The following is a 57,671-nucleotide window of genomic DNA, read 5'->3' on the forward strand; positions in this document are numbered from 1 at the left end:
CACTCCGGTACTTTGATTCCTGCCTGATGGAAGGGCAGGTTTGAATTAGTGCTGCAGGTATCAGAGAAATGATCCAGCTGCGTCGCTAAGGGCAGGGCTTTAGCTGGCGTTGAAGGTAGCAGTTGCAGGTGTTTATGGAGCTGGCTGGCACCGGCTTCGGTGCCGCCATTGTAAAAAATAAGGCCGTCAACTTCAGCCAGGCAGAGAGCTGCCGCATTAAAGTCAGCCCTACTTAACAGTTCAGATTGGGGGTGGAAGCTTCGGGTGACCATTAATAAATGGTGTTCGACGACATTAAACTTATTCAACAGGCAGACATGCTGACTACCAAGTTCGCAAACAAAAAGATCGGGATCGTAAGGCAGAAACGGGTTGTGGTTATTGTCGCCAGCCTGTTGCATTCTCTTTAGTGCGTTATCTTTACGTCTCAGATTATCCAGCGTGCGCAGCAGGTAACAGTAGTTATTTTCATAAACCGTTTCACTAACGGTTGGGATCGGCTGCAAGGCTCCGCTTTGGATAGCCTTGGCTGTAGTCGCCTCTGTTTGACGCCATAAATTCATAATCCAATCTCCTGATCACGAAACCTGGTCGATGAGCATAAGATTACGCCTCGCTAATGCTGTTGTATAGTTAACTCACCGTCAGAACAATGAGTTAAATAATCGATGAAGTCATTACTGATTGTAGCCCATGCGCCATCTGAAAATACCCGCTTAATGGCCGAAGCGGTACTGAAAGGCGCTTCAGCTCCCGAAATTACCGAAGTGAAAATGCGCTGGATTCCTCCGCTGGAGGCCAGGCCTGAAGATGTTCTTGAGTGTGATGGCATTATCCTCGGCACGACTGAAAACCTCGGTTATATGAGCGGTGCCATGAAAGATTTCTTTGACCGCTGCTACTATCCTTGCCTGGAGCAAAAACAAGGGCTTCCCTGTGCACTTTATGTGCGTGCCGGACAGGATGGTACGGGTACCTGCCGTGCGGTAGAGGCTATCTGTACCGGGTTGCGCTGGAACTGGATACAACCACCACTGGTGTGTCGCGGAGAATGGCAGGCGAGCTTTCTTAAGCAATGTGAAGAGCTGGGTATGACGATGGCCGCAGGCTTGGATATGGGTATCTATTAGCCCTTGCTGAAACAAAGCAGAGTATTGATCTGGGTTGTACTTTAGTTGTATATAAAACATTTAACTAATATTGTGCGCTGCACAAATGGGTATTATACTAACGTCGAATTTTTGTACAGTCTTTGGGGTATCCTCTGATGAATAAAATGGTTTTTACCGGTGTTGAGTGTGATGACCGCCGCATTGCTGGCGAACTGCAGGCAATGGGCTGCTTCGATGAAGCGCGAGAAGATAAAAAATCTGCGCTGGCTAAAGTGATTGAAGCAACGGCTAACTTTATTACCTGGATGCGCTGGAAAGGCGAAGTCAGTGTTTACGGTTGTCGCGTTGCCGCTGACCATGCACGTTTTATGGAAGCGCGTTATACCGCGTAACAGATCGTGCTTATTAGAAAAAAGTCGCCTCTGAGCGACTTTTTTATTTTCTGTCAGAAGTGGGCTGAAGGGTTGAAAGTCAGCAGTTCAGTTCTTTGGCGGTATATACTCGATAAATCCCTCGTCACAGTCGCACAATACTCTTTTACCCTGCCTCAGAACCAGACCTAAGACTTCCTTTGCATTTTCGTCGTGCTGGTCTTCGAAGTTACACAGTGTCCAGCATATCAGGGGCTGCTCTTCATGGGCTCCGTCCGTGGTATGAAAGCGGGCTTTCCATCCTGTCGCCGGGATAATTGAATCAATCTCATACTTCTGGTTTGCGCCTGGCATCGTTACCTGCCTCGGAATAGCCACATAAATAACCTGCTGTAGTATCCCTTTCTGTTCTTGAATACGATTTTTGAATGTCTAGCCGGCTGCGTGGTTTATATCCATACCAGCCATAAGCCCTTTTAGTTTGGTACAGCAATGGCATAAATGCGAAAGAAGATTTATTAGAAGGTCAGCCGCTTTTTGTTGTCTACCATAAATATTAAGAACTGATATAGCGGATAGTTCGGGAGGCTAGCTGATGAAATTTTTTCTTTTCACTGTGCTTTCGCTGTTGTTGCTCGCTGGTTGTGTGCAGAACCCGGTGAGAGTTGATTATGAACCTGCTTTCGATTTCACCTCTATCAGCACCTATGGCTGGGCATCAGACAATGATATTTCGTATAGTACAGTTGATGACGGCCTGATGGATAAAAGAGTAAAAGCCGCACTGACGGAAGAGCTGAGTTTAAGAGGGCTTAAATACGATAAAGATAAGCCGGATATGTTGATCGGTTACCGGGTCAGGGATGAAGACCGGCTTGATTACTATCGTTATCCGATGTTTAACAGCTACAGCTATCGTCATCATCGATCTATGTGGATCTATGATGAAGAGCTGGTTGTATTCAACTATGAACAACGTGTGTTTATGCTGGACGTGCTGGATTCTGAGAATCAGTTAATCTGGCGGGGAACCTATGAATCACGGCGTAAAGAGATGCCCACGCCGGAAGCGAAAATGGGGTACATAAGGGAGATTGTTGCGGAGATTCTGTTGCACTTTCCCCGTTAGTTTTATCGTTCGTCGCTTTGCAACCTGTCACCAGTTTTAATCTGTGTTCGTTAAACTGTAGTTTGACTAAACTCCGATCTGTCCTAGCCTTATCCATGTAAAAAGGAGCACTTCACCAACGGAGATTTGGTATGAATTTACAGCGTGGCAGTAAAGGCTTTGGGGTTGTGAAGCTGCAGCAGCAACTTAACCGTGTCGGTGCCATGCTGGTTTGTGATGGTGACTTTGGCGGTAGCACTGAACGCGCTGTGTGTTATGCGCAGGATATGGCCGGGCTAACAATCGATGGTGTCTCTGATCAGGTCTTGCAGCATTGGCTTGGTTCCCGACCTGAGCCTTATCCTGCACTTGCGACAGAAGGCGTGGCGATGATCGCCCGGGAAGAAACCGGTGGTTTGGCATACTACCATGCGGTATGTCGCTATCCCCACTATCCGGGTTATGCCAGCGGTATCACTATAGGTGTGGGTTATGATCTGCGTTTCGCAAGCGAACACTCTTTTCGGGGTTTGTGGCAGCCGTATCTGTCTGTCGGAGCCATTAATGAATTAGCTCTTTATATTGGCAGACGGGGCACCAAGTCCGGTGCAGCTGAGCTGCGGAATAAGGGTATAGAAGTGCCATTTAAAGCGGCCTGGCCGGTGTTTATTGAACAACTGATGCCGCAATACTTTAGTCTCACCGAAAGCCTGTTTCCTCAGTTATCCCGGTTATCGAAATCCTGTCGTGCGGTACTGGTCAGTATCGTGTTTAACCGGGGAACAAGCCTTTCTGGTGATAGGCGAAAAGAGTTGCGGATAATCCGGGATAAGTTAGCGGAAGCTTATTCTTCAGGCATTGATCAGGCTGAACAGCGCCAGCTGTTAACGTCAATTGAGGACGATATAGTTTCGATGCAGCGGTTATGGGGTGCCGATTCCGGTCTCTATCGACGCCGTCAGGTGGAAGCGAATATGTGGCGCAGAGGGATGCAGTCGCTTTAATTAAGCGGGTCGTTTTCGGAACTGCTGAAACAGAACGCCGGAGATTATCATGATCAGTCCTGTTATCGTTGAGATCATTACCTGTTCGCCGACGATGACCGCCAAAAGTAGTAGTGATAAAGGCGGTGAAAGGTATGCCAGATTGCTCAGCAAAGCCGTGTTATCGCTCATCCGCATCGCCTGCATCCAGAGCAGGAAGGCAAAGCCCATCTCGAAGGTACCGATATATATACCGCCGCCAACCGCCTGCCAGGGCATAGCGCTAAAACCACCTTGCCAAAGCATTAAGCAGGTTAAGATCGGCAGGCTCAGGCCAAAACAGAGTAGCAGTGATGCGATTGCATCTCGCGGTTTGCGGGTGTTCATGATCCAGTATGAAGCGAAGAACAGCGAGCTGCCGAGGCCTAATGCCACGCCAAAAGGATTCTTGAAATTTAACGCCAGCAAATCACCCTGGGTCGCGATAACCAGAACCCCAGAGTATGCCAGTACGATACTGATCAGGTTTTTCAGGGTAAAGCGCTGGCCGAGGAAAGGTACCGCAAGGATGCTCAGCGCTACTGCCCAGGTGTAATTCAGTGCCAGGGCTTGTTGTGCCGGTAATTGATCATATGCAGCAAACAGAATCAGGTAATACAGTGTCGGGTTAATCAACGCTAATAGCAGAAAATAAGCCGGGCTCTCAGTCAGGTATTGCCTCGCCAGTGTCAGTTTACCTTTCACTCCGGCGGTAATCGCCAGAATGATACAGCTGGTCAGCACCGCCAGCCAGAGCATCTGCAGGGGAGATATAAGCGACAAGGTTAACTTAAATGCGCTGGCAACAGTCGACCACATCAGCACTACGGTCAGTGCCATAAAAACAGCATTACGGTTCAATAGAGTATTCGGCTCAGTGATTACAGGTTGGGATACTGCTATGAACTGCTTGCAGGAAGGTCAAGCAGTTTTGTTTCGATATCTTTGACGTTTTCTATGACCGCGAAAAATGACGGTCTGCATAGCGCTGTAGTTGAAACATAAGTGGAAGCATTAAAGACGCTTAGCCTCGATATCTTTGACGTTTTCCATGACCTCGAAAAATGTCGGTCTGCATAGCGCTGTAGTTGAAATATGAGTGGAAGTGTCAAAGTAGTTTGGCCTCGATATCTTTGACATCTTCCATCACCACAAATGTACTGGTCTGGGCTACATGGGGCAGAGAGGATATTTTCTCGCCCAATACCATGCGATAGGACTCCATATCGGTCGTGCGTACCTTCATCAGATAATCGAAGTTGGCTGCGATCATATGGCACTGTTCGATCTCGGGAATCGCCCGTACCGCATCATTAAACGCCTTTAACGCTTTGGTCTTAGTATCGTTGAGAGTAACCTGAACAAAAGCAACATGCTTGGTGCCCAGCTTTTTCTGATCCACCAGGGCGATGTAACCCAGGATATAACCCTGGTCCTCAAGGCGGCGCATACGGATCTGGCAAGGGGTTTTGGACAAGCCAACCCGTGATGCCAGCTCGGTCACGGTAATCCGTGCGTTCTTCTGCAGTTCGCGGAGGATGGCGAGATCTAATTTATCCAGATTATCCATAGCTTTTTAATTTTCTAGATGTTCGTATGTTTGAGGTAAAGTAATGAGAAGGATAAGACTAAAAAAATGAAAAATACAGTGAAAAAGACTTTCGTCTATTGCTTATACTTTGCCGGTTACTAATAAAACTCTGAAATACCGCCTATTCTAGACTAGTAATGAATATCTAGACGTGGAATTGAATATCTGCCAGCGGATCTGTGACCGCGCCAGTGCAGATGGATGGAAAATAACAAAGGCGAACAGTTCTCGCCACATACAATGCTATTGGAGTCACTTTCACATGCACGATTTAGCTGGCCTGTCTAAACCGAAGATTCTGGATCTGCTGACCGAGAAACTCTGCGCTCAGGTGCCGAAAACACTGACCCGCGCTATGCAGCTCTTTACTGAACAGTTTTTTAGTGTTTCTGCTCCAGAAGAGTTGCAGAACCGGTCTCAGGAATATCTCTATTCCACCGCACTTTCTTACTGGCAGATGATGCAACATTACGATTCCACTAAGCCGGAAGTGCGAGTGTTTAATCCGGATTATGAGCAGCACGGCTGGCACTCGAATCATACTGTACTGCAGATTCATAACTGTGATATGCCGTTTCTTGTTGATTCAGTGCGTATGGAGCTTAACCGGCGGGAGCTGGCGATCCACGGTACTAATAATTGTGTCCTGGCAGTCGAGCGAACTAAAGCCCATAAGCTGAAGAACATACGTGTTGCTAAAGAGCGCAGCGCAAGCTCTCAGATAGAATCAGTGGTCTATATTGAGATTGATCGCCATTCCAATCAGGAGACTCTGGATGAGCTACGCAATAGTCTGGTTCAGGTTTTATCTGATGTCAGGGCGGTAGTCGAAGACTTTGTGCCGATGAAGCAGAAGGTACTCGACCTGAAAGAGGAGCTGCGTCAGCGCGATGCCAACAGTGCCGAGATAAAAGAAGCCCGTAAACTGATGGACTGGCTGCTGGATGAGCACTTTATCTTCCAGGGTTACGAAGAGATTACGATTAAGAATTCTAAGGGGGCGCTTGAGGCGACCCGTGTGCAGGGCTCTCAGCTGGGTACCCAGCGGCGACTGGAGCAGCAGGATGTCTGTTGTCTGAGCGATGTTGAGCAGCAGTTTGTAAGCACTCCGCGTCTGACGATGTTCAGTAAAGATGTTGAGCGTTCTAAGGTGCATCGCCCTGCTTACCGTGATCTGATCATAGTTAAGCGCTTTGATGACAAAGGAAAAGTGATCGGTGAGTGCCGTTTTTACGGGTTGTACACATCCGCTGTTTTCCTGATCAACCCGCTGCGTATTCCTGTAGTCCGGCAGAAACTTATTACAATTCTGTCCGATTGTGGTTTTGAACCCGGTGGTCACAGTCACAAGGCGTTGGTTCAGATTCTGACAGATATGCCACGTGAGGAGCTGGTTCTCGCTGATACCTCCGATCTGAAAGAGACCAGCTTTGGTATCTTTAATCTGCAGGAACGGCGTCGTGCCTGTCTGTTTGTACGACAGGACGCCAGTAAGCGTTTTTACTCCTGCCTGTACTATATTCCCCGGGATCTTTACACCACTAAGCTGCGTAACAGAGTATTGCAGTTGTTACATGAAGGTCTGGGGGGCGTTGATTCTGAAGTAACGGCACAGATCTCCGAATCGATTTTGTCCCGTACTCATCTGGTAATTTACGTCGATCCGCAGCAGCAGGGTAATGTGGATATCAGCACGATTGAAGCTAAGATTCTGGAGATCTCCCGTTCCTGGGATGATGACCTGCAGGCGAATCTTATTGATGTCTATGGTGAAGAGCAGGGTAGCCGGTATATCAACCGGTTCCGCAATGGCTTCCCATCGGCCTATAAAGAGAATTTCTCCACCGGTAATGCGGTATACGATATTCAGCATATTGCTAATCTGGTTTCTGAATCTGATATCGCGATGAGTTTCTACCGCTCATTCGAAGAGTCCGCCGGTATCCTGAAATTCAAACTGTTCAGCATGAATCATCCGTTGATCCTGTCTGAAGTGATTCCGGTGTTAGAAAACCTGGGATTAAAGGTGCTGAGTGAACACCCTTATGTGATCCACAGCAAGGATGGCAGTTCGCACTGGATCAGTGATTTCCGGGTGAGTTACGGCTCCCAGGCCACCATCGAGCTGGATCAGGTGAAAACTATCCTGCAGGAAGCTTTCGCCCGGGTCTGGGATGGCCAGGCTGATAGTGACGAGTTTAACCGTCTGGTGATCGCGGCCAACCTGAACTGGCGCGAAGTGGCAATGCTGCGGGCCTACGGCCGTTACATTAAACAGCTGCGTTTTGGTTTCTCTCAGCCGTTCCTGGCCGATGTGCTGGTACGCAATGTGGCGATTACCCGGCAGCTGGTCGAACTGTTCCGCTGCCGTTTCAAGCCGGCTGAGAAGCTGGACACTGAGCGGGAACTGCAGATCGAAAACAGCATCCTGAATGCACTGGATAGTGTTGAATCGCTGGATGACGATAAAATTCTGCGCCGCTTCCTGGTGGTTATTAAATCTACCTTGCGGACCAACTTCTATCAGTCGAAAGAGGGTGTTGAGAAGGACTATTTTTCATTCAAGATCGATTCCCAGGCGATTCCGGATATTCCGCAACCTAAACCTAAGTTTGAAGTATTTATCTACTCGCCACGTATCGAAGGTGTGCATCTGCGCGCCGGTAAGGTCGCCCGGGGTGGTCTGCGCTGGTCTGACCGGATGGAGGATTACCGAACCGAAGTACTGGGTCTGGTAAAAGCTCAGCAGGTGAAGAACTCGGTCATCGTGCCGATGGGAGCTAAGGGCTGCTTTATCTGTAAACGTCAGCCGGAAAACGGCAGCCGGGAAGAGATTCAGGCCGAAGGTATCGAGTGCTATAAGACCTATATCCGCGGGTTGCTGGACATTACCGATAATCTGATTGGTGGTGATCTGGTGCATCCGGAAAACGTTATGCGCCATGACGACGATGATCCATATCTGGTGGTAGCGGCCGACAAAGGTACTGCGACGTTCTCTGATATCGCCAACGGAATATCTGAAGAATATGGTTTCTGGCTTGGCGATGCATTTGCATCCGGTGGTAGTCAGGGTTATGACCACAAAGGTATGGGTATCACTGCAAAGGGCGCGTGGGAATCGGTTAAACGGCATTTCCGCGAGCAGGGCCTTAATACCCAGAAAGATGCTTTCACTGTGGTCGGTATTGGCGATATGGCCGGTGACGTTTTTGGTAACGGTATGTTGCTGTCTGAAACCATTAGTCTGGTGGCGGCGTTCAACCATATGCATATTTTCATCGATCCGAATCCGGAGCTGGCCCCATCCTTCAAAGAGCGTGAGCGGATGTTTGCATTGCCCCGTTCATCATGGACCGATTACAACGCTAAGCTGATCAGCGAAGGTGGCGGTATCTTCCTGCGTAGCGCAAAATCGATTGCGATCTCGCCGCAGATGAAACAACGGTTTGATATCGCTGAGGACCGTCTGGCGCCAAATGACCTTATCAATGCCCTGCTTAAAGCACCGGTTGATATGGTCTGGAACGGCGGTATTGGTACCTATGTTAAAGCGACCCAGGAAACCCATGCCGAAGTAGGCGATAAAGCTAATGATGGTCTGCGGATCAATGGTCATGAGCTGCGCTGCAAAGTGTTGGGCGAAGGCGGTAACCTGGGCTTCACCCAGTTGGGCCGGATCGAATTCGGTCTCAACGGTGGTGCTTCTAATACCGACTTTATCGATAACGCTGGTGGTGTGGATTGTTCCGACCACGAGGTTAACATCAAAATTCTGCTCAACGAGCTGGTGAATCAGGGTGATATGACCATGAAGCAGCGCAATTCGTTGCTCCGGGATATGACCGATGATGTGTCTGAACTGGTATTGAAGAACAACTATCGTCAGGCGCAGGCGCTTAACATCGCCGAAACCATGGCGCGTAAGTCTAACGATGACTATATCCGCCTGATGCGCAGCCTGACGAAAGAGGGCAAGCTGGATCCGGCGCTGGAGTTCCTGCCGTCAGAGAAAGAGTTGATGGCGCGCAAAGAGCAGGGCCTGGGCTTTACCCGCCCTGAGCTGTCGGTGTTGATCTGTTATGCCCGGATCGAACTGAAGCAGGCTTTGATCAACTCCTGGATCACTGACGATGCCGGTTTCTCCCGTGAGATGGAAACTGCGTTCCCGGAACGGTTACTTAAGGACTATCCTGAGGCGATTCGTAATCACCGGCTGCGCCGGGAAATTACAGCAACCCAGATCGCTAATGATCTGGTCAACCGGATGGGCATCACCTTTGTCCATAACCTGCATAATGCCACTGGCCTGAGTTACGCTCATATAGCAGCGGCCTATCTGGTTACCCGTGAAGTCTACGGCATCGAAGCACTGTGGAGCGAGATCGAAGCACTGGATCATCAGGTACCGGCAGATGTGCAGGTTGATATGATGAAAGATCTTATCCAGCTGCTGAGCCGCGGTACCCACTGGCTGATGCGACAGTACCGTGATGGCCTGAATCTGGCCGATTGCCTGGCGACCTATAAACAGTCGATCGATCAGGTGGTGGTCTCTGCCGATCAGATTCTCACCACTATTCCGGCGAACCGCATGGAAGAGAAATACCAGCGCTATACCGAAGCCGGTATGCCGGAGCGCTTGTCGGCCTTCTGTTCTGCTACTGAAAGTTTGTACTGGTTACTGGATGTGATCGATGTGGCGAATCAGACCGATGAGGCGGTCGCGGATGTTGCGAATACTTACTTCAGCCTGGGTACCAGCCTCAACCTGGTCTGGCTGGATCAACAGATTCGCGAGTTCCAGGCAGTTAACCACTGGCAGTCACTGGCGAAGAGCAGCTACCGTATCGAGCTGGATAATCAGCAGCGTATCCTGACCCAAAGCGTACTTGCCAGCGGCAAGAAGGGTGCGGGTACTGAACAGCGACTGGCAAGCTGGCAGGAGGCGAACAGCTCCCTGCTGGGTCGCTGGCATCACACCCTGCGGGATATCCAGAATACCAAGCTGATCGACTGTGCGATCTTTTCGGTAGCCCTGAGTGTACTGCTTGAGCTGAGTTGATCGGAGTATCTTTCAGATTGAAAGATCAGGCTTGAAAGCTAGCTAGAAAAACAAAGCGATCGTTGATTCCCGCAAGGGAGTTACGATCGCTTTTTTATTTTTCTAAGGAGTCACCGGCTACGTTCCCCCATCGGGCAGTAATTTTCCTTATTGTGGTGCTTAAAAGAAACAGAATGACTCAGTTGCAACGATAAACAGGAAATAAGGCTTGCTGTTTTTCTATAAGCTATCGGGTTAATGAAGCCTGTTAAAGGCTTCACTGCGTCAGCGGTTTGCAAACAGAGTATAGGCCTGTCTGTCAGCTGTATGGCGCGGTACTTAATTCTCTTTTAATGACTGATATTGAGTATGCGTCATCGTCATTGAAACTCTCTTTGAAGCTCAGGGCTGTCATTGTCATGAGGCTCAGGGCTGTTAGCGGTTTTCGACCGCAACAGCGATGAGAACATTTGCTTAGCCCCGTTAGTTTCGACTAGCGGGGCTTTTTTGTTTTTGTGGTTCGGGGTTTGGAGAATGTTAAGTAAAGTGCAAAATGACTATTTAATATTATTTTTATTGTAGTTGTATCGTTAATTTTGTTAAAAAATAGTTATTTTCCTGCATGTAACTAAGTAAATTAGGAAAAGCGTCTCATCTGATCTCGCTAGAATAGCTAAAACAATATCCCGCTCTTCTGCTTAACTGTCAGGAGCAGAGGTAATAACGATTGAAGGTGAGATTATGAACTTAACAACTGACCAGTGCCGCAAGACCATCCGCCAGTATTACCTGGCCGATGAGGCTAAAGTGATTCGTGAACTGATGACTAATGCTCGTTTGTCTGAAGCCGATCGTGCAGCTATTTCCGGTAACGCAGCACAGCTGGTAACTAAAGTTCGTAACGAAAGCTCACCTTCCATGATGGAAAAATTCCTCGGTGAATACGGTCTGACCACTAAAGAGGGCGTCGCCCTGATGTGTCTGGCCGAAGCGCTGCTGCGGGTGCCTGATTCCACTACTATCGATGCCCTTATCGAAGACAAAGTTGTTTCCGGTAACTGGGGTGACCACTTGGGTCAGTCTAATTCCTCTTTGGTTAACAGCTCCACCTGGGCGTTGTTGCTAACCGGCAAGCTGATCGCTCCTGCTGAAGACAAAGGTGTTACCCAGACTCTGCGCGGTATGATCAAGCGCCTTGGTGAGCCGGTAGTACGTACTGCAGTCGGTCAGGCGATGAAAGAGCTGGGCCGACAGTTTGTCCTGGGTCGCAGTATTAAAGAAGCGACTAAGAATGCCCGTAAACTGGAAAAGCAGGGTTACTCTTATTCTTACGATATGCTGGGTGAAGCGGCGCGTACCGATGCCGATGCCCTGCGTTATCACGCCGCGTATTCTGATGCCATTGCTGAACTGACGCCTGCCTGTATTAATGATGATATCCGGATGAATCCGGGTATCTCGGTAAAACTATCAGCACTGCACGCCCGCTATGAGTTCGCTCAGAAAGAGCGGGTCATGAAAGAGCTGGTTGAGCGTACTCTGTCGTTGGCGTTGCAGGCTAAAAAAGCCAACATGGGCTTCAATATTGATGCCGAAGAGGCCGATCGTCTGGATCTGTCGCTGGATGTTATTGAGGCGGTACTCGCTGCCCCTGCGCTGGCTGGCTGGGATGGTTTTGGTATTGTTGTACAGGCTTTCGGACCACGTGCTTCCCATACCCTCGACTGGTTGTACAGCCTGGCCAATCGTCTGGATCGCAAGATAATGATCCGCCTGGTAAAAGGCGCCTACTGGGATGCCGAAATTAAACGTGCCCAGGAGATGGGTCTGGATGGCTTTCCGGTATTTACCCGTAAGGTAAACTCCGATGTCTCTTACATCTGCTGTGCTGAAAAGCTGCTGGGCATGACTGACCGTATCTACCCTCAGTTCGCCACCCATAATGCTCATTCTGTTGCCTCTGTACTGCATCTGGCGAAGGATCTGAGCAATGATAAGTTTGAATTTCAGCGCCTGCACGGCATGGGTGAATCCCTGCACGATAGCGTGCTGAAAAACAGCAATACACGCTGCCGAATTTATGCGCCTGTCGGTGCTCATCAAGACCTGCTGGCATATCTGGTGCGTCGTCTGCTGGAAAACGGTGCCAACAGTTCGTTTGTAAACCAGATCGTCGATACCCGCATCAAGCCAGAAGATATTGCCCGCGATCCGTTTGCTCAGATCGTTGCGATGGGCGATCAGATCAGCAGCAAGGCGATCAGTCGCCCGGCACAGCTGTTTGGTGAAAACCGCCGCAATGCCCAGGGCTGGGATATCACTGATGTGGTAGAAAATGCCGAAATCGAAGCTGCTCGCCTGCAATTTAAAGATACCCAGTGGCTGGCGCAGCCGATGATTGCGGGTGCCGCAGAAGGTTCTGAATTTTCCCCTGTGTATAACCCGGCGCTGCCGCAGGATCTGGTCGGTCAGGTCACCGCTGCATCGGCCAAAGATATCGAAACGGCAATCACTGCCGCGCAACAGGGCTTTGTCAGCTGGTCTGCCAAAACCGCTGCTGAGCGTGCAGAATGTCTGCGCAAGGTTGCTGATCTGTTCGAAGAAAATTATGCCGAGTTATTCACCCTGGTTACCCGTGAAGCGGGTAAGACCTTGCTGGATGCGGTAGGTGAGTTACGTGAAGCGGTTGATTTTGCCCGTTTCTATGCCGAAGAAGGGATCCGTAATGAAGCCGCTGGTGAAGCCCGTGGTGTGATCACTTGTATCTCGCCATGGAACTTTCCGCTGGCGATCTTCTCGGGCCAGGTTCTGGCAGCACTTGCCGCAGGTAATGTTGTACTTGCTAAACCTGCCGATCAGACGCCACTGATCGCCGCCCGTGCCGTCGCACTGATGCATGAAGCAGGTATCCCTGCCGATGCGCTGCAGCTGCTGCCAGGTAGCGGTGCTGCAGTGGGTGCGCCGCTGACCTCGGATGCCCGTATTGCCGGCGTTTGTTTCACCGGTTCTACCGCGACCGCACAACGTATCAATAAAGTGATGGCCGAAAAGGTTGCCCCGGATGCCCCGCTGGTAGCGGAAACCGGCGGTCTCAACGCGATGATTGTCGATTCAACCGCGCTGCCGGAGCAGGTCGTGCGTGATGTTCTGGCATCCTCTTTCCAGAGTGCCGGTCAGCGTTGTTCAGCACTGCGTATGCTGTATGTACAGAAAGATATAGCCGAAAACCTGCTGGAGATGCTGTTCGGTGCGTTGGATGAGTTGAAGGTTGGTAACCCATGGTTGCTGTCGACCGATGTGGGTCCGGTTATCGATCAGGCATCAAAAGACAAGATTGAACAGCACTGTCGCGAGTTTGCCGCTAAAGGTCGGGTTCTTAAGAGTCTGGCTATTCCGGAAGAAGGTCTGTTTGTTGCACCAACCGTAATTCAGCTGGATGGTATCGAGCAGCTTGAACAGGAGATCTTTGGTCCGGTATTGCACGTAGCTACGTTTGAAGCCAGCGAGCTCGATCAGGTGGTCGATGCGATCAATGATCAGGGCTATGGCCTGACATTCGGCCTGCACACCCGGGTAGATAAGCGTGTGGCGCGAATCTGCGATCGCATCAAAGTTGGCAATATCTACGTTAACCGTAACCAGATCGGCGCTATTGTTGGTTCCCAGCCGTTCGGTGGTGAAGGTTTGTCCGGTACTGGCCCTAAGGCTGGTGGTCCGCACTATGTTAAGCGTTTCATTAAGCCGGATGTTGCCAGCGTATCCAGCAAACTGGTACCTGCGGTCAATGCCGTTCAGCTACAAACTGCGATTAATACGCTGGATAACAGTGCCTGGGCTGCAACCGAAGATCGCGCTGCAGTGATGCAGGCGTTGTTCTCCGATTCCGGTATCGACTTCGCGTCCCTGCAGCATGGGCCACAGGAGATGCCTGGACCAACCGGCGAGCTGAATCTGTTGTCCGATCACGGTCGTGGCGTTGTGCTCTGCCTGGGACCCGATCGCGTAACTGCGATGACGCAGGCGGCGATCGCGCTGTCTCAGGGTAATGCCGTCGTGGTTATTGCTCCTGAAGCGGAACAGTTTATGGCTGCAGCTATTGCCCGTGATCTGCCGGTTACTGCGATCAATGGTCTGCTGATGCCACAAGCGCTGGAATCAGTTGACGGCTTTGCCGCTATCGCCAGTAATGCTGACAGTGAAACCCTGCGCCAGTACCGTATCGCTCTGGCCGGGCGTGATGGCGCACTGCTGCCGCTGATTACTGAACAGAACTCCGCTGAGCGTTACGTTATCGAGCGCCACCTGTGCATCGATACGACAGCCGCTGGTGGTAACGCGAGCCTGATCGCTGCCTCTGAGTAAACCCGGTAGCTGAGTAATAGTCACGGCTCATGGATATGAGTCCCTCAGGCTTCGACGTCCGAATTGGCTGGTAGTGTCGAAGCCGCCCCCATCACGCTCTCTCAGTGTGATGGGTTTTACCGTCGTCGAGCTTTGCTTTCTTTTCGCTTACTCGGCTCTTTATGCCCCTCTTTAGAGGGGCTTTTTTTTGTCAGATTTTCGTGATCCGTGGTGTTCTGAGTCGTGATTAGTTTTATCGTGTGCTGTTGTTTGAAGAAGATCTGATAGTGGTTCAAAACGGGATGCCCCCATCTTGGGTATAAAACTACGATTCTTTTGTGGCGCCTTCATGTGCTGTTGCTATGTTGAATCATACGTTCTACGGTCTCAGGGAATATGACCCGTGCATATGATGAATCGATCAACCAACGACTTTCTGCATAACAACGTTACAGTACTGAAGTCCAGAGTATCCAGGGCAGCATTTCAGGGCGTGCTGATTGCCATTGCGGCTCTGATTGCAGGGACTTTCTTAGCCTGCTTTTTTGCCGATGGTTCGGTGACTTTAAGTGGGATTATGGAGGCCCAGCGCACCAATTACGCGCTTTGGGTATTGGATGCCGTGCCTTTTGCCTTTGGTTTCTGGGGGCAATACGCCAGTACAATTATCGCCTATGAAGCCAGTGCCCTGGTGATCGACCAGACGCGTGAATTACGGGATAAAGCCGATGATTTTGAGAAGAAGGCGCAACACTCATCAACCCACGATATTCTCACCGACCTGCCTAACAAAGCGCTGTTCTATGATCGGGTGGAACAAGCTTGTCTGGCTGAAAATGTGCCGGGTAAAGCGCTGTCGATCCTGCTGATTGAGATAGCCAATTACAAAGAAATAAACGATACCCTGGGCAGAAATGGCAGTGATAGCCTGATTAAACAGGTTGCTGTACGGTTAGAGAGCGCTTTTTCTGCCCCCGTCAGTATTGCTCGTATCGACAGTAATATATTCAGCCTGCTGATCACCGATGTTGAGGGGCGATATCAGGTGTTAGCGGTTGCAGAAAGTATCCAGCGGGTGCTGGATGCCGTTTTTTTTGTCGGTAAAGTTAAATTATCGGCCCATGCAAATGTCGGCATAGTCCATTTTCCTGAGCACGGTGAAGATGTCGATACTTTGGTGCAAAGGGCTGGTATCGCTTTATACGTCGCGCATAATTCGAACAAGGGTTATGCGGTTTATGACACTTCTTTTGATGCTCATAATCCGGGTCAGCTGACCCTGATGAGTGAGCTTAATCAGGCTTTGCTGCAAAATCAGATGGAGCTTTATTATCAACCCAAGATCGATATTAGCAGCGGTCGCTTGTGTGGTGCAGAGGCTCTGGTGCGCTGGAACCACCCTAAACATGGTTTGTTAATGCCGGATAACTTTATTCCGTTAATGGAGCGAACCCGGATTATTCAGTCGCTAAGTATCTGGGTTTTGAAAGCCGGGTTTGCCCAATGCGCTGCCTGGCACAAGCAAGGTCTTGATTTGTCAGTCTCAATTAACCTGTCGGCTAAAGATCTGAATAATCCGGAGTTGCCGGATCTGATTGCCGGGGTTGCTGGTACCTCAGGAGTTGACCCCGAATGGATCATTCTGGAAATTACCGAAAGCTCAATCATGAGTAACCCGGAGGTCGCTCTGGAGATCGTTAACAGAATCAATGATATGGGTTTTCATTTCTCTATTGATGATTATGGGACTGGCTATTCTTCGTTGTCCTATCTGAAACAGATGCCTTTGAAAGAGCTGAAAATTGACCGCTCGTTTGTGTCTGATATTCTCAGCGATGAAAGTGATGCAGTCATTGTTAATGCGACGATTAATCTCGCCCACAATCTTGGGCTACAGGTCACGGCTGAAGGTGTTGAAAACCAGGCCACGCTGGAACAACTAAAAGCAGAAGGGTGTGATATTGCCCAGGGTTACCTTATCAGCAAACCGATGACGGTCGATCAGTTCGGTCATTGGATTGAGTCCGGTGAATGGCAGCCAAACGAGTTGCATGCTGAAACTGCTTAACTGTCGAATTTTGCACATTATTGCTGCAATGTCAGGCAGGCCTTTACTGAGTATTTAACTCTCAAATTCCCCGACTACCTGCTGTCAGGCTGCAGCATTGATCATAGCCGGTGAACTATAGTAATCAGGAACTTTGCTGATTAGGGCGCAGGCATGTCATTACTTGAAGTCGAGGGTCTGAGTAAAAGCTATCCGTCGGCGGATGGCAGTCAATCGATATTCTCTAACCTTGATCTGACATTATCCCGGGGCGAAGTGCTGATGCTGTTGGGGCCCAGTGGCTCCGGTAAGTCGAGCCTGCTTAGCTTGCTGGCAGGATTGGAGGCCCCTGACGAGGGCAGTATTTCAATACTCGGCACACAGATCACCGCGCTGGATGAACCCGCCAGAACCGCTTTTCGACGCCAGCATATCGGTGTTATCTATCAGTTCTTCAATCTTATACCCACGTTAACGGCGCTGGAAAACGTGTTATTGCCGCTATCACTGAACGGCCGTCTGAGTGAGTCTGATCGGGCGGAACAGCAGTTTGTATTACTGGGCATGGGGGACAAGAGAGACTGTTTTCCTGAGCAGCTATCCGGTGGTGAGCAGCAACGGGTGGCGATCTGTCGGGCACTGGTACACCGGCCTGATCTGTTGCTGGCGGATGAACCCACCGGCAGCCTGGATAATGATACCGCTGACAAGGTACTTGAACTGATGTTGCAACAGGTACGACAGCAGCAACAGACGTTGGTGATGGTAACTCACAGTGAGCACCTGACGGCCCATGCCGACCGGGTATTCAAGCTACACAGGGGTGTGCTGGAGCAGGTGGACCGATGATTGCCCGTGCCAGCCTGAGACATTTTACACGGCATCCCTGGCAGCTGGCCCTGCTGATGCTTGGGATAATGCTGGGGGTTGCGGTGGTAACCGCAGTCGATGTGACAGCCGACAGTGCGCGGCACAGTTTTCGTCAGGCGCAGCTGCAGTTATCTGGCAGCACAACCCATCGCGTTCTGGCCGATCAGCCTGTCCCTGAAACGCTCTATACCCAGTTGCGTCGCGATCCTCGCGACTGGCGTAGTGCGCCGGTGATTACCGCGCCGCTTAAAGATAATCTGGGCCAGCAGCTGCTGATGCAGCTGATCGGCGTTGATCCACTGCGAGAACAAGGCTTTCGGCAGCAGCTTAACCGGCTGATGACTCCCCGGGTTACCCCCTTTGCACTACAGGACAATCCTGCAGCGCTGCTGGCTGAATCAACTGCAAAAGCATTGGGTATCGCGGTTAACGATATGTTGCCACTGCAGACCCCGGCCGGACCCAGGCAGGTAAGGGTGTTGGGGTTACTCGACGACAGTGATGATCCCCGACTGCAACAGTTACTGATAATGGATATCGGCCAGGCGCAGTCGCTGCTTAATATGACCGGCAGGCTATCCCATGTTGATATGATACTCACCGAGCAGGAAGCATCGGCGGTGGCAGAGTTGTTGCCAGCCGGGATCCGGTTGGAAGCGACTGCGACGGCCAGGGCGGAACAAAACCAGCTGGCAAAAGCGTTGTATTTTAATCTGCAGGCGATGGCGCTACTGGCGATGGTGGTGGGGCTGTTTCTGGTTTATAGCAGTGTCTGGTTTTCCCTTAGCCAGAGGCGGCCTGTCTTTTCCCGGCTACGGGCGATCGGTATGCAAAGCTCTGAATTATACCGTTATCTTGTGCTTGAGTTGCTGCTGATCGCGCTGATTTCTACATTAGCCGGTGTCGGTCTGGGGGTTATGCTGGCGCAATTTCTGTTAAGTCTTATGCTACAGACCTTGTCAGATCTTTATGCCAGCACGTCTCTGGAACTGCTTTTACTGCAACCGGCGACGCTGGCTAAGTTGGTTCTGGTTGGCGTGGGCGGCAGTTATCTCGCGGCCTGGATACCTGGACGCGAAGTTGCAACTGTCTCTCCCCTGTTGTTGCAGCAACGCTACCTGCAGGAACAACGCAGTGCCAGAACGGATGAATTCCTGTTCTTACGCGCCGGCGCAGGTTTGCTTCTGGCAGTGCTGCTGCTGTTCTGGGCGGGTAGTGGTTTGTGGGGGGCGTTTATTGCAGTCGCTGCGTTGCTATTGGCTTTTGCGCTGGCTATGCCGATCTGGCTGCGTCTGCTCAGTGCCGCGCTGGATACCTTACTGAGGTATTACGGCTGGTCGTTACGAATTCCGGTACTCTCGATGATTATCCGGGATACCGTACGACACCAGAGCCGTACCGGTATCACCGCGATGGCACTGATGATTGCGATCTCCGCTACTGTTGGCATCAGCGGCATGGTGGGGAGTTTCAGGGATGCGGTATCGCTATGGTTACAGGAGCGATTAATTGCCGATCTATACATCACGCAAGCGCAAGTCCTGCCCGGCATCAGAACGCCGCTGCCTGACGCTTTTATCAGTGGGCTATCTGCTCTCGATGGTGTCGAAACTGCCGCAACACTGAAACGTACCCAGCTGTCGGTAGGGCAGCGGCCGGTGTATATATACGGCTCAGAACTACCACTGCAGATGCGCGCAGCATATCGCTTTGTTGATAGTGATGCGCAATTGGCCTGGCACAAGCTGGAGCAGGGCAACAGTATTCTGATCAGTGAGCCGCTGGCGAACCGGATGCGACTGGTAGCCGGCTCCTCGGCGGTATTATCCGGCAGCAGGGGGGAGCAGGCTTTTACTGTCGCCGGAATCTATTATGACTATGGCAGTGACAGTGGGCGCATACTAACCCTGAATAAAACGTTTGATCGCTACTGGCCTGATCGGGAGCCTTATGCAGTGGCGTTGTTCCTGAAAGAGGGTGTGCCGTTTGAAGGTATTGAACAGCAGATCCGTGCCCGCTGGAGTCAGCAGGCGGCGCTTTCCATTCAACGCGCGTCGACGCTGCTGGCACGTTCACTGGAAGTATTTAACAGGACTTTTATTATCACCGATGTGCTGCGACTTTTAGCTCTGTTAGTCGCATTTATCGGTGTGCTGAGTAGCCTGCTGGCGATACAGCTGGAAAGGCAGCAGGAGGTTTCTCTGCTCAAAGCGCTTGGCTTCAGCCGCACAGAGTTGCTGCTGCTTCTGCTGGGCCAGGCACTGATTCTGGGCGTTGCTGCCGGGCTTATGGCAATCGTGGCGGGGGAGGCCTTGTCATGGAGCCTGACTTCGGTTGTGCAACTACGGGCATTTGGCTGGAGTATTCCGTATGCGGCATCGCCGATAGGCTGGTTGACCGCTTTGGCTGTGTCGGTAGGCGCAGCCCTTCTAGCTTCAATCTATCCCGCCTGGCGGTTTTCCCGTCAGCAGGGCGTACGGCACTGGGAGTAAGCTATGTTCTGGTCACTGAGATCGAAGGTTACCCTGCTGCTGCTGGCGATCGGCACGTTAGTTGTAATCATAGCCGTTATCGGCCTTCGTTTTTACGGGGATGATGAACACCGGGAAGCGCCGTTATCTGCGCTTTCTATGACCGATTTTCTGAGCGCAGATTCTCAGTCAGATCAGGGTTTTGCCCGGGCCAGGCCTGACTATACGTTGGTATTTCCCCGGGATCATCTGGCACATCCTGCGTTTCGCAGCGAATGGTGGTACCTCAACGGTAATCTCTGGCGGCGGGATGATCCCGATCATCATCTGGGATTCCAGTTCACTATTTTCCGGCAGGCATTGGCGGTTTCCGATCCAGCGGGAAAGCAGGCGGTTAACCAGTGGTTACAGCCCCAATTCTATATGGGACACATCGCTTTGGCTGATTTCCGGCGGGGCGTTCATCTGAGTGCTGAGCGATTCTCCCGGCAGGGGCCGGGGCTGGCCGGCAGTTCAGGCGAGCCTCCGGGCATCTGGCTGGAGAGCTGGAACTTGAAATCCAGTTCGGACCAGGCGTTGTTTCCGGCGCTGGTTACAGCGGGAGATCCGGCAAAAGGGTTCAGTTATCAGCTCAGATTAATATCTGAAAAACCTAAGGTTTTGCAGGGGAGTAACGGCTACAGCCCGAAACGTCCCGAACCGGGTTTTGCGTCCTACTATTACTCTTTCACCCGCTTGCGGGTGGAGGGGGTTGTGCAGATAGCGGGGGAGTCGGTTCCTGTTTCAGGTCTTGCCTGGTATGACCATGAGTGGAGCAGTAACAGCCTGGCGCAGTACCAAACCGGCTGGGACTGGTTTTCCCTGCAGCTGGATGACGGCCGGGAAATGATGTTTATAGTGCTGCGCTCTGACAGCGGTAAACAGGACTTCCGGCAGGTGTCTCTGATCGATAAGTCCGGCGTGCGATTACCCCTTGAGCCTGATCAGGTCGATATGCAGGCAACCGGTATATGGCGATCTCCGGCTGGGGTCAGTTATCCCAGCGGCTGGCGCATAAAAGTGCCGTACTATGGTCTGGATCTTGAGATAATTCCAAGACATAAGGATCAGGAAAACAGGCTTTCTGTTCGCTATTGGGAGGGGGCGGTTGAGGTTACTGGGAGCCATCGCGGTGAGGGGTATGTTGAATTAACCGGGTATTAGTGATGCAGGTTTCTGATCTCACTTGTTCAATAGTTTTGCACTGACCATCATTGATGGTGAGCCCATTTTTCCTTGCGATCTCACCAGATTGAGCTAAAACTTAATCCCATGGCTATTAAAAATTTATCTCATCCGTACAAGCAGACTTGGTTCAAGCTGTTCTCAATCATGGCAATAATCGGAGCAGGGAGCCCCCATGTTGTTGCCGCCACAGACCAGCCCCTGACTCTGGGATTAATGGTCGAGGTCGGCCACGATATGTACATTGGTACCGACCCCAGGGTAGATCTGGTGCCGCAGGCATTTTACCGGGACGGCCGCTTTTTCCTCGATGGCACCAAGGTAGGGTACGATCTCTGGCAGGATAACGGCTTCTGGGAAGGTGATGAGTTCAGTGTGGCGATCCACGCGATGCATCAGCGTGAAGGTTTTGATCCGGATCGCAGTGATACCCTGAGTGATTTCCAGGATCGGGATACATCGGTCGAGGGCGGAGTGACCATCAGCTACAAATCTTTCCTTGGCCTGACATCGTACGAAGCCAATGTTGATATTTCCAAAACCTACGAGGGTGATTTTCAACGCATTAAGCATGAGTACGATTACGTACTGGACCGTCTGACGCTGACCCCCCACATAGCCTACATCCGGCGCGATGCGACCTTTGTCGCTTACTATTACGGGGTCCATCCGGAAGAAGCGACCGCCGAATTTCCCCAGTTTGGCGATGATGACGATCAGAGCGTAGAGCTGGGCCTGACCGGTCGCTACCAGTTTGATGAACATTGGAGCCTGGTGGGCCGGCTGAGCTGGGAAACCTTTGGCCTGTCGGTGACAGAAAGCCCGATCGTCGTTGATGACAGCACCACCCACGGCATGGCAGCCATTCTGTACACCTTCTGATCTTATTTCCTGAAAGGATTGGGTAGACAAGTTTCATCTGATCCTACTTATTTCACTGATTAAATGGCGCGCTCCATCCGGGATTAATCATCCCAGAGGCAGGCGCTTAGCCGTGCCTCGTTACAGCTTGTATCTTGAAATTGCACCAGGGCAAAAGGATCTCTAAGCAGGTTTTTCTGTTTGCTATTGTGATGACACTGTTGAGTGACTGATAGTCATTACGGTGAGGGTTCTGTTGAGTTAACCGGGTATAAGAGACTGTGATGTTGTCGTTATTATAGTCCGCCCTTAGTCAACCGTGCCGGATCGAGCAGCTGGCTCAGCTCATCCCTGCTAAGTTCAGTGTTCTCTTCTGCAACGTCTATGATGGGGCGTTTTTCTTTGTATGCCTGTTTGGCGATGGCGGCGGCCTTTTCGTAGCCGATCACCGGATTGAGGGCGGTGATCAGGATCGGGTTGCGGGCCAGGGCATGTTCCAGCTGTGCCTGGTTTACAGTAAAACTGGTTATGGCCTTGTCTGCCAGCAGGCGGCTGCTGTTACTGAGCAGCGTTATGCTGCTTAACAGGTTATTCGCAATCAGGGGCAGCATGACGTTGAGTTCAAAGTTGCCTGATTGGGCCGCGATGGTGATGGCGCTGTCATTACCGATTACCTGCGCGGCAGCCATGGCCGTAGCCTCGGGGATAACCGGATTGACCTTACCAGGCATGATTGATGATCCCGGTTGCAGGGCCTCCAGTTCGATCTCGCCTAAGCCTGCTAACGGGCCTGAGTTCATCCAGCGCAGGTCGTTGGCGATTTTCATCAGGCTGGTGGCGGTTGCCTTGAGCTGGCCGGACAGGCTAACCGCGGTGCTTTGGCCACTGATGCCGGCAAAAAGATCGACTGCGGGTTTGAACTCTATACCCGTAAGAATACTGAGTTTCTGACAGAACAGTGTGGAAAAATCGGCGTGGGTATTGATGCCTGTGCCGACTGCTGTGCCTCCCTGAACCAGTTGCTGCAATTCCGGCTGTAGCTGCTGCAGTTGTCTTATATGTTGCTCAATCAGGCTGGCCCAGGCGTTGAGACTCTGCGCCATAGTGACCGGCATCGCATCCATCAGGTGTGTGCGACCGGTTTTTACATTGCCAGACAGACTGGTCGCTTTTTTTCGGATACAGCTGGCAAGGTGCTGCAGTGCGGGAATAAGCTCAGCGTCCAGCTCGATCGCGGCGCTGATGTGAATGACTGAAGGGATGATGTCGTTGCTGCTCTGGCCAAAGTTTATATGGTCGTTGGGGCTGACCGGTTGACCATAGACTTTGCTTGCCAGGCCGGCTAATACCTCGTTGGCGTTCATGTTGCTGCTGGTACCGGAGCCGGTCTGATAGATATCGACAGGAAAGTGCTGCATCAGTTCAGGATCATTGAGCAGCCGTTCCACCGCCATGGCGATTGACTGGGCCATGTTGGCGGGTATCAGGTCGAGTGTTGCATTGGTTTTGGCCGCTGCCCATTTGGCCAGCAGCAGCGCTTTGATAAAACTGATAGGTAGTAGCTGGCCACTGATCGGGAAGTTGTTGATCGCCCGCTGGGTCTGGGCGCCGTACAGGGCTTCAGCCGGCAGCTCAACACTGCCCATGCTGTCGGTTTCAGTACGGGTCTGTTTTGTATATGACAAGCCATCTGTACTGAGCAGTTTATCAGAAAAGCCTTTATTACCCGCGGTTGGCATACGGATACCTGTTTACCCTGTGCTCCGGTTAAGGCTGCCTGAGACGTAGTCACAGGTAATGCGGAGCTCGTCGTATAGTTCACCCAGATGTTTTATGTCCGGCTTACGGTAGGTGATCTGTGACAGTGCTTTCATCGGTTTGTGAATCTGCTCCAGGCAAGCCCGGCGCCAATGCCCGGGGAGTAACTCATCGGCAATGGTATCGAGCAGAAAACGGAACTGTTGTTCATAGTGTTTTTGTTGCTCATGCAGATGGTAGTAGCTGGGGCAACTGTCCAGTGCCAGCCATTGGCTGATCAGAGCTGGGTTATCGGGTTGAATCGCGTTACGAATCTTATAGCGCAGAACAACATCGACGACAGCTCGGTTGTGGTGTGAAAATGAGCCGTTCATAGCGTTTCCTGGGTAGCCCTTAAATACTTTCCCTAGCCAGGAAGGGATTATTATCAGTTTATGGTCACTTACAGTTTAGACGGAAATTAATATTTGCAGGTGTTTCATGGTCAGAGATTATTGCGGGTCGTGTTTAAGGTACTGGGGAAGATGCGATTGAAGCGTAATGAATCAGGTTGTGAAATATTGCTGGCTGGTCGTTAAAGTTGCGATAACCATGGGGCTGGTCTGCAGCAAAACGAATTGCTGAGCCTCGCTCCAGAGTTTGCCATTGACCGTTGATCAGGAGCTCCATTGTGCCTGAAATAACGGTGACATGTTCTGTAACACCGGTTTCATGGGGCGCAGAATGACGCTCATAGCCGGGGAGCAGGGTTAGCTCAAACAGTTCAAAACCGAAGCGTGGATCAAACGGGAAAAGCGTTGCCACCAGCATCTCATCGCTGGCTGGCTGGTGACGGATCTGATCGGCGCTACGGACTTTTGCGTCCTGCTCCTGATCGGGGAAAGGCAGCATAAAACTCGATAGCGAAACGTTAAATCCCCCGGCGATCTTCCATAAGGTTGCCACTGTCGGGCTGGACTCGCCGCGCTCAATCTGACCCAGCATCGCCTTACTGACACCGGTGGCTTTGGCCGTTTTGTCCAGACTCCAGCCCTGATCTTTGCGCAGTGCTTTCAGGGTTTCGGCCAGGTGTCGGTTTATTTCCTGCATGCTTTGGTCAGGCCTGTTTTCATTTTTTTAAATTTGATTTGTGCGTTATAGCGTACAAGTGTAGTCTTGTCCATTTGTGCGTTATAGCGCACAAGGTTTCAGGCGTGCTTTTTGTCCTGGTATTGCGCGGGTTATTAATTTTAGCCTGCACTAATTCTGGAGAGTGAATATGGGCCAGCTATTCAGTCTATCCCGCATCTCGGCGGGGTTTGTCGCGGTGTTGGTAGGCTATACCAGCTCGGCGGTGATTATCTTTCAGGCGGCCGCTGCTGCGGGAGCGGGACCAGCTGAGATTAGTTCATGGCTGTGGGCGCTGGGTATCGGTATGGGGTTAACCAGTATCGGCCTGTCTTTGCGTTTCAGGCATCCGGTGCTGACCGCCTGGTCTACGCCGGGTGCTGCACTGTTGGTGACCAGCTTGTCCGGGGTCTCAATGGCTGAAGCGGTTGCGGTATTTATTTTCAGCTCCCTGCTGGTATTTCTGTGTGGCATAACCGGCTGGTTTGAAAAAATCATGCGCTATGTGCCAGCGCCTCTGGCTGCAGCCATGCTGGCCGGAGTGCTGTTCCGCTTTGGTCTGGACCTGTTTCTCTCGTTGCAGTCAGACCTGCTATTAGTTGGCGCAATGTTGACGACTTATCTGTTGTGTCGTTACCTGGCACCACGTTATACGGTGCCAATTGCGCTGCTGGTCGGTGTTGTTGTAGCGGCCTTTGCCGGTCAGCTGCAGCTTGGCGAACTCAGCTGGCAATTATCGGTACCGGTATTCACTATGCCGGAAATATCACTTTCTGCCCTGATAGGTATCGGCATACCGCTTTTCATCGTTACGATGGCGTCACAGAATGTACCGGGTCTGGCGGTGCTGCGGGCCAACGGCTATCGAACACCGGCATCACCGCTGATCAGTTGGACCGGACTGACGGGGATTGTACTGGCGCCCTTTGGCGGGTTCTCGTACTGCCTGGCGGCAATAACCGCGGCAATCTGTATGGGAAAAGAAGCCGATCCTGATCCGGATAAACGCTATCTGGCTTCAGTCTATGCCGGTTTTTTTTATCTGTTTACCGGGCTGTTTGGTGCCACCGTGGCCAGCTTGTTTACCGCTTTTCCGGCGCCTCTGATAATGGCTATTGCCGGGCTGGCACTGCTGGGCACAATCGGCAATAGTCTGGCCGGAGCGCTGGCCGATGATATAGATCGTGAAGCGGCGTTGATCACATTTCTGTTGACTGCATCGGGTCTGACACTGGCGGGCATCGGCAGTGCTTTCTGGGGCTTGCTGTTCGGGCTGATCGCTTATCATCTGAAGCGGACTTTTGATTAAACTTCTTTGCTCAATTTAGTGAGCCGTTCCTGACTGTATAAATGCCAGCTTGTACATCTGTTTATTCATATATATGATTGTCCGCATATATGGTTTTCCATATGTCTTGGCTGCTGATTCGTATGTATGGAGCACAGTATGAACCCTGTTAAATTTTATAAATGCCTGGCCGATGAAACCCGGCTTAGATCACTGTTACTTATTCAACAGGAGGCTGAGCTGTGTGTTTGTGAACTGACCGGGGCTTTGAAAGAGACTCAGCCTAAGGTATCACGCCATCTGGCCCAGCTACGCAAGTGTGGTCTGCTGCTGGATCGCCGGCAGGGACAGTGGATTTTCTACCGGATAAACCCGCAGTTAGCAGGCTGGTGTCTTAAAGTCATTGCTGAGACTGCGACACAGAATAAAGATTTCCTGGCTGCTGATCTGGAACGCCTGAAGCGCATGGGTGATCGCCCGGAGCGGATGAATATCTGCTGCTGACAGGTGAGGAGCTATTGTTATAGCAGTAGCAAACCGATATTCAGCGCAGCAATACATACGGCGTGCTGAGCATGCCTGCTGTGATAAATGATGAACAGTGGCTGCACTGTGGCCGGGTTTATGAAATCTGCACCTGGCCACGCAGGCACAAACACCTGGCTTAAATGACGGGCTTAAGTGGCGGATCAGACTGCCCGCTGAGTGAGGATATAACGTGACAATTAAAGTAGGTATTAACGGCTTTGGCCGTATGGGACGACTCTCTTTCCGGGCGGCCTGGGACTGGCCCGAACTGGAGTTTGTGCAGATTAATGATCTGGCAGGCGACGCTGCAACGCTGGCGCATCTGGTGACCTTTGACTCAGTGCACGGCAAGTGGCATCACGAAGCGCAACCTGATGGTACTGATATTTTAATTCAGGGCAAGCGGATCAGGTGCAGCCAGAACGCGGCGATTGAAGATACCGACTGGTCTGGCTGCGACATCGTTATAGAAGCCTCTGGCGTGATGAAAACCAAAGCCTTATTGCAGGCCTATCTGGATCAGGGGGTAAAACGTGTTGTCGTGACCGCTCCGGTAAAGGAGGAGGGGGTGCTGAATGTGGTGATGGGGGTCAATCATCAGCTGTATGACAAGGCGATTCATCCGATTGTTACGGCTGCTTCCTGTACCACGAACTGCCTGGCGCCGGCGGTTAAAGTGATCCACGAACAGCTGGGTATTAAGCACGGCTCAATGACCACGATTCACGATATTACCAATACCCAGACTATTCTCGATGCGCCGCATCAAGATCTGCGCCGGGCCCGGGCCTGCGGTAGCAGCCTGATTCCGACGACGACAGGCTCGGCGACGGCAATTACCCATATCTTCCCTGAGCTGAAAGGCAAGCTGAATGGTCATGCGGTGCGGGTGCCGCTGGCAAATGCTTCGATCACTGACTGTGTGTTCGAACTGGAGCGGAAAACTACTGCAGAGGAAGTGAATAAGCTGTTTAAGCAGGCCTCTGAGAATGAGTTACAGGATATTCTTGGCTACGAGGAACGACCACTGGTTTCGGTGGATTATAAAACCGATCCCCGTTCCTGCATAGTCGATGCTTTGTCGACCATGGTGATCAACGGTACCCAGCTGAAGATGTACCTCTGGTATGACAACGAGTGGGGCTATGCAAACCGTACAGTCGAACTGGTGCGCATGGTGGCGGAGCAGGAGCAGTCGTAAGTCACTATGACTTTTCTTGCTAATCTGGCGCCGGAGATTCGCCAGTATCTGATCGTTACAGGTAACTACTGGGCCTTTACCCTGACCGACGGTGCTCTGCGGATGCTGGTGGTGCTGCATTTTCATCAGTTGGGTTACAGCCCGCTTGAGATAGCGCTGCTGTTTCTGTTTTATGAAGTTTTTGGCGTGGTGACTAACCTGCTGGGCGGCTGGCTTGGCGCTCGCATTGGCCTCAACCGAACCATGAATATCGGACTGGGATTGCAGGTTGCTGCTCTGCTAATGCTGCTGGTGCCGGCGACAATGCTGACGGTACCCTGGGTGATGGCCGCGCAGGCACTGTCGGGTATCGCTAAAGACCTGAACAAAATGAGTGCCAAGAGTTCGGTCAAGTTACTGGTGCCGTCTGATGCCGAGGGTAAACTGTATCAGTGGGTGGCAATCCTCACAGGCTCAAAGAATGCTCTGAAAGGAGCAGGTTTTTTCCTCGGTGGTGCGCTGTTAACCCTGCTGGGATTCCAGATGGCGTTGCTGGCCATGGCCACAGTGCTGGGCCTGGTTTGGTTAACGAGCCTGTTGTTGCTGAAAAAGGAGCTGGGCAAGGCAAAGAATAAACCTAAATTCAGGCACGTCTTCTCTAAGAGTGCGGCGATCAACTACCTGTCTGCGGCGAGGATGTTTCTGTTTGGCGCGCGGGATGTATGGTTTGTTGTGGCGTTGCCGGTGTATCTGGCCAGCAGTTTTGGCTGGGATCACTGGTCGGTCGGTGGCTTTCTGGCGTTGTGGATCATCGGCTATGGGGTGATTCAATCGATCGCACCGCTGTTCACAGGTAAAAAGTCAGGACGGCTGCCCGGAGGAAGGGAGGCTTTTTTCTGGGCACTGGGTTTAATGCTGATCCCTGTGGTGATAGCTATTTCCCTGCGTAATGGTTTGTACCCGCAGACCCTGTTTTTGGGGGGATTGCTTATATTCGGTGGGGTATTTGCGATTAACTCTTCCCTGCATAGTTACCTGATCGTCAGTTTTGCCAGTGCTGACGGAGTCTCTCTGGATGTGGGTTTTTACTATATGGCCAACGCAATGGGGCGTTTAATAGGTACCTTGTTATCAGGGTATCTGTTTCAACTTTACGGTATGGGCAGCTGTCTGTGGGTATCGGCGGTATTTCTGGCGCTGGCAGCTGCGCTGTCTTTGTGCCTGAGCAGGCATTAGCTTATAAGACTAGCGCTCGCCCTGAATTTGAAAATATCAGATCAAGTTTGAGCTAATACTGTTATTTGCCTGGTCTGTTATCTTTTGCTTTGCCAGGCTGGCTCAGATCTGAGCTGAGCTGAGAGACTATAACTGCTGAAAATCAGACTTTCCCTTACAGATAGCATCAATAGTATTTGACGCTACCTGATAGTTGATTTCAAAAATGGTTGATTAGCTACGATTTTTACACGCACCCTTTTAAGCGTCCGGGTAATTCTCTGGTACCAAAAGCCGTAAAGTCTTTGTTGATACTATTTACTACCATAGCGCGGGTGTGATTGTTGAGGTGGCTCTTCAAAAGCCCCTGAAAATGTGGCACCGCCACCAGAACCAGACGACGAAAGTCTCTGTTGACACGACCCTTGTCCATCTCTTTTGCCAGCTCTGTTGCAAAACGCTCGGCCTCGAATTCTTTCGGATCCAACGGGTCGCCCATTGATCCCATGCTGGAGCCTCTGCTTTGGTTGCTTCCCGGGCGATCTGAGGCGAGTGTAGACCCTTTGGCCCGGCTTTCTGAGTGAGAAAATTCTTTGAGCACGGACATTTCCTCTCCCAGTCTTTCTGTGGCGTATAAATGTGCTGTACTGGCGTTTGCCACCAGAACCCAAGTATTATTCATGTCAAATACCCCCGCTTGAATTTATAACAAAGCCCTATGTAGAGTGTAGCCTGCATCTACACTGAAGGCCCTGTTAATGAGGCCAGATCCGCTCTGAGCCAGCGTAGAAAAATGGCATCCTGGGGAGCTATTAATCGTCGTCCCGGTCTTTTTTTTGCTCGCGCTCAGTTTAGTGCCGTTCCATTTTGCCCTCGCGCATTATTAAGTGGCTTGCTGGTTTTCGGCGTGGTGTTTGCGATTAACTCTTCTCTGCACAGCTATCTGATCCTGAGCTACGCCAGTGAAGAAGGTGTATCGTTGGAGGTCGGTTTGTACTATATGGCCAATGCGATAAACAGTTGCCAGGCCAGGGATAAAAAGAGTGCGGTAAAAATTCCGGTCAGCGCCATACCCAGCGATGCAAAAGCCCCCGCGGCGGCACTGATCTCGAACGCTCTGACAGTGCCAATAACGTGGCCATTAATACCGAGAACCAGCCCGATAATACGATCATCCTTGATCTTCAGCAGAGTAGTGAACAGATTGGTTATCGGGATAGCGATGATGCCGGTGACCAGCACGCCTGTCATCATCAGTGAGGTTGTGCCGCCAAGCTGTTGATTGATACCCAGTGCAATGGGGGCGGTAACCGATTTAGTGGCTAAAGAGGCTATAACTTCAGTTGAGCTGCCTAAGCAGAGCGCCAGCAGCACGGCATAGAAAGACGCAAACATCGCGGCTAATGGCAGGCTGATAAATATTTCCCGCTGCATCGCTTTAATCTGGTCCAGTTGCTGATAGAGCGGCAAAGCCAGGGCCACGGTTGCCGGTCCCGCTATCAGGGTCAGCAAGAATACGTGCTGGTTATACAGCGGGTATGCAATCGAGAATGTATGCAGTAAAGCGGTAAGGCAAAGTGCTGCCAGCAGAACCGCCGGGCAGTACAGTGGTCGCCTCAGCTTCTTAAATATCCATACGCCAGCGAAGTAGGCGAACAGGGTGAGCAGCAGGGAAAAAGGCATTGTCTGATAGAGTGGCCCCGTGATTATGGATGAGCTTATGACTGAGTTTATGGCGGAAGTCATGAATTCAGTCATGCTCTATACCGGGCTTATTAACAGGCTTATTAACAGGCTTATTGCCGGGCTTATTAATAGTGCTGACCGCCATGAACAGTAAGAACGAAGTCAGCACACTCAGCAGGGTGCCGACAATGAGAATAGTGGCAATGCTCAGCCACTGTTCGGAAAAACGTTGTTCGAGAAAGAATACCCCGGTGGCACTGGGCAGTATGAACAGGATCAGATTAGCGATCAGGAGTTCACTGCCCCGACGGCTGCTGCTCCGGATCTTCCCGGTTATGGTCAGTAAGCATAGAAACAACAGCATGCCGATAATGCTGCCGGGTATCGGTAAGCTTAGAATATCGGCAATAACCTCACCCAGAATAAGCAGGGCGGCTAATTTCAACAGTCCGAATAGTAATGTGAGCATAGCGCACCTGTATAAAGAGGGAGTTATTAAAACACAGGAAAGCTGCGTTGTTCACTGCTAACAGGCCTCTGTTTTTAGTCTGTTGTTCTTTTTAATAACTCTTTGTAAATCACTTTTTATTAATAGCTAACGAGTCAGCCACAGCCTCACTCAACAGCTGTCGATCGGTCATGCGCCTGAACCAGTGATACATTGGAATATCAGCATGATTATCAATATTAGGTGGCTGATGACCTTGCAACAGGTCAGTAATGCTGACCGTTCTCATTTCCAGGCTGAATCGCGTAAGTTGCGTTGTATTAGCGACGCTGGCATGCAGATGAGCGCTGGAAAAACAGAGCAGGTCGCCGGGTTCAATCGTGATCCGTACCTGTTTGCCTTCATCAACAGGTTCGCAAGCCTGAGGGGCGAATGGGTAGCTGACGGGCTGTCCGGAAGGGGTCCTGTCCCGACTCTTCAGAAACTCCTCAAATGACCAGCTGGCGGTGGTATTGGTAATCGCCTTGTCCCAGTAGTCGGGGTAAAAAGCGATGCCGCGCTGCTCGGTAATTTTATAAATGGGGCTCCACCAGTTTATTTGCGGCTGGATGTTACTGCCCCAGGTATCCCTGTGGTGGGCGATGCTGCCACGGAACTTGTTGTTATGAGCTTTGTTACTGAGTTTTTCTGGCGGTACTGTGCGTAGAAATAGTGCGTCGGCAAAGGCGTTATCTATCGCCATTCCCGCTTGCTGTAAAGCCTGAGTACAGAGTTGCCTGAATTCGGAGGTGCTGGTAAAAGCGCTCTGTAGCATCGAAATACGGTTATGAAACTGCTCGCAAGTCATCTGAAGCGTGGCTTGGGGCGGGATAGCCTGTTTCAGGTGATGACTGATTATCTGATCCAGTCGGTAGCTTAGCTGCAACATTGCAGGTATCTGGCGGAACACCACCAGATCCCCCTGAAACAGTAAGCGGTTGCGAGCATTGTCGGTGAGAGGGCTTGAGAAATCGTACAGTATCATAAGTCCTGAACTCCGTATCTAACGCAGGGCTTTAGGGCGAATCTGGCAGATATCGTCTATTTAACAGTGGCTCTGTTTATGACTGGTCTATTTAACCAGCCGTAGGTGAAACGGCGTTCTGGGCTCGAGTGCACTGCCCTGATAGCTGGTGTCGCTATCTTCGAGCAATATCAGGGCCGCCTCGAGATCATGTTCCTGGGGCAGTGCCAGAGCATTAAAACCACAGCGAAACAGGTAGGGTGCCTGGTCTGGCAACAAGCTGCCGAAGGCTCTTATTTCGCCCTCATAACCATAGGTCTGGCGTAGTATCGAGGCGGTAGAAAAACCACTGCCATCGGTAAACGCAGTAAATTCGACCGCAATCAGTGGCGTTAGCCTGATGATTTCAGCGATCGATTCCAGCTCTTCGTTACCACTGATCCGGATACCCGGAACACCGATAAAATCAATAAATGTCGGTGCTTGTTGCAGCCATATAGAGATGGGGAGAATGTAGAATTCCCCCACTGTCGGGCTGAATTCGGTGGTCTGGTTTTCTTCAATTAAGGTCCAGGAATTATGGATTATTCTGTTTTCTTTAATGATTTGTTGCATAAACCTTATCCTTAAATGCTGCTTTGCCTATACGTTGGTAAGCGGTGCTGAAAGACTCATCTTCAGAGAGACGTTGTGCCAGATATAACAGAACAATGTTTTCGACGGCGTCGGTGACTTTAGCCATCGGCAGTGATGGGCCTAGCACTTTACCGATAGCTGAAGCACTACCCGACTCTCCACCTAAGGTGATCTGGTAGTATTCCTGACCATTTTTCTCAACCCCAAGGATGCCGATATTCGCTATATGGTGGTGCGCACAGGCATTAATACAGCCAGATATACGCAGGCTGAGATCACCCAGATCATAGAGATAATCGAGGTCATCGAATCGCTGTTGAATCGCGCTATTGATTGGCAGTGAACGAGCATTGGCCAGGGCACAGAAATCTCCGCCCGGGCAGCACACGGTGTCAGATAAAGTGCCGACAGTTGGCGTCGCCAGTTCCATTGATGTAGCTTCAAGCCACAGGTCATACAGATCCTGCTTTTTGACATCGGCCAGGACTATGTTTTGCTGTTGAGTCGTGCGTACTTCGCCGAACGAATAACGCTCAGCCAGTTCAGCAATTCTCCGCAACTGAGCGGTGGTTATATCACCCGGTGCTTTGCCCCGGTATTTAAGGGACAGGGTGACTATAGCGTAGCCTGGTTTACGATGGGGCTGAACGTTCCGCTTAAGCCAGCGATCGTACTGTGGTTGCAGACTACAGTTCAGATCTGAGTTTTCTTCAGGAGCCAGAGCTTTGTATTCAGGAGCGCTAAAGAACGAGCGGGCGTATTCGAACTCCTGTTCGGTTAATTTCTGGTCTTTGTCATAGTTTATGCAAAACTCTTGTTCAACCTGATTGGCAAACTCAGCAGCTCCAAGGCTGTTAACAAGAATTTTAATCCGTGCTTTGTATTTGTTATCGCGGCGGCCATAGCGGTTATATACCCGCAGTATCGCTTTCAGATACCCGAGTAACTGGGATTCAGGTAAAAACTCTTTGATCCGGCTTGCCAGCATCGGCGTTCTGCCCAGGCCTCCGCCGACCCAGACCCTGAAACCGGTTTCGCCGATGCTGTTTTTTATCAGTTGTAAGCCAATATCATGCAGTTGAATCGATGCCCGGTCATTTTCAGAGCCAATTACTGCGATCTTGAATTTTCGGGGCAGAAAGGCGAATTCAGGGTGCAGGGCAGACCATTGGCGGATAATTTCACAGTAGGGGCGTGGGTCTTCTGTTTCGTCTGCTGCTACACCGGCTAACGGATCTGAGGTGGTATTGCGAATGCAGTTACCACTGGTCTGAATGGCATGCATCTCTACCTGGGCAAGCTGGCTGAGAATATCAGGTACGGCGGTCATATCAACCCAGTTGAACTGGATGTTTTGTCGGGTTGTGATATGACAATAACCACGGTCATACTGCTCTGTTATATTGGCGATTTGACGTAGCTGGGTCGATGACAGCATGCCGTAAGGCACGGCAATTCGTAGCATAGGGGCATGTTTTTGGATGTATAAGCCGTTCTGTAAGCGTAGCGGGAGGAATGCTTCTTCGGTCAGCTTTCCAGCCAGGAAACGCTCCATCTGGCCTCTGAACTGGCGTACGCGGTTATCTACAACCTGCCGGTCTAACTCATCGTATTGGTACATCTGGGAGGGGTCTCAACGGGTCGGGGTTCTTGGGGATCTGGTGTCGGGTCCATCCGGGTACAGGGGGTATGCAAAAGGATAGAGGGAATCGATGAAAGGATACAGACACACAAAAAATAATATTTATAGGTACAGTTGCTTGGTTAGTGTGATGCCGACGTATCAATTCTGCTCACAGAAGTTTGCGGCGAATTCACTGTTCAGCGGATTATTACAGCCATACACTGAGTTTTTCGGCAGATGATGAATACAGGGGGAAATGATGGACGCTGACAGAAAGCAGCAAGATCCAACACTGGTCTGCACGTGCAACGATCTGTATCAGAAGGACATCGTTGAGGCGATCGAATTTGGTGAAGATGAATATCGTGAAATATTTGCGGTACACGGTCTGCAACCCCGCTGTGGGGAGTGTGTTGATCATGTACTACAGATAGTCGGGAAAGCGGATTAAAGACCGCTGTTATTGCTGAGAAAAACGGTAGCAGTTACGTCCCGCTTTCTTTGACTGGTACATCGCCTGATCTGCCTCATGGAGCAGGGCATCCCGGCTTTGCAGTGGGGGGCGGTAATTAGCCAGGCCGATGCTTATCCCCACATTTAATTGATTACCATGAACCAGAAAGGGCTTTTCGAAGGCGTAAAGGATACGTTGAGCGACATTTTCAATCTGCTGCTTCGTTCCCGGATTTGGCAGGATGGCGGCAAATTCATCACCGCCAAGGCGACATACAGTGTCACTCTCACGGAGGATCTCTTTTAACCTTTTGGCAACGCCTTTAAGTACCAGGTCGCCGGATTCATGGCCGTATTGGTCGTTGATCGGTTTGAAACGATCCAGGTCCAGGTACATCAGTACCAGAGGGGCGCGGTTGCGATTAGCATGAAGCAGTTCATGATCGATCATCTCCATAAACAGTCTGCGATTACTTAGCCCTGTCAGCGCATCGTGATGCGCCAGATGATGGATCTTGTCTTTAGCTTTATGGTGCCTGAGTTGCGCCCGGGTATACATTATAGTGCCGATTGCGATGACGATGGTCACGAGGAAAAAGAATAGAATCAGAAGCCTTGATATTTCGGATAGCTCCGCTTCAAAGGTTGCGCTAGGTACCAGTGAAACCAATTTCCAGACCGGCCAGTGACGGTCATTTTTATTGATCAGTTCCGTCGGTTGATAGCTATTGATGCCCGAGTTGACCGTCTGAAATATGAAATAGCCATGCGGGGTTTTGATTGAACCATAGTCCTGCATGAGAATAGTTTTCCATGCTTCGGGGTAGCGGTGACGGATGTTCAGGTTTTCCTTGCCCGGAAACATAAATGCCCAGTTTGCATCAGGTTCGCCGCCATGCAGCCAGAAACCATCTTCATTCAGGAGCATGATATTGCCTGACATTGTTGCTTCAGCCTGATCCAGCTGGTTTAACAGATTCCGCGCATTCAGATTAATGACGACGATGCCTTGTTGCAGACCTGTGCGATCGATGATCGGTGTCGATGTCCGGACTATCGGTCGATAAGGGATTTCGATCTCGTCATGCTCGATATTCAGATCCATCGGCGAGATATACACTTCGCCCGGTTGCAGATTCTGGGTGTAATGAAAATAGTAACGATACTGTTTATTTTGCAGGTCTTCTGGAGCCGCAATAATAGGGTCTTTGGTGGCTCTGTTTATGCGGATCTTCTCTTCGCCCTGGGTATTGATAATTCGGATCTGATCGTAGCTTCGTTTAATCCTGGCGATATTCTGGTAATCCAGTGTCAACTCATCGAAGGCATGCTGGTCGCCAGTGAGTTGCTGCTGTAGATCCTGCTGCTTCGATAGTACAAGTACATCCAGAGCTGCGTGAGTCAATTGGTTAGTCAGTGTTTCCCTGGCCAGTAAAAGCTGCTGGCTTTCCCTTTCGATCAGTTGGTTTATATGCGTATTTTGTTGCTGGTTATAGATATTCAGCAGGAATAGCAGGAACAGGGTGATGCCAAAGAGATAAGAGCAAAGGTGTCTTATGCCATAGGTGTATAGGGGGTGCTTGGTTTTTTTCTGATGCGGGGCTGCGCCTGCAGGTAACAGCAGAAAGTAATAGATAACGATAGTTGAGAGCAGAGCCAGGCCGCCTGAATCGATAACTGTCATCTGCCAGTCACTGTGCCTCAGATGGAATAGAGGGAATGCCAGCATCAGCAGAGCTTCCATACCAAAGACAATGATAGCGGCCTGAATCTGTATTGTTTCAGCGTTCATTGGGGGCTGTGGCCGTATTAGCCGGAACTTACATAAGTAGCGCACGACGAAGAGCGTCACAAAGGCCAGTATGCTGGCGTCGAAGAAGGTTTCGATCCAGAAATAGCGACTATTAATCGCCAAATGTTCAAGTAGCATCATCATCAGCGCTTCTGAAGCCGCCAGTGACAGAAATAATATAGCAAGTGCAAACATGATTGCTTCAGCCAGCCTCTTGTATAACAGCGGGGGGCTTAGCAATGGATGCTGGTGGATAAGAGGTCTGTACTGAGAGGTTTAGACTGTTTAGGAGTCGGGACTGCCGGGCCATTACGGAATCTCAAAATTGTGCCTTTCCGTGGCCGGTAAATTGAACATGGGATCGTATCAAAATCGCAGGATAAATCAATTTTTGTTTGATTATTATCACTTTTTTAACAGGGGCTAATACTTCTTTACTAAAGAAATACAACATGTCTGGGTTCTCCGAAGTAGGGGTGGCCTTTTAAAACAGGGGGGGTGGCGATTGTTGTGAATCTGAATTTGTGTTTGATAAATATCAAGGATATTGATTTTAATTTATGATTTGCGGTGTGTTTTGTTTGAATTTTATAGTTTTGAAAGCAAAAAAAAACGCTCGTGATAGTGTTAATCAGAGCGGTTTTCTTCTTAATTTAATGCTTCAGTTAAAAATGCTGTTCGATTCAGGCGCCGATGATACCGCCATCTTCACGCTGGATAACCATGATGGTCGAACGAGGTTTGCTGTTACCACCTGCCGGGAAGTGAGAAGGCATATCCTTTTCCCCCGGATGTTGTACGCCAACAAACATAGTGCGTTGATCCGGACTGAAGGCCAGACCGGTCAGCTCACAGGCGATAGGGCCGGTACAGAACCTGCGTATTTCGCCGGTATCCGGATCAGCGGCCAGAACCTGATTATTTCCCATGCCGGAAAAATCACCCTTATTGGAGTATTTGCCATCGGTCATGATCCAGAGGCGACCATCATTATCGAAGCCAAGGCCGTCGGGGCTGTTAAACATGTTTTCATCATTGATGTTGGCAGAACCGGCGTAGAAGTCTTTATGCACTGTCGGGTTGCCAGCAACCAGAAACAGGTCCCACTTGAAAGTAGATGAAGTGTTATCAGCATTATTTTCTTTCCAGCGTACGATCTGACCGTAATTATTTGCCGTACGTGGGTTAGGACCGCCAACAGGCTGGTTGACCCTCTTACCACGGTTCTTGTTGTTGGTCAGAGTGCAGCAGACTGTCTTGGTTTGTGGATGTACCGCAACCCACTCAGGACGGTCCATGGTAGTTGCACCAACAACAGTTGCCGCTTCACGGGCGAAGATCATTACCTCTGCCTGGCTGTTGAAACCGTTATCTTTAGTCAGGCCGTTCTTGCCAAAGGTAAGTTCTATCCACTCACCGCTGCCTTTAACGTCGCCGTCTTCAGCATTGAAGCGGGCAACGAACAGGGTGCCCTCTTCGAGCAGGTTGCGGTTAGCCTGCTTGTCGGATGGGTTGTACTTGTACCTGGATACGAACTTGTAGATATGCTCGCCGCGCTCGTCGTCGCCCAGATAAACCACAACGTGGCCGTTGTCAGCGATAACTACAGCAGCGTTTTCATGCTTAAAACGACCCAGAGCAGTTCGCTTAAGCGGAGTAGAAGTTGGATCCATTGGATCGATCTCTACCACCCAGCCATGACGGTTAGGCTCGTTTGGTTCTTTTGTCACATCGAAACGATTATCAAACCTGTACCACTGGTACTTGCTGTCATCCTTGATGCCGTACCGCTTCTGGTGCTTATCCTGTTCAGCGCCTGGTTTAGCAAAGTAGCCGTTGAAGTTCTCTTCGCAGGTCAGGTAGGTGCCCCATGGGGTTTCGCCGTTTGCACAGTTGTTGAAGGTACCCAGTACTTTCTTACCGGAAGTATCTGCACTGGTCTTTAGCAGGTCGTGACCTGCAGCAGGACCGGTCAGCAGCATTTCGGTGTTGGCGGTAATGCGACGGTTGTAGTCAGATTCTGTACTGTATTCCCAGCCATCAGCAGTCCGTTTGATTTCGAAAACAGAAACACCGTGGGCTGCCTGGGCTTTCTTCACATCGTCGGCAGTCATCGCCTTTCCTTTGTGATCGAACAGCAGCTTGTAGTTGGTGTATTCATTGTTTGCTGCCAGTAGCGCGCGGTCTTCAGACAGCGGAAAGAAACTCATACCGTCGGTATTATCACCGAATTGGCCTGCCTGAGCAGAACTAGGCTGCTTACCGCTTTCATCGAAAGCCGGCGCACCGCGCAGGATTGGATCACCCCAGGATATCAGCGGACGGGCAACATAGCCTTCAGGTACCACAAAGGTATCTGCAGTGCTGGTAGCGATTTTGCTGAAACCCAGCAATTTGCTTTTAGGCTGGGTGGTAGCAGCTACCGTCTGCGCCACCGGGTTAGCGGCCAGAAACAGACCCATAGCAGAGGCTCCGCCTTGCATAAAGCGGCGGCGACTAAGGCCTGTATCGATAATTTTACTGAAATCGGAGTCCTGTTCCTGATTCATAGTGGAATCGGCCTGTAGTTGATCTTTGTTCATTTTATTCCCTTTCAAGCTCGCTAGTGAATACAGCATAGATAAAGCCAGCTTAGGCGAGGGAAATGACAAAAGGATTACAAGCAAAGCGAAGCTTTGCTTGTCAGACCGCTGCTGCGCAGCTAGCTAGAACGAAAGACAAGTCTTTCTCGCTAGAACGTCGCTGCGCGACTTGCTAGTAGCTAGAAAAAGCCTTGCGGTCTTTTTAAACAGCTAAGTGAAAACGTGCTTTGTAAGGAAGGATTGTTCTTTTGCTTTTGTTTTTTCTAGCCACTAGCAGGAAGGCTTGCCTTCCGTTCTAGCAAGTCGCGAAGCGACGTTCTGGTCCTATCTAGCCACTGTTCTTTTGATCTAACAGCTTTGGGTTTTCATCTAACGCCTTACTCGGACTCAGCAGGTGCTGTTCGATGATCGCTTTGGCCTGCTTGCTATCGCGGCTCATCAGGGCCTCAATCAGAGCGTCATGTTCTTGCTGGTTGGTATCAAAAACGCTGCTATCGGCCATATTCTTTTTTAGCCACAGATTGCGGTATCGGGATGCCTTTTCGTATAGGGAGCGGCGGACATGGAGCAGGGCGGGCGACTGGCAACCGACAGCGATTGCGGTATGGAATGCCTGATGACGGCGTTCCCACTCTTGTGGATCTTTATCGACCTGGGCGCCAAACTTTCTCATCTTGTGGGCGGCGGCTATGATACCGGCTTCCCATTCATCATCACCGCGTTCGATTGCCAGACCGACGCAGAGCGATTCGATCTGGGCTCTTGTCTGATAGATATCCAGCATCTCTTCGCGGGATATTGGATGAACTTTAAAGCCGCGCTGATTCTCAACCACCACTAATTGCTCAATTAACAGCTGCGAAAGGGCCTCCCGCAACGGGCTGACGCCGAGCTGATAGCGCTCCTTGAGCCGGGTCATTTTAAGCTTTTCACCGGGTTTGAAGAATCCCGTAAGAATATCCTGCTTAAGCTGACCTACCACTTTCAGGGCAGAGTTATCTTTGCTGGCGCGTTTCAGAGAGCTGCTTTCAGTCATAGTGGTAACAGGCTAAATCCATGTTTTTAATGTGCTTTATATTCAAATCAAAATTCTGCTTCGCACTTATTCTATGTCAGCGACATTAAATAGTTAAGAAAGAAATTTATAGTTAGTGTTGACGTTGGTTAAAAATGTCGACATTATTGCTTCCCGTCGATGTTGTATTTGATCACCATCAAGATTCAACGATAAGAATTGAAAGGGCTCCTGTTATATCTGCATGAATCTGTAAGTAGTACCTGCACCTTCTGCTTACACCAGATCAACAGAGATCCTGCTAAACAAAACGAAAACAGTTTTGGAGAGATGAAGAAATGACTGCTCTATTGCGTGAAGTTGAAAGCACCCAGCCGCAAGGTTTTTCTGTAGCCCCGTTCGCGGCGAATAAGCGTCTTCAGGTCGTTACCCTGAGCGCAGACACTACCGCTGCATTTGATCAGGCGATGACTGAGTGGCCGGTACAGGCGCTGGAATATAAGCCGTTCCTGCGCTATGCCGTTGCTGACAAACTGGACGCAATTACCGGATATACCCTGGGTAAATTCCTGAACGCGACGATGCAGGACCGTGATACTGCTGCGTTCCTGCTGCAATATGAAGGTCAGCCTGATATCGAAGCTGGTGAGCTGCGTACAGAGTTTGAGATCAAACTGTCTACGGCGATCTCCCATATTATCGGTATGCCTAACCATGATGCGATGTACGGTAAGTACTATGCTCGCTTCACCGTTCTGAACGATGACAACTCTGACAGCTACCTGCGTCAGGCACACCGTCGTATGGAACTGCACAACGATGGCACTTATGTTGATGAGCGTACTGATTTCGTGCTGATGCAGAAGCTGGGCGAAGCAAATATGGAAGGCGGCGAATCATTGTTGCTGCATCTGGATGACTGGGCTGAGCTGGATAAGTTCTACCGTCACCCGATGGCGAAGCAGGATATTGTTTGGGGCGCTCCTAAGTCGAAGAACGTTGAGACTAAGATCGAACACCCGATCTTCTTCGAAGAAGATAAGAATGGTAAGCCGCACATGCTGTTTATCGATCAGTTTGCTGAGCCGCAGAACATGGCTGAAGGCCTGTATCTTTATGAGATGGGTGATTCCATTGAAGCGGATGAGAACTTCTTCCGTGTCCGTCTGCCTGTTGGCTCTATGCTGGTTGTACAGAACCATTGCTGGTTACACGGTCGCGACAAATTTGTTTCTCACCCGGAACTGAGCCGTGAACTGCTGCGTCAGCGTGGCCACTTCACCAAGTAATACAGTGTTGTTAAAAGAAGCTATAAGCAAATATAAGCACTGATATACTACGGCGGACCGGTTTTATCGGTACCGCCGTTTTTGCTGATTAAAGTTCTGAATATTTTGAAGTTGGGTGAAATGAGATGACATACGATTACATTATCATCGGTGGCGGTATCGTCGGCATGTCGACGGGTTGGCAGTTGCAGCAACGCTTCCCTGAAGCAAAAATTTTGCTGCTGGAAAAAGAATCCGTTTACTCTAAGCATCAGACCGGCCATAACAGCGGTGTAATCCATGCAGGCGTTTACTACGCTCCGGGCAGCCTGAAAGCGCAATTCTGTAAAGCAGGGGTCGCTGCAACGATGGAATTCTGCGATCAGAATGATGTGCCATACGATCAGTGTGGTAAATTGCTGGTGGCGACCAATGCGCTTGAGGTCGAGCGTATGCAGGCGTTGTACACCCGCTGTAACGATAATGGTATCGACGTTGAGCTGCTGGATGCTGAACAGCTTAAGCAACGCGAACCGAACATCGTTGGTGAAGGCGCAATGCTGGTTAAAGACACGGCGATTGTTAATTACCAGCAAGTGACGACTAAGATGGCGGAGCGCTTTGTAGAGATGGGCGGCGATGCCCGCCTGAATCATAAGGTGGTAGGTCTGACTGAGTCATCTGAGCGAGTTACCGTTGAGGCGATGCACAACGGTGATAAAGTGGTTTTTCAGGGTAAATACCTGATTACCTGTTCCGGCCTGATGGCAGACCGTACAACCAAAATGCTGGGTATCCCGACCGATTTTCAGATTATTCCGTTCCGTGGCGAGTATTATCAGCTACCCGCTAAGTACAATAATATTGTTAATCATCTGATCTACCCGATTCCAGATCCTGACTTGCCATTCCTGGGTGTGCACCTGACCCGGATGATCGACGGTACAGTGACTGTAGGACCGAATGCGGTGCAGGGCTGGAAACGTGAAGGCTACGGTAAGATCAACATCAGCCCGCGGGATATCTGGGATATGGTGACCTTCGGCGGTTTCTGGAAAGTCCTCAGAGCGCATATCAAAACCGGTATCGTGGAAACCAAGAATTCATTGTGGAAGCCGGGTTACCTGAAACTGGTACAGAAGTACTGTCCGCAGCTTAAAGTATCAGATCTGCAAACCTATCCGGCCGGTATCCGCGCCCAGGCGGTAATGAACGATGGCTCGCTGGTACACGACTTCCTGTTTGCCGAAAGCCCGCGTTCTCTGCACGTATGTAACGCACCTTCGCCTGCCGCAACTTCAGCGATTCCGATCGGAGAATATATCTGCGAAAAAGTTATCGCGGCTTCGCCGGCGAAAAGTAGCTAGACGTATCGCAAGCGATACTTGCTAGAAAAAGCTAAAACCGCCCCAGGCGGTTTTTTTGTGTCTGGGTTGTAACAGTTAATTGCTTTAGAAGGGGTTCCGCTTTTTCTAGCCACTAGCAGGAAGGCTTGCCTTTCGTTCTAGCTAGCGGCGCAGCCGCGATCTAGCTAGCAGCACTTGTGCTGCGGTCTGGTTATAGGCCGCCCGAGGCGGCCTATAACCATATCTCCGATATAGGGGTGTCCGGAGCGTATTGGTTAGCAATCTGGGCCTGTAGTAACTCTGCTGTTGCGACGGCATCGGTCAGGGCGTGATGTTGTGAGTAGTGGGGCAGGTTGTAGCGTAGCCGGCTATCGGCGAGACGGATCGAGGTGGGGCGGCGTCCCATCAGCCTGGACCAGAAAATTGAGCCTCCGGTGCGGTGTCGGCGCGCTTCCAGCTCCATGGTATCGACCACTGGAAATAGAATGCCTTCGTTGATTCTGGCTTTAAGGGCTTCGTTGAGAAAACTTCGCTCAATATAGCGGTAATGGACGACAACGATACATCCGGCGAGGGCTTCAAGCAGCTGCTCCATAATCCGCTTGAGGTCTGGTGCATCGGAGATATCAGAGTGAGTGATGCCATGAATAACCACGGACTCTTCAGCCAGTGCCTGGCGTGGATTGACGATCCAGTGCCGGGCGTCGCGACAGCGCACTCTATGAATATCGAAAGGCACCAGTCCGACACTGACAATATCGTCTTTGCGCGGGTTCAGGCCTGTAGTCTCAAAGTCCAGGGCAACAAAAGGTACTTCAGAAAGTGGTGTGTCAGGATTCACTGCGCCGCTTTCATAAAAAAAACGTAACCGTTCGTCGTTACAGGTCAGCGACAGTTCTCTGAAACGGGCTGCCCAGTCGATGGCTTCAGGTGGCTTTGGTTTAGCTTGCTTAGATTTAGACAGGAAGGAAACCATCGTTAAGTCCCCCTGTTTGCCGGATAGCGGAATTTAAGGAAACGTTGACTGTTACTGAGTACCTGAAATGCTTCCTTCAGATTACGGCGCTCGAAATCGGTCAGGTTGTCCGGCTCGATATTGTTATCAGGTTCCTGCCCGGCGGCGATATCCAGTGCCTGATGGCGGATCCGGACCATGGAAATAAATTCCAGCGCATCGCGCAGATCGGATTCACGGCCTTTGGGCAGGATGTCAGCCTTTATGATGTCGTCCAGTCGCTCGAAAGAATTTTGCGCACGTGAGCCTACCGCCAACGCATGGACCCGGAGCAGATCTGACAGTGGTGCTGTGCCCCGGCGCTTCAGATTGATTGAGTTTTTATGCTGACCGTCCTTTTCCATCACGAAACCTTTAAAGAAGCCCAGTGGCGGTGTCCGGTTGAGTGCGTTGCGCGCCATATTAGCCAGAAATCCGGGGCTGCGGCGGGCTTTGCGAACCACAAAAGTATTGAGCTGCTTGGCCCAGTCGGTTTTGCCACAGACGCCATCCAGATCAAAAAATATTGAACAATTGAGCAGGGCTTCCGGGTCGGGGTTCTCTATCCAGTCGGTAAAGGTTGCTTCCCATTCGCGACGGGTTTTACGCCAGCGTGGGTTGGTTGCCATAATCTTACCGGTACAGTAAGTGTAACCGCATGCAGCCAGGCCATCGCTGAGGAAGGCCGACAATTCTTCAAAATATTCGGCGTGGTGGTTATGGTCATATCTATTGTCCAGAATCAGGGCGTTATCCTGATCAGAGACGATCAGTTGTTCATCCCGTGCCATCGAACCCAGTGCCAGCAGGCAATAGGGTACTGGCGGCGGGCCGAGTTTTTCTTCCGCCAGCTCCATCAGGCGTTGCTTAAAGCTGCGGCCGATCACCGACATAGCACTTCCGATCATATGCGAGTTAGCATCATCGTTGACCATCCGCACAAAGCAGGACTTAACTTCCAGAGATAACTGTCGAAGTTCTTCTACGCTCTGCTGGCGCAGTATTGTGCTCACCATATACAAGCTACTTTGCGATTCGTAGCGCACGATATCTGAGATACCTATTACTCCGACCGGAACTTTATTATCGAGAATCGGAAGATGGTGCAGGTTGTAGCGCAGCATGGTCAGCATCGCTTCAAAGGCGTAAGCGTCATCATCCAGAGTGGTCGGGTTTGCGGTCATTACGTCGGCTACCGGAGCGTCCAGTGACAGAGCGGTTGCCACAACACGGGTACGCAGATCGCGGTCGGTAAGAATACCCACGACCTGCTGTTCCGGGTCGTTGTCATCTAACAGAGAACTGTCAACGTTATCCATTATCAGAAGTGAGGATATCGCTTCTTCGGTCATTTTGATTGCTGCTTCATGGATAGTCGCGTTACTACTGATAATGACTGGTTGGCGTGAAATCAACGCGGTAACTTTCGATATCATCAGTTCATTTGCATCTTTACTGCTGGAAACCGCTTCTTTAAGCCGGTTGTGGTCATCCAGTTCAACAAAGAAGGCAAACTCTTCAAACTGATCACAGAGTTCTGTAAATACGCTTTCAGGGATGAAATAGATCAGCGAGTCTTCTAACGCTTTGGAGGGCAGGCGCATTGTGTTGTTCATCAACAGGCCCATCTGGCCAAACAGGTCGCCTTCGCTGAGACGGTTGTAGAGCTCGCCGTTACGGCGGTAGATTTCAACTGCACCGCTGCGAATCATGCCCAGGTCGTGGATCGGATCACCAAACCTGAAGATATCGGTATCGCTGCGGTAGTAGCTGATCTCTACTTGTGTTGCAACGTAGTTAACCGTCTCTTCAGGCAGGGTATTAAAGGGCGGGTATTGTTTCAGGAAACCGGCTATTTCAATCTGTTCTGCGTGCATGGCTCTGGCTTTATTATCGATGCTGTGGCCTCTGATCATATCAGGCCCTTGAATCGGGTTTGTCACTTACAGCGGCATGAAATCGACAATAAACGACCTGAAAATGCACATTATCAATATTTCAGACGGAATGCGTTTTGTTTTTGTTTTTGTTTTTGCTTTTTGTGCTTTTTCTGACTGTACTTAGCTATGCCGTTGTCGGACTGATAGCCCGGTAGCAGCGGGGAGTAGTAATGGCTGTGTTACGTTTTTTATCGTTTTTGCTTGTTTTTATTCTACCGCTTGTAGGGGGGGGAGAAGCTGCGGAACAGAAAAAATCTGCTCAACCAGCAACTCCGGATCTGATAGTAGCCGTTATTAAGGAGCCGGTATTCAGCGATATCGATGCTGCAATACTGTTTTATCAGCAGCTGGCAAGCTATGGTGTCTGGCCGCAGATTAAGAAGGGCCCCCTGCTCAGAACAGGGAATCGGCATACGCAGGTTTCGCTACTGCGGCGGCAATTGACGTCGCTGGGTTATTTGGGGCTGAACCTGTCAGTGGAGGCTGACCCCGAGTTGTTTGATAGCGCATTGCATCAGGCATTGATTGGGTTTCAGCGAAGTCACGGCGTTAAAGCTGATGGTATTGTGGGACCTGTAAGCAGGGGGCTGCTTAATATCACTCCCAGACAGCGTTTAGATCAGTTACTAGTTAACCGGGTGCGACAGCAGAATCTCGAGGTGACCACTCTGGGGCGATATATCCAGGTTAATATTCCGGAATTCCGGCTGCGGGTATATCAGCAGGGCGAGTTGCTATTGCAGATGAAAACCATTGTTGGTCGTAAAAAAAGGCAAACTCCGGTGTTTAACACTGAGATTCAGGCACTGGTTCTGAACCCCTCCTGGAGTGTGCCTAAGAGCATTGCCTATAAAGATATTATTCCCCGGTGGCTTAAAGATCCCGGTTTCGCCGGACGGTTAAACTTGCAGGTTGTCAGCGGTAAAGGTGACAACCGGGTAGTGATGCCGGCATCGGCCGCTGATCCTGCGTTGATGTATAAAGGCCGTGAATATCCGCATTTCTGGGAACCTCCGGGAGAAGCTAATACCCTGGGCCGTATTAAATTTATGTCTCGTAGCCGTTACGCCATCTATCTGCACGATACGTCTGCACGGTATCTTTTCAGTCATGAAAAAAGGGCCTTCAGTTCTGGCTGTATCCGTGTGGAGAGGGCCAGGACTTTGGCTGATCTGCTGTTACAGTTGGATCAGCCGGATCAATTATTTGAACTGGATGAGAAGCTGGCGTCGCTGGAAACGGGAGAGGTCTATCTGCAGCAGCCAGTCCCGGTATATATCACTTACTGGACCGCTTGGGTCGATGACTATGGCGCCCTGAATTTCCGTGATGATCTGTATAAAAAAGACCTTCATGATCTGCTTGCACTACGCGTGTCAGATAAAAACGAGGACTTCAATTCGCCGCGGGTTGATTAAATTCTGTACAGATGTTGTCGGTTAGTTCATACTTGATCGCTGAATTTTTTGATTGAGTTACGTTGTAAACTGATAATGCTGAAGTCTCCACATTCCCGAAGATCTTTTCTCCGGCAGATGGGCGGTATGACCGCTGGAATCGCCGTATCCTCTACTGCACTGGCGCAAGTTGCCAAACCGCAGCCACCGTCTAATCCACCCTCCGGTTTAGCCATCAGGCTGAATAACCGTGTAGAACAACAGGATAAAACACTGGCTTTTCACAATCTTCACACCGGTGAAAAGCTGCAAACAACGTTTTTTACTGATGGTCAGTTTCTGCCGGAAAGTCTGAAGGAAATTAATCATTTACTGCGTGATCACCGCAACAATCAGGTAGGTGCGATGAATCCGGCGCTGATGATGCTGCTACATAACCTTCAGAGTAAATTAGATGGCAAGCAGCCTTTTCATATTATTTCCGGTTATCGTTCAGCGGAAACCAACGCCATGCTTAGCAAACGTAGCAAAAAAGTTGCTAAGAAGAGCCTGCACATGCTGGGTAAAGCGATCGATATCCGGTTGCCGGGAACCGATATTAAACATCTGCACCGGGCGGCCCTGTCGCTGCAGGGTGGTGGAGTAGGGCTTTATACCCGAAGCGACTTTGTACACCTCGATGTTGGCCGCTTCCGGCAATGGGGTAGTTAAGACCGCCTGATAAGCCGCTAGAACGTAGCGCAAGCGCAAGCGCAAGCGCAAATGCTAGTGGCTAGAAAAGTCAAAAGCAAAATCATAAAAACCGCCTGTTGGCGGTTTTTTTATTCCCGCGGAGCGGGGTGTTTTTTCTAGCCACTAGCGAGTCGAACTTGTTCGACGTTCTAGCTAGCGGCGCAGCCGCGATCTAGCAACTGTTTTCCCCCGGCGGTCAGTCTGCAAAAACGACAGTACGATTACCGTTCAGGAATATTCGCTTCTGCACATGGTAGCGAACCGCTTTGGTTAATGTGGCGCTTTCTATATCGCGGCCTTTGGCGACCAGATCGTCGGGGTAGTAGCTGTGATCGACCGGTTCGATGCCCTGGGCGATGATGGGCCCCTCATCGAGATCGTCGTTTATATAGTGGGCAGTGGCACCGACAGTTTTTACGCCTTTTGAGTATGCCTGGTGATAGGGTTTGGCTCCTTTAAAGCCTGGTAGCAGCGAGTGGTGAATATTGATCGCCCAACCTTCCAGTTTTTGGCACATCTGCGACGACAGCACCTGCATATAGCGAGCTAATACCACCAGTTCAGCACCAGACTGTTCAATGATCTGCCATACCTGGGCTTCTTGCTCTGCTTTGGTATCGGGGGTAATAGGCAGGTGGTGATAGGGTATGTTATACCAGCTTGCGAGGGCGGCGAGATCCGGATGGTTGGATACTATAGCCGGAATCTCAATCGGCAACTGGCCAATCTTATACTGATACAGAAGATCATTAAGACAGTGATCGAACTTCGATACCATAATCACTACTTTGGGTTTGTAATCGGCCGGACGAAGGTCCCATCGCATTGAAAATTTTTCGGCCCGCTCGGCGAATTGCTGCAGAAAATCATCCTCGTCAAAATCCTGCTCTGCTCGGAAGCAGGCCCGGATAAAGAAGCTGTGGCTATGGCTGTCATCGAATGAGTGCAGCTCAGTAACGTAGTTATTGTTCTGGTAGAGCAAACCGGTAACCGCATCGATAGTACCTAACTGGCTGGGACATTGTGCGGTAAGAATCCAGTGACGTTGAGCCATAACAAACCTCGTGTTGGAAACAGAAGAGACAGTGTTGTTAAGTGTAGGAAAGATATGTGAAAAGAGTGCGGGGAAAGCATAAAAAAACCGCTCAGAGAGCGGTTTTATTATGTTTTATTTTATCAGTCTTTATTCGAGTACTTATTCAAAGACAACCCGCAGTGGCTCACCAAAATCATCGTAAATGACTTTCTTACGGTTTCTAGCTGGTTTCACCGCCGGTGCTGGTTTCTTTGTGCTGCGCCGGGAATCGATCGTCGCCATAACAGTATTCAGGGGAGTGCGTTCCTGGCGTTGCGGATTAAAAGTGAAGCCTGCATTACGATAGGAACCATTTACCAGACCGGTTTCTCCGCTTTCCACTTCGCACACTTCGCCACCCTTATTGAGGAACGCCTGTGTTTGCTGTTCCAGCTCGCGTCGAATGTCTGCTTTGGTATGGCGTTTAATCATAACCGGCCCTGTTGGTGTTTATTTAACCACCTATTATGCACTATCTGCTCTCATAAGCCAAAAAGAGCCGGATCGCAGATCCTACCGGCCTGTGTTCAGATGCTGTTATCTGGTTTTTGGGGGGCGTGAATCAAGCGTTTCTCCAGCTCCACCAGCAGGAATAAGATTACTCCGAGCATCAAGATCCTGAGCCAGGCGGTGCCTGAAATCGCAGCGGTATGAAAGAATTGTTGCATCAGTGGCAGGTAAGTAAACAGAAACTGAAACAGCATCACCATCGCAATAGCATAGAGCACATATCGGTTGCCAGTTAAGCCACTACGGTTGAGTACCGGTGCCGTCAGATAACGGGCATTAAACAGATAGAATACTTCAAGAACAACCAGGGTATTCACCGCGATAGTACGAGCTGTTTCTATATCTGTACCTCGATTAAGCTCCCAAAGGAACAGGCCAAAGGTGCCGCTTACCATCAGTAATGAGACGAATATTATGCGCCATACCATAAAGCTGGAAAGGATCGGGCTGCGGGTGTTTCGGGGATGGCGGTGCATTACATCCGGTTCAGTTGGCTCCAGGGTAAGTGCCAGCGCCAGGGTAACGGCGGTGATCATATTAACCCATAGAATCTGGGTTGGAGTAACCGGTAGTACCGTACCGAATGCGATTGCAGCCATCACAGTCAGCGCCTGACCACCATTGGTTGGCAGGATAAAACGGATAGACTTACCAATGTTATCAAATACGGTACGACCTTCTTCAACAGCATAGGCGATGGATGCGAAGTTATCGTCGGCCAGTACCATCTGAGACGCTTCCTTGGCTGCTTCTGTTCCTTTAACGCCCATAGCGATACCGACACCTGCACGTTTCAAAGACGGAGCATCATTAACCCCGTCACCGGTCATCGCAACAACATGCTGTTTCTTCTGCAGGGCTTCAATGATGCGAAGTTTATGTTCCGGGCTGGCCCGGGCAAACACATCAACAGAACCGACCGCTTTCTCTAGCTGGCTATCATTCATCTGTTCCAGCTCAACTCCGGTGAGTGCGTTCGGGCTGTCGGTAATCCCCATCTGAATAGCAATAGCGCTGGCAGTTGCGACGTGATCTCCGGTGATCATTTTGACATTGATACCCGCCTGGTGACAGCGCTTGACGGCGCTGATAGCCTCGTCTCTTGGTGGGTCAATGATACCCACCACGCCAAGTAGAATCAGGCTTTGATCAACCTCATTAAAATGGAGGATACGATGGTCTTCATTGACCGGCAGCATCGCAATGGCCAGGGTGCGTTTTCCCTGTGCGGCGATCAGTTCCTGTTGTTTGACCCAGAACTGGCTATCCAGGGGGGCTTTCTCTCCGTCGCAGAGTTGTCGGTTACAGCGCGGCAGGATCGCTTCAATAGCGCCTTTTATGTAGATCATGCCATTGCCGATATGATCGTGGTGCAGGGTCGCCATGAAGCGATGTTCTGATTCAAATGGGATCAGATCATCCCGGGGCATTTCTAACAATAGTTCTTTGAGCTCTAGTCCTGCCTTGGCGCCTAGCACAAGCAGAGCTCCTTCAGTAGGATCTCCCTGAATTTGCCAGCCGTCGTCACGATTTGTCAGGGAGGCGTCGTTACAAAGGATACAGGCCTTACAAAGCTGCAACAGCTCGGGTTGGCTCTGGGGTGAAATGTCTTTACCGCCGCAACTGAAAGAACCGTGGGGGTTATAACCCACGCCGCTGATGTTGGCGGCAAAGCCGAAAGTCGCTACGGTTGTTACGGTCATTTCGTTGCGGGTCAGGGTACCGGTTTTATCTGAGCAGATAACGGATACTGAGCCCAGGGTCTCAACAGCGGGCAGGCGTCGGATAATTGCCCGGCGGTTGGCCATTTTTTGTACGCCGATGGCAAGGGCAATGGTTATGACTGCAGGCAGCCCCTCTGGAATAGCAGCAACGGCAAGGCCAACAGCCGCGAGAAATATATCACTAAGGTTGTAATCCCTTACCCAGTAGCCAAACATCATAGTCACAAGCGCGATAAGGAGAATAGCTGCTGTCAGCCAGCGGGCGAAGGCATCCAGTTGCCGGGTCAGTGGTGTGGTGAGGGTCTCTACCCGGGCCAGCATAGTACTGATCTGGCCAATTTCAGTCAGGCTTCCGGTAGCAATGACAATACCCGTGCCCTGACCGTAGGTTACCAGGGTGCCGGAAAAAGCCAGGTTAGTGCGGTCGCCAAGGGTTGAATCTGCTGCCACCGGGTTTGTTTGCTTACGTACCGGGACCGATTCTCCTGTCAGCAGGGCCTCTTCAATACTCAGCTCTTTTAGCTTGAACATGTGCAGGTCTGCGGGTACCCGATCGCCCGACTGGATAAATACTGTATCGCCGGGGACCAGCTGTTCCGCGGGAATCAACTGGCGGTGTCCATCACGAATAACCAGTGCTTGCTGAGATAACAAATTGCGTACTGCGTCGATCGCTTTTTCGGCCTTACCTTCCTGCATAAAGCCGACCAGGGCATTGATCAGCACCACAGCAACGATAACTCCGGAGTCGACGTTGTGGCCAAGAATCGCTGTGACTATTGCGGCAATTATCAGGACGTAGATAAGTACATTATGAAACTGGATCAGGAGGCGTTTCAGCCAGTTGCGTCGGGGCGGTTCAGGCAGTTGATTCGGGCCATATCGATTCCGGCGATCTGTCACGTCGTTCTGTGTCAGCCCATCGGGGCCGCTGTTGAGTTGCAGGCAGACCTGGTGATGATCCAGCGTATGCCAATGCGGCCGATTGGTTAAGCTGTCATTCGGGGTATCCATCGCGATATTATCTTTACAAAGCTATAGGTAAGGATAGTCAAACTGGAGGGTTTTACCGGGGAAAGCCGAATCTTTGCGTTGTTTTCGATGGTTCAGGCGAAAACCGTTTTCAACGGGAGAAAGGGGAGCAGCTGTTATCTGCATAACAGCTGTCAGATTGCGCTTAATATGCGGGTAAGGCTGCTATCAGGCGCCATCAATCCAGTGCAGAGCTTGTAAAAACTGGCTGTCTGAGAAATGTTTAGCTTCGCCACTGGTAAACAACTCAGCGGTTTTCAGCGCCCAGTCCAGCCAGTCATTACCGCCAACGACGGCGATGCGAATAAAGTCCTTGCTGTGCTGAATACCGAATTTGGCATCCTGCCACAGCGCGCCGGCTTCCCAGCCGGTAAAGCCATGGTCTAGGTAGAGCAGGCATCGTACGGCACCGTGGGCGGCGATTTTCTCTGCCATCAGAGGGGCAAAAGTATCCTGATAATCACTGGCGGTGAGTGTGCCGGTAGCCTGGACCACGATGATATCGCCAGCGGTTTCGGGAAGAACGTAGAGCATAAGATTTCCATTAAGGGTAACTGATAGCGGGTAGTGTATAACTGCAACCGGTTTAACAAAAGCACCGTTTACGGGAGCTATTGAGATTTTGTTCAGCCAGCTTAAATCATAATTGATTGTGAGTGTCGGCAGTTTCGCGGGGTGGTTTACGTTAAGGGGCTTCTGTTATAGTTCGCCATTATATCGTTTAGCGACTTTGAGCCATGAACTACCTGACCTTAGATCAATATAAGAAATCCTGGATCTTTAAGCATAAAGACATGCCTGTCAGTGCTGAAGACCTGAAACATATTCATCCTCTTGCACCGGAACGTGCCGCTCAGGTCTGGTCTCAGCAGATCAGCCAGGAAAGCACCCATCCAGACCATTTTGGCTCCGGTGACTGGGCCAATAAAAAACAGGCCTGGCTGGAGACTGATAACTGGCAGAAACAGTGGGAGTCAGATGCTGAAGAGTTGCCTGAAATCGTTGCCGGACACCTGCAATGGGAAGACGATACTCTGGTTTGGTTCTGCTATGAAAGTGATCATGTGATTGAAACTAACTGGGCAGTATTTAAGCGTAACTGGAAAAATTTTCTGTTCTTTGATGATGGCCCGATACTGATCGGTAAAAAGCGCAAACAGGTGGCTCAGTTTCATCAGACGGGTAATGTGCGGATAGGAAATCGCAGGTAAGGGTATTAATTATCAGAAGGATATTTTCAGCTTAAAGGTGATGTCGCCATTATCTTCAGCTTCGATTTCAGTGCTCATGTCACCGTAGAAATACTGGGTTTCCAGACGCAGGCCATTACTTTGCAAAGAGATTGCTGAGTCATGGGTAAGCTGTTTGCGGGTATATTTGTGGGCATATTCTTTTAATTGCTGATCCAGTAGTTCGAGGACTTCTTCACTATCTTTAATTATGCCTTGATCTTCTACCTGCTCTTGCTCCGCTTGTGGCGAGTATAGCTGAGGTAAATTGAACTGATCACCTGTATCTGCAGCTAAACCGTTTACGCTAAAGCAAAGCGGTGTTAATGCCGCGTATAACCAGCTGCTAGTCCCCCCCCGAATAATATATCTGATCGCAGGTCTCAGGTTTGAGCTGTTACTGCTATCTTCTCTGGCGGTCATTCGGGCCTCCCGCGACGGGACTGTTTTTCTGTTCCCGTAATTACAGGCTAGGTCAGGAATGCAGTTAGGAACTTGAAAAAAATTCTATGTTAAACCGGGGGGAGTCTGCTCGTAGTTAGAATAAATACTCAGTGCAGCTTTTAACTGTTTGATATAAATATCTAAATTAGGCACACCTTGTGTTACTTTTTGTACATTTTTTCAGGTAATCTGTGCGCCTTTAACACTTCGAGGTCTCGGAGGTAAAACTAAATTTATGCTAAGGACCCGCGCATGCTTCGCATCGCCGTACAATTGCTATTTATCACTTTGTTCTCATCATCACTGTTTGCTGCTCCACCATCCTCATTTAGTCAGTCGAAAAAAATTCTGGCCCGGTTATATCAGGATAACCCGGTGAGTTTTTACTGCGGTTGCGACTATAATCAGCGGGGTAAAAAATTGGTACCCGGATGGGATAACTGCGGCTTTCAGCCTCGCAAAAATGCAAAGCGTGCGTCGCGAATTGAATGGGAGCATGTGGTACCTGCCTGGGCCTTCGGTCATCAGCTGCAATGTTGGCAGGAAGGGGGGCGCAAAGCTTGTCGAAAGGATAAACAGTTTCGGATGATGGAGGCTGACATGCATAACCTGGTGCCAGCTATCGGTGAGGTTAATGGCGATCGCTCCAATTACAGTTTTGCCATGCTCGAAGGTGAGCCCCGGGTATATGGGCGTTGTGATATGGAGGTGAACTTTAAAGCACGCAAGGTTGAACCGCCGGTAAATCGGCGCGGTGATATCGCCCGAACCTATCTCTATATGCGTGACCAATACGGGCTTAATATAAGCAAAAAGCAGCAGCAACTGTTTAATGCCTGGGCGAGCCAGGATCCGGTAGACCAGTGGGAGCTGGAGCGAAACCGCCGCATCTCGGAACTGCAGGGCAATACCAATGCTTACGTTGTGCCGTCGCAGCCTGATGCTATTCAGATTGCAGAGGATGCCGTGCAAAATAAACCAACCCTGGCGCAGCGGGTTCTGGACGTATTTAAAAAGTAGTTAGGGGCGTGGCTCGTTGCTCGAACGTCGCTTCGCGACTTGCTCGTAGCTCGAAAATGACTTCTTAATCAGACCTGCGGTAAATTTGAATAGAGCTACTTGTAAGATAGTTGTCTATCAAACCGATCTTACGAAGTCCTTTGCTATCGGTTTTTCACTAAACCGAATTAAGAAGCCTTTTCGCTTTTTCGAGCCACGAGCAAGCAGGGTTTTTTGCTGCGTTCGAGCTACGAGCAACGCGTCTACCCCTTCAGGGTTATCCCTTGATAGCCCCTGAAGCGGCGGATCAGTTTGATACTGATCAAGTCATTTTACCTCCCCGGTTGTTAGGCTGGCTCACTTAATACTGAACCTAACGCTTGGGAGTTCCTATGGAACTTGTTTGTCCTGCCGGCAGTTATCCTGCCCTGAAAGCGGCCGTGGATAATGGTGCCAGCACGATCTATTTTGGCTTCAAAGATGCCACCAACGCACGCCATTTTGCGGGTCTCAATTTCGACCGTAAGAAAGCACAAAAAGGCATCGACTATGCCCGCAGCCGGGGGGTTAAAGTACTTTGTGCTATCAACACTTACCCCCAGCCGAAAGGTTGGAAAGCCTGGCAGGGAGCCGTTGATTTGGCTGCTGATCTGGAGGTTGATGCTATGATCGCAGCTGATATGGGGGTGCTGGGCTACGCTGCAGACAGGCATCCTGATCTGGCGCTGCATCTTTCGGTTCAGGGTTCGGCGACCAACTATGAAGCTCTGAATTACTACCACCAGCAGTTTGGTATTCGGCGTGCTGTATTGCCCCGGGTACTGTCCCTGTCGCAGGTTGAGCATCTGGCAAAGCATAGTCCGGTTGAGCTGGAAGTATTTGCCTTTGGCAGCTTATGCATCATGGTGGAAGGTCGCTGCTATCTGTCTTCTTATATGACAGATGAATCCCCGAATACCGCCGGCGCATGTTCCCCTGCGAAAGCGGTACGTTGGGAAGAAACACCACAAGGGCTTGAATCCCGTCTTAACGGTGTGTTGATTGATCGTTATGCCGAGGGCGAGAAAGCGGGTTATCCAACCTTATGTAAGGGACGTTTTGAGGTGGAAGGTAATGTCTATCACTCGATGGAAGAGCCGACCAGCCTGAATACCATTGACCTTATTCCTGACCTGATGCGGATAGGTATCACTGCCGTTAAGATAGAAGGCCGTCAGCGCAGCCCGGCTTACGTTGCCCAGGTTGTTAAAGTCTGGCGTGAAGCGCTGGACCGGGCGCAGGCTAACCCGGATAACTTTAAGCCTGATCCACAATGGAGCGAAACACTGACGGGTCTGTCCGAAGGCTCGACAACAACGATTGGTGCTTATCACCGGCAGTGGCAGTAGGAGCGCTGACAATGAAATTATCTTTAGGTCCGAATCTGTTTTTCTGGGATAAGCAGAGCACGCTCAATTTTTACGCTGAAATGGCCGAGCAGCCGCTGGATATTATTTACCTTGGCGAGACGGTCTGTTCTAAGCGTCGGGAGATGCGTTTACAGGACTGGTTGCAGGTTGCTAAAGACCTGACCGCCAACGGTAAGCAGGTAGTATTATCGACCTTAGCCCTGATGGAAGCTGAGTCTGAAATGCTGAATCTGCGCCGCATCTGTGACAATAGTAATTTTATGGTCGAAGCCAATGATATGGCGGCGGTGCAGATATTGAGCCAGGCCGGGGTGCCTTTTGTGACCGGACCGTCGATCAATGTCTACAACTATCCGGTACTTAAAAGGCTTTGTGACAGCGGTATGAAACGTTGGGTCATGCCAGTTGAACTGGGGGCCCAGACACTTGAGGAATTGCTTAGCGATGCCCGCGAACAGGGCATGGATCCGCTGCCTGAAACCGAAGTATTTGCCTATGGCCGCTTGCCCCTGGCTTATGCGGCGCGCTGCTTTACCGCACGCTATCGGAATCTGCCGAAGGATAATTGTAGTTTGTGCTGTATTGAGTATCCCGATGGCCTGCAGATGAATTCTCAGGAAGGCAAAGAGATGTTTACCATCAACGGCATTCAGACTATGTCCGGTGAGCATTACAACCTCGAGCATGAACTCGACTCGATGCAAAAGATCGGTGTGGATATAGTTCGTCTCAGTCCCCAGTTCAACGGTATGGCTCAGGTAATTCAGCGTTTCAGGGATCGTCTGGAAGGCCAGTCTGACAGCACTATACCGCTACTTGATAGCCAGTGTAACGGCTACTGGTATGCTCAGCCAGGTATGGAATATATCGATCGTTAAACAGTCCTGGAGTGCTGGCAAAGCCGTTACTCCGGCGTATCAATGGCTTGGTGCAGGTCTTTGATACACTGCTCAAACTGTTCCGCCGGCAGGGGTTTTGCGTATAGAAAACCCTGGCCAAAGTCGCAGCCGGCCTGTGCTAGCAGGTCGCGTTGTTGCTCGGTTTCTATGCCTTCGGCGATCACTTTAAGACCCAGGGTATGAGCCATTACGATAATCGCATTACAAAGTGCAAGGTCATTGGATTGTTGCTGCAGATTGCAGACGAAACTGCGATCGATTTTCAGATAGTCGATATCGAAACGGTTGAGGTACGC

At 50.5% G+C, this 57,671-nt stretch carries 48 protein-coding genes and 1 pseudogene (2 of these 49 only partly in view); 25 read left to right on the forward strand and 24 right to left on the reverse strand.

Annotation, left to right across the window (positions count from 1 at the left end; all coding sequences use genetic code 11):
- Positions 1–563, reverse strand: partial view of an ATP adenylyltransferase family protein gene (locus ACQUQM_RS02375; RefSeq protein ID WP_432472879.1) — the 5' portion only. 313 nt of this gene lie to the left of the window's left edge; 563 of the gene's 876 nt are visible here — the first part of the coding sequence; the start codon lies at positions 561–563; its stop codon lies beyond the left edge, outside the window.
- 105 nt (positions 564–668) lie between these two features.
- Between ACQUQM_RS02375 and ACQUQM_RS02380 the strand changes: the two genes are divergently transcribed.
- Positions 669–1,130 carry a flavodoxin family protein gene (locus ACQUQM_RS02380; RefSeq protein ID WP_432472880.1) on the forward strand — a complete coding sequence of 154 codons (462 nt, stop codon included), beginning with the start codon at positions 669–671 and terminating at the stop codon, positions 1,128–1,130.
- A gap of 137 nt (positions 1,131–1,267) precedes the next feature.
- A complete protein-coding gene (locus ACQUQM_RS02385; protein WP_432472881.1) occupies positions 1,268–1,504 on the forward strand; it encodes a hypothetical protein in 237 nt (78 codons plus the stop codon).
- An 87-nt stretch (positions 1,505–1,591) separates the two neighbouring features.
- Here ACQUQM_RS02385 and ACQUQM_RS02390 read toward each other — a convergent pair whose 3' ends face one another.
- On the reverse strand, positions 1,592–1,837 hold the full coding sequence (locus ACQUQM_RS02390) for a DUF6253 family protein (RefSeq protein WP_432472882.1): 246 nt from the start codon (positions 1,835–1,837) through the stop codon (positions 1,592–1,594).
- A 241-nt stretch (positions 1,838–2,078) separates the two neighbouring features.
- Here ACQUQM_RS02390 and ACQUQM_RS02395 point away from each other — a divergent pair, with 241 nt between their 5' ends.
- Both ACQUQM_RS02395 and ACQUQM_RS02400 read left to right on the forward strand, forming a co-directional pair.
- Positions 2,079–2,612 (forward strand): DUF4136 domain-containing protein, encoded by a 534-nt coding sequence (locus ACQUQM_RS02395; protein WP_432472883.1) that lies wholly within the window; start codon positions 2,079–2,081, stop codon positions 2,610–2,612.
- A gap of 131 nt (positions 2,613–2,743) precedes the next feature.
- On the forward strand, positions 2,744–3,595 hold the full coding sequence (locus tag ACQUQM_RS02400; RefSeq protein WP_432472884.1) for a peptidoglycan-binding protein: 852 nt from the start codon (positions 2,744–2,746) through the stop codon (positions 3,593–3,595).
- Here the strand turns inward: ACQUQM_RS02400 and ACQUQM_RS02405 are convergent, their stop codons facing one another.
- Positions 3,596–4,453 (reverse strand): DMT family transporter, encoded by an 858-nt coding sequence (locus ACQUQM_RS02405; RefSeq protein WP_432472885.1) that lies wholly within the window; start codon positions 4,451–4,453, stop codon positions 3,596–3,598.
- 268 nt (positions 4,454–4,721) lie between these two features.
- A complete protein-coding gene (locus tag ACQUQM_RS02410) occupies positions 4,722–5,183 on the reverse strand; it encodes an Lrp/AsnC family transcriptional regulator (protein ID WP_432472886.1) in 462 nt (153 codons plus the stop codon).
- Positions 5,184–5,466: 283 nt separating this feature from the next.
- On the opposite strand from ACQUQM_RS02410, the gene ACQUQM_RS02415 reads away from it, so the two are divergent.
- The 7 genes from ACQUQM_RS02415 to ACQUQM_RS02445 all read left to right on the forward strand — a co-directional run bounded on the left by ACQUQM_RS02415 (position 5,467) and on the right by ACQUQM_RS02445 (position 22,083).
- Positions 5,467–10,269, forward strand: coding sequence for an NAD-glutamate dehydrogenase (locus ACQUQM_RS02415; RefSeq protein WP_432472887.1), 4,803 nt, complete (start codon positions 5,467–5,469; stop codon positions 10,267–10,269).
- A gap of 720 nt (positions 10,270–10,989) precedes the next feature.
- Positions 10,990–14,610: a bifunctional proline dehydrogenase/L-glutamate gamma-semialdehyde dehydrogenase PutA gene (gene putA, locus ACQUQM_RS02420; RefSeq protein ID WP_432472888.1), complete on the forward strand. Its 3,621-nt coding sequence runs from the start codon at positions 10,990–10,992 to the stop codon at positions 14,608–14,610.
- A gap of 388 nt (positions 14,611–14,998) precedes the next feature.
- The gene (locus ACQUQM_RS02425; RefSeq protein WP_432474787.1) at positions 14,999–16,657 is read left to right on the forward strand and encodes a putative bifunctional diguanylate cyclase/phosphodiesterase; all 1,659 of its coding nucleotides are present in this window, start codon (positions 14,999–15,001) and stop codon (positions 16,655–16,657) included.
- Positions 16,658–16,810: 153 nt separating this feature from the next.
- A complete protein-coding gene (locus tag ACQUQM_RS02430) occupies positions 16,811–17,485 on the forward strand; it encodes an ABC transporter ATP-binding protein (RefSeq protein WP_432472889.1) in 675 nt (224 codons plus the stop codon).
- Positions 17,482–19,998, forward strand: a complete 2,517-nt coding sequence (locus tag ACQUQM_RS02435) for an FtsX-like permease family protein (protein WP_432472890.1) — start codon at positions 17,482–17,484, stop codon at positions 19,996–19,998. Before ACQUQM_RS02430 ends, ACQUQM_RS02435 begins: the two co-directional genes overlap by 4 nt.
- A gap of 3 nt (positions 19,999–20,001) precedes the next feature.
- Positions 20,002–21,180: a lipocalin-like domain-containing protein gene (locus ACQUQM_RS02440; RefSeq protein WP_432472891.1), complete on the forward strand. Its 1,179-nt coding sequence runs from the start codon at positions 20,002–20,004 to the stop codon at positions 21,178–21,180.
- A gap of 168 nt (positions 21,181–21,348) precedes the next feature.
- The gene (locus ACQUQM_RS02445) at positions 21,349–22,083 is read left to right on the forward strand and encodes a MipA/OmpV family protein (protein WP_432472892.1); all 735 of its coding nucleotides are present in this window, start codon (positions 21,349–21,351) and stop codon (positions 22,081–22,083) included.
- A gap of 275 nt (positions 22,084–22,358) precedes the next feature.
- Here the strand turns inward: ACQUQM_RS02445 and ACQUQM_RS02450 are convergent, their stop codons facing one another.
- The 3 genes from ACQUQM_RS02450 to ACQUQM_RS02460 form a co-directional block, all read right to left on the reverse strand.
- Positions 22,359–23,708: a class II fumarate hydratase gene (locus ACQUQM_RS02450; protein ID WP_432474788.1), complete on the reverse strand. Its 1,350-nt coding sequence runs from the start codon at positions 23,706–23,708 to the stop codon at positions 22,359–22,361.
- A gap of 105 nt (positions 23,709–23,813) precedes the next feature.
- The gene (locus ACQUQM_RS02455; protein WP_432472893.1) at positions 23,814–24,194 is read right to left on the reverse strand and encodes a hypothetical protein; all 381 of its coding nucleotides are present in this window, start codon (positions 24,192–24,194) and stop codon (positions 23,814–23,816) included.
- Between the two features lie 133 nt (positions 24,195–24,327).
- A complete protein-coding gene (locus ACQUQM_RS02460) occupies positions 24,328–24,909 on the reverse strand; it encodes a helix-turn-helix domain-containing protein (RefSeq protein ID WP_432472894.1) in 582 nt (193 codons plus the stop codon).
- 169 nt (positions 24,910–25,078) lie between these two features.
- On the opposite strand from ACQUQM_RS02460, the gene ACQUQM_RS02465 reads away from it, so the two are divergent.
- From ACQUQM_RS02465 to arsJ, 4 genes are all read left to right on the forward strand, one after another.
- On the forward strand, positions 25,079–26,236 hold the full coding sequence (locus tag ACQUQM_RS02465) for a benzoate/H(+) symporter BenE family transporter (RefSeq protein ID WP_432472895.1): 1,158 nt from the start codon (positions 25,079–25,081) through the stop codon (positions 26,234–26,236).
- Between the two features lie 138 nt (positions 26,237–26,374).
- Complete coding sequence (locus tag ACQUQM_RS02470) at positions 26,375–26,719, forward strand: metalloregulator ArsR/SmtB family transcription factor (RefSeq protein ID WP_432472896.1); 345 nt, start codon at positions 26,375–26,377, stop codon at positions 26,717–26,719.
- 214 nt (positions 26,720–26,933) lie between these two features.
- Complete coding sequence (locus tag ACQUQM_RS02475) at positions 26,934–27,944, forward strand: ArsJ-associated glyceraldehyde-3-phosphate dehydrogenase (RefSeq protein WP_432472897.1); 1,011 nt, start codon at positions 26,934–26,936, stop codon at positions 27,942–27,944.
- 6 nt (positions 27,945–27,950) lie between these two features.
- Positions 27,951–29,159: an organoarsenical effux MFS transporter ArsJ gene (gene arsJ / locus ACQUQM_RS02480; RefSeq protein WP_432472898.1), complete on the forward strand. Its 1,209-nt coding sequence runs from the start codon at positions 27,951–27,953 to the stop codon at positions 29,157–29,159.
- 226 nt (positions 29,160–29,385) lie between these two features.
- Here arsJ and ACQUQM_RS02485 read toward each other — a convergent pair whose 3' ends face one another.
- Entirely contained in the window at positions 29,386–29,820 is a 435-nt protein-coding gene (locus ACQUQM_RS02485; protein ID WP_432472899.1) for a host attachment protein, read from the reverse strand.
- Positions 29,821–30,018: 198 nt separating this feature from the next.
- Here ACQUQM_RS02485 and ACQUQM_RS02490 point away from each other — a divergent pair.
- A pseudogene (locus ACQUQM_RS02490) lies at positions 30,019–30,153 on the forward strand (organoarsenical effux MFS transporter ArsJ); the annotation flags it as partial.
- Here ACQUQM_RS02490 and ACQUQM_RS02495 read toward each other — a convergent pair.
- From ACQUQM_RS02495 to ACQUQM_RS02515, 5 genes are all read right to left on the reverse strand, one after another.
- The gene (locus tag ACQUQM_RS02495) at positions 30,135–30,896 is read right to left on the reverse strand and encodes an LrgB family protein (protein ID WP_432472900.1); all 762 of its coding nucleotides are present in this window, start codon (positions 30,894–30,896) and stop codon (positions 30,135–30,137) included. The pseudogene ACQUQM_RS02490 and the gene ACQUQM_RS02495 overlap by 19 nt on opposite strands.
- Entirely contained in the window at positions 30,889–31,293 is a 405-nt protein-coding gene (locus ACQUQM_RS02500) for a CidA/LrgA family protein (protein WP_432472901.1), read from the reverse strand. Before ACQUQM_RS02500 ends, ACQUQM_RS02495 begins: the two co-directional genes overlap by 8 nt.
- 109 nt (positions 31,294–31,402) lie before the next feature.
- Complete coding sequence (locus ACQUQM_RS02505; RefSeq protein ID WP_432472902.1) at positions 31,403–32,296, reverse strand: hypothetical protein; 894 nt, start codon at positions 32,294–32,296, stop codon at positions 31,403–31,405.
- A gap of 87 nt (positions 32,297–32,383) precedes the next feature.
- Positions 32,384–32,890 carry a DUF934 domain-containing protein gene (locus ACQUQM_RS02510; protein ID WP_432472903.1) on the reverse strand — a complete coding sequence of 169 codons (507 nt, stop codon included), beginning with the start codon at positions 32,888–32,890 and terminating at the stop codon, positions 32,384–32,386.
- Positions 32,874–34,532 (reverse strand): nitrite/sulfite reductase, encoded by a 1,659-nt coding sequence (locus ACQUQM_RS02515; protein WP_432472904.1) that lies wholly within the window; start codon positions 34,530–34,532, stop codon positions 32,874–32,876. Before ACQUQM_RS02515 ends, ACQUQM_RS02510 begins: the two co-directional genes overlap by 17 nt.
- Before the next feature lie 262 nt (positions 34,533–34,794).
- Between ACQUQM_RS02515 and ACQUQM_RS02520 the strand changes: the two genes are divergently transcribed.
- A complete protein-coding gene (locus ACQUQM_RS02520; protein ID WP_432472905.1) occupies positions 34,795–34,986 on the forward strand; it encodes a (2Fe-2S)-binding protein in 192 nt (63 codons plus the stop codon).
- A 9-nt stretch (positions 34,987–34,995) separates the two neighbouring features.
- Here the strand turns inward: ACQUQM_RS02520 and ACQUQM_RS02525 are convergent, their stop codons facing one another.
- The 3 genes from ACQUQM_RS02525 to csiR form a co-directional block, all read right to left on the reverse strand.
- A complete protein-coding gene (locus ACQUQM_RS02525) occupies positions 34,996–36,975 on the reverse strand; it encodes a diguanylate cyclase domain-containing protein (protein WP_432472906.1) in 1,980 nt (659 codons plus the stop codon).
- Positions 36,976–37,463: 488 nt separating this feature from the next.
- Positions 37,464–39,362: a PhoX family protein gene (locus ACQUQM_RS02530; protein ID WP_432472907.1), complete on the reverse strand. Its 1,899-nt coding sequence runs from the start codon at positions 39,360–39,362 to the stop codon at positions 37,464–37,466.
- A gap of 328 nt (positions 39,363–39,690) precedes the next feature.
- Positions 39,691–40,398: a DNA-binding transcriptional regulator CsiR gene (gene csiR, locus ACQUQM_RS02535; protein WP_432472908.1), complete on the reverse strand. Its 708-nt coding sequence runs from the start codon at positions 40,396–40,398 to the stop codon at positions 39,691–39,693.
- Between the two features lie 317 nt (positions 40,399–40,715).
- Here csiR and glaH point away from each other — a divergent pair, with 317 nt between their 5' ends.
- Both glaH and lhgO read left to right on the forward strand, forming a co-directional pair.
- Positions 40,716–41,666, forward strand: coding sequence for a glutarate dioxygenase GlaH (gene glaH / locus ACQUQM_RS02540; protein WP_432472909.1), 951 nt, complete (start codon positions 40,716–40,718; stop codon positions 41,664–41,666).
- Positions 41,667–41,791: 125 nt separating this feature from the next.
- Positions 41,792–43,012: an L-2-hydroxyglutarate oxidase gene (lhgO, locus tag ACQUQM_RS02545; RefSeq protein ID WP_432472910.1), complete on the forward strand. Its 1,221-nt coding sequence runs from the start codon at positions 41,792–41,794 to the stop codon at positions 43,010–43,012.
- 211 nt (positions 43,013–43,223) lie between these two features.
- On the opposite strand, the gene ACQUQM_RS02550 is transcribed toward lhgO, so the two are convergent.
- A complete protein-coding gene (locus ACQUQM_RS02550; protein ID WP_432472911.1) occupies positions 43,224–43,967 on the reverse strand; it encodes a 3'-5' exonuclease in 744 nt (247 codons plus the stop codon).
- A gap of 2 nt (positions 43,968–43,969) precedes the next feature.
- Complete coding sequence (locus tag ACQUQM_RS02555; protein WP_432474789.1) at positions 43,970–45,862, reverse strand: DUF294 nucleotidyltransferase-like domain-containing protein; 1,893 nt, start codon at positions 45,860–45,862, stop codon at positions 43,970–43,972.
- 233 nt (positions 45,863–46,095) lie between these two features.
- Here ACQUQM_RS02555 and ACQUQM_RS02560 point away from each other — a divergent pair, with 233 nt between their 5' ends.
- Together ACQUQM_RS02560 and ACQUQM_RS02565 are read left to right on the forward strand one after the other, a co-directional pair.
- Positions 46,096–47,343, forward strand: coding sequence for a L,D-transpeptidase family protein (locus ACQUQM_RS02560; protein WP_432472912.1), 1,248 nt, complete (start codon positions 46,096–46,098; stop codon positions 47,341–47,343).
- A 126-nt stretch (positions 47,344–47,469) separates the two neighbouring features.
- Positions 47,470–48,033 carry a DUF882 domain-containing protein gene (locus tag ACQUQM_RS02565; RefSeq protein ID WP_432472913.1) on the forward strand — a complete coding sequence of 188 codons (564 nt, stop codon included), beginning with the start codon at positions 47,470–47,472 and terminating at the stop codon, positions 48,031–48,033.
- 217 nt (positions 48,034–48,250) lie between these two features.
- On the opposite strand, the gene purU is transcribed toward ACQUQM_RS02565, so the two are convergent.
- From purU to ACQUQM_RS02585, 4 genes are all read right to left on the reverse strand, one after another.
- The gene (purU, locus tag ACQUQM_RS02570) at positions 48,251–49,108 is read right to left on the reverse strand and encodes a formyltetrahydrofolate deformylase (RefSeq protein ID WP_432472914.1); all 858 of its coding nucleotides are present in this window, start codon (positions 49,106–49,108) and stop codon (positions 48,251–48,253) included.
- A gap of 141 nt (positions 49,109–49,249) precedes the next feature.
- Positions 49,250–49,561: a hypothetical protein gene (locus ACQUQM_RS02575; protein WP_432472915.1), complete on the reverse strand. Its 312-nt coding sequence runs from the start codon at positions 49,559–49,561 to the stop codon at positions 49,250–49,252.
- Between the two features lie 95 nt (positions 49,562–49,656).
- Positions 49,657–52,377, reverse strand: a complete 2,721-nt coding sequence (locus ACQUQM_RS02580; RefSeq protein WP_432472916.1) for a cation-transporting P-type ATPase — start codon at positions 52,375–52,377, stop codon at positions 49,657–49,659.
- A gap of 186 nt (positions 52,378–52,563) precedes the next feature.
- Complete coding sequence (locus ACQUQM_RS02585) at positions 52,564–52,929, reverse strand: STAS/SEC14 domain-containing protein (RefSeq protein ID WP_432472917.1); 366 nt, start codon at positions 52,927–52,929, stop codon at positions 52,564–52,566.
- A gap of 203 nt (positions 52,930–53,132) precedes the next feature.
- Here ACQUQM_RS02585 and ACQUQM_RS02590 point away from each other — a divergent pair, with 203 nt between their 5' ends.
- Positions 53,133–53,606 carry a DUF2947 domain-containing protein gene (locus ACQUQM_RS02590; RefSeq protein ID WP_432472918.1) on the forward strand — a complete coding sequence of 158 codons (474 nt, stop codon included), beginning with the start codon at positions 53,133–53,135 and terminating at the stop codon, positions 53,604–53,606.
- 12 nt (positions 53,607–53,618) lie between these two features.
- On the opposite strand, the gene ACQUQM_RS02595 is transcribed toward ACQUQM_RS02590, so the two are convergent.
- Positions 53,619–54,047 carry a hypothetical protein gene (locus ACQUQM_RS02595; protein WP_432472919.1) on the reverse strand — a complete coding sequence of 143 codons (429 nt, stop codon included), beginning with the start codon at positions 54,045–54,047 and terminating at the stop codon, positions 53,619–53,621.
- Positions 54,048–54,320: 273 nt separating this feature from the next.
- Between ACQUQM_RS02595 and ACQUQM_RS02600 the strand changes: the two genes are divergently transcribed.
- From ACQUQM_RS02600 to ACQUQM_RS02610, 3 genes are all read left to right on the forward strand, one after another.
- A complete protein-coding gene (locus ACQUQM_RS02600) occupies positions 54,321–55,088 on the forward strand; it encodes an endonuclease (protein ID WP_432472920.1) in 768 nt (255 codons plus the stop codon).
- A gap of 371 nt (positions 55,089–55,459) precedes the next feature.
- Positions 55,460–56,455: a ubiquinone anaerobic biosynthesis protein UbiU gene (gene ubiU / locus ACQUQM_RS02605; RefSeq protein ID WP_432472921.1), complete on the forward strand. Its 996-nt coding sequence runs from the start codon at positions 55,460–55,462 to the stop codon at positions 56,453–56,455.
- Positions 56,456–56,466: 11 nt separating this feature from the next.
- Entirely contained in the window at positions 56,467–57,354 is an 888-nt protein-coding gene (locus ACQUQM_RS02610) for a U32 family peptidase (protein ID WP_432472922.1), read from the forward strand.
- Between the two features lie 26 nt (positions 57,355–57,380).
- Here ACQUQM_RS02610 and ACQUQM_RS02615 read toward each other — a convergent pair whose 3' ends face one another.
- Positions 57,381–57,671, reverse strand: the end of a protein-coding gene (locus ACQUQM_RS02615) for an EAL domain-containing protein (protein WP_432472923.1). 2,883 nt of this gene lie beyond the right edge of the window; only the last 291 of its 3,174 coding nucleotides appear in the window; its start codon lies beyond the right edge, outside the window; its stop codon occupies positions 57,381–57,383.

Origin of the sequence: Amphritea sp. HPY (assembly GCF_050870985.1) — a bacterium.
In the GTDB taxonomy this organism is placed as follows: Bacteria; Pseudomonadota; Gammaproteobacteria; order Pseudomonadales; family Balneatricaceae; genus Amphritea.

Bases quoted from the DNA above. Each gene is read 5' to 3' on its own strand.
- ACQUQM_RS02380 (WP_432472880.1), top strand. From the start codon at position 669: ATGAAGTCATTACTGATTGTAGCCCATGCGCCATCTGAAAATACCCGC.
- ACQUQM_RS02385 (WP_432472881.1), top strand. From the start codon at position 1,268: ATGAATAAAATGGTTTTTACCGGTGTTGAGTGTGATGACCGCCGCATT.
- ACQUQM_RS02390 (WP_432472882.1), bottom strand. From the start codon at position 1,837: ATGCCAGGCGCAAACCAGAAGTATGAGATTGATTCAATTATCCCGGCG.
- ACQUQM_RS02395 (WP_432472883.1), top strand. From the start codon at position 2,079: ATGAAATTTTTTCTTTTCACTGTGCTTTCGCTGTTGTTGCTCGCTGGT.
- ACQUQM_RS02400 (WP_432472884.1), top strand. From the start codon at position 2,744: ATGAATTTACAGCGTGGCAGTAAAGGCTTTGGGGTTGTGAAGCTGCAG.
- ACQUQM_RS02405 (WP_432472885.1), bottom strand. From the start codon at position 4,453: ATGGCACTGACCGTAGTGCTGATGTGGTCGACTGTTGCCAGCGCATTT.
- ACQUQM_RS02410 (WP_432472886.1), bottom strand. From the start codon at position 5,183: ATGGATAATCTGGATAAATTAGATCTCGCCATCCTCCGCGAACTGCAG.
- ACQUQM_RS02415 (WP_432472887.1), top strand. From the start codon at position 5,467: ATGCACGATTTAGCTGGCCTGTCTAAACCGAAGATTCTGGATCTGCTG.
- putA (WP_432472888.1), top strand. From the start codon at position 10,990: ATGAACTTAACAACTGACCAGTGCCGCAAGACCATCCGCCAGTATTAC.
- ACQUQM_RS02425 (WP_432474787.1), top strand. From the start codon at position 14,999: ATGATGAATCGATCAACCAACGACTTTCTGCATAACAACGTTACAGTA.
- ACQUQM_RS02430 (WP_432472889.1), top strand. From the start codon at position 16,811: ATGTCATTACTTGAAGTCGAGGGTCTGAGTAAAAGCTATCCGTCGGCG.
- ACQUQM_RS02435 (WP_432472890.1), top strand. From the start codon at position 17,482: ATGATTGCCCGTGCCAGCCTGAGACATTTTACACGGCATCCCTGGCAG.
- ACQUQM_RS02440 (WP_432472891.1), top strand. From the start codon at position 20,002: ATGTTCTGGTCACTGAGATCGAAGGTTACCCTGCTGCTGCTGGCGATC.
- ACQUQM_RS02445 (WP_432472892.1), top strand. From the start codon at position 21,349: ATGGCAATAATCGGAGCAGGGAGCCCCCATGTTGTTGCCGCCACAGAC.
- ACQUQM_RS02450 (WP_432474788.1), bottom strand. From the start codon at position 23,708: ATGGGCAGTGTTGAGCTGCCGGCTGAAGCCCTGTACGGCGCCCAGACC.
- ACQUQM_RS02455 (WP_432472893.1), bottom strand. From the start codon at position 24,194: ATGAACGGCTCATTTTCACACCACAACCGAGCTGTCGTCGATGTTGTT.
- ACQUQM_RS02460 (WP_432472894.1), bottom strand. From the start codon at position 24,909: ATGCAGGAAATAAACCGACACCTGGCCGAAACCCTGAAAGCACTGCGC.
- ACQUQM_RS02465 (WP_432472895.1), top strand. From the start codon at position 25,079: ATGGGCCAGCTATTCAGTCTATCCCGCATCTCGGCGGGGTTTGTCGCG.
- ACQUQM_RS02470 (WP_432472896.1), top strand. From the start codon at position 26,375: ATGAACCCTGTTAAATTTTATAAATGCCTGGCCGATGAAACCCGGCTT.
- arsJ (WP_432472898.1), top strand. From the start codon at position 27,951: ATGACTTTTCTTGCTAATCTGGCGCCGGAGATTCGCCAGTATCTGATC.
- ACQUQM_RS02485 (WP_432472899.1), bottom strand. From the start codon at position 29,820: ATGAATAATACTTGGGTTCTGGTGGCAAACGCCAGTACAGCACATTTA.
- ACQUQM_RS02495 (WP_432472900.1), bottom strand. From the start codon at position 30,896: ATGACTGAATTCATGACTTCCGCCATAAACTCAGTCATAAGCTCATCC.
- ACQUQM_RS02500 (WP_432472901.1), bottom strand. From the start codon at position 31,293: ATGCTCACATTACTATTCGGACTGTTGAAATTAGCCGCCCTGCTTATT.
- ACQUQM_RS02505 (WP_432472902.1), bottom strand. From the start codon at position 32,296: ATGATACTGTACGATTTCTCAAGCCCTCTCACCGACAATGCTCGCAAC.
- ACQUQM_RS02510 (WP_432472903.1), bottom strand. From the start codon at position 32,890: ATGCAACAAATCATTAAAGAAAACAGAATAATCCATAATTCCTGGACC.
- ACQUQM_RS02515 (WP_432472904.1), bottom strand. From the start codon at position 34,532: ATGTACCAATACGATGAGTTAGACCGGCAGGTTGTAGATAACCGCGTA.
- ACQUQM_RS02520 (WP_432472905.1), top strand. From the start codon at position 34,795: ATGGACGCTGACAGAAAGCAGCAAGATCCAACACTGGTCTGCACGTGC.
- ACQUQM_RS02525 (WP_432472906.1), bottom strand. From the start codon at position 36,975: ATGTTTGCACTTGCTATATTATTTCTGTCACTGGCGGCTTCAGAAGCG.
- ACQUQM_RS02530 (WP_432472907.1), bottom strand. From the start codon at position 39,362: ATGAACAAAGATCAACTACAGGCCGATTCCACTATGAATCAGGAACAG.
- csiR (WP_432472908.1), bottom strand. From the start codon at position 40,398: ATGACTGAAAGCAGCTCTCTGAAACGCGCCAGCAAAGATAACTCTGCC.
- glaH (WP_432472909.1), top strand. From the start codon at position 40,716: ATGACTGCTCTATTGCGTGAAGTTGAAAGCACCCAGCCGCAAGGTTTT.
- lhgO (WP_432472910.1), top strand. From the start codon at position 41,792: ATGACATACGATTACATTATCATCGGTGGCGGTATCGTCGGCATGTCG.
- ACQUQM_RS02550 (WP_432472911.1), bottom strand. From the start codon at position 43,967: ATGGTTTCCTTCCTGTCTAAATCTAAGCAAGCTAAACCAAAGCCACCT.
- ACQUQM_RS02555 (WP_432474789.1), bottom strand. From the start codon at position 45,862: ATGCACGCAGAACAGATTGAAATAGCCGGTTTCCTGAAACAATACCCG.
- ACQUQM_RS02560 (WP_432472912.1), top strand. From the start codon at position 46,096: ATGGCTGTGTTACGTTTTTTATCGTTTTTGCTTGTTTTTATTCTACCG.
- ACQUQM_RS02565 (WP_432472913.1), top strand. From the start codon at position 47,470: ATGACCGCTGGAATCGCCGTATCCTCTACTGCACTGGCGCAAGTTGCC.
- purU (WP_432472914.1), bottom strand. From the start codon at position 49,108: ATGGCTCAACGTCACTGGATTCTTACCGCACAATGTCCCAGCCAGTTA.
- ACQUQM_RS02575 (WP_432472915.1), bottom strand. From the start codon at position 49,561: ATGATTAAACGCCATACCAAAGCAGACATTCGACGCGAGCTGGAACAG.
- ACQUQM_RS02580 (WP_432472916.1), bottom strand. From the start codon at position 52,377: ATGGATACCCCGAATGACAGCTTAACCAATCGGCCGCATTGGCATACG.
- ACQUQM_RS02585 (WP_432472917.1), bottom strand. From the start codon at position 52,929: ATGCTCTACGTTCTTCCCGAAACCGCTGGCGATATCATCGTGGTCCAG.
- ACQUQM_RS02590 (WP_432472918.1), top strand. From the start codon at position 53,133: ATGAACTACCTGACCTTAGATCAATATAAGAAATCCTGGATCTTTAAG.
- ACQUQM_RS02595 (WP_432472919.1), bottom strand. From the start codon at position 54,047: ATGACCGCCAGAGAAGATAGCAGTAACAGCTCAAACCTGAGACCTGCG.
- ACQUQM_RS02600 (WP_432472920.1), top strand. From the start codon at position 54,321: ATGCTTCGCATCGCCGTACAATTGCTATTTATCACTTTGTTCTCATCA.
- ubiU (WP_432472921.1), top strand. From the start codon at position 55,460: ATGGAACTTGTTTGTCCTGCCGGCAGTTATCCTGCCCTGAAAGCGGCC.
- ACQUQM_RS02610 (WP_432472922.1), top strand. From the start codon at position 56,467: ATGAAATTATCTTTAGGTCCGAATCTGTTTTTCTGGGATAAGCAGAGC.